The organism is Pseudomonas sp. 2,4-D, from assembly GCF_030418155.1.
In the GTDB taxonomy this organism is placed as follows: Bacteria; Pseudomonadota; Gammaproteobacteria; order Pseudomonadales; family Pseudomonadaceae; genus Aquipseudomonas; species Aquipseudomonas alloputida.
The window spans coordinates 1-40,457 of record NZ_JAUHUI010000045.1 but is presented as its reverse complement, the minus strand read 5'-3'; the positions used below and the strand labels follow the sequence as shown (position 1 = coordinate 40,457).

At 62.4% G+C, this 40,457-nt stretch carries 60 protein-coding genes and 1 pseudogene; 58 read left to right on the top strand and 3 right to left on the bottom strand.

Translation table 11 applies throughout. The features are described 5' to 3' along the window. The 25 genes and pseudogenes from QYE47_RS23355 to QYE47_RS23235 all read left to right on the top strand — a co-directional run. A pseudogene (locus tag QYE47_RS23355) lies at positions 1-1,029 on the top strand (hypothetical protein); the annotation flags it as partial. A 9-nt stretch (positions 1,030-1,038) separates the two neighbouring features. Then, positions 1,039-1,884: a phage tail protein gene (locus QYE47_RS23350; protein ID WP_301159221.1), complete on the top strand. Its 846-nt coding sequence runs from the start codon at positions 1,039-1,041 to the stop codon at positions 1,882-1,884. Continuing rightward, positions 1,859-2,065, top strand: coding sequence for a tail protein X (locus QYE47_RS23345; protein WP_301159219.1), 207 nt, complete (start codon positions 1,859-1,861; stop codon positions 2,063-2,065). The genes QYE47_RS23350 and QYE47_RS23345 overlap by 26 nt, the downstream gene beginning before the upstream one ends. A gap of 66 nt (positions 2,066-2,131) precedes the next feature. Beyond that, on the top strand, positions 2,132-2,461 hold the full coding sequence (locus QYE47_RS23340; protein WP_301159217.1) for a hypothetical protein: 330 nt from the start codon (positions 2,132-2,134) through the stop codon (positions 2,459-2,461). Between the two features lie 109 nt (positions 2,462-2,570). After that, complete coding sequence (locus QYE47_RS23335) at positions 2,571-3,614, top strand: phage late control D family protein (protein ID WP_301159215.1); 1,044 nt, start codon at positions 2,571-2,573, stop codon at positions 3,612-3,614. Positions 3,615-3,650: 36 nt separating this feature from the next. Beyond that, positions 3,651-4,199 carry a glycoside hydrolase family 19 protein gene (locus QYE47_RS23330; RefSeq protein ID WP_301159213.1) on the top strand — a complete coding sequence of 183 codons (549 nt, stop codon included), beginning with the start codon at positions 3,651-3,653 and terminating at the stop codon, positions 4,197-4,199. Further along, positions 4,196-4,723, top strand: a complete 528-nt coding sequence (locus QYE47_RS23325; protein WP_301159211.1) for a lysis system i-spanin subunit Rz — start codon at positions 4,196-4,198, stop codon at positions 4,721-4,723. Before QYE47_RS23330 ends, QYE47_RS23325 begins: the two co-directional genes overlap by 4 nt. Positions 4,724-5,069: 346 nt before the next feature. Next, on the top strand, positions 5,070-6,074 hold the full coding sequence (locus tag QYE47_RS23320) for a hypothetical protein (RefSeq protein ID WP_301159209.1): 1,005 nt from the start codon (positions 5,070-5,072) through the stop codon (positions 6,072-6,074). Positions 6,075-6,793: 719 nt separating this feature from the next. Beyond that, entirely contained in the window at positions 6,794-7,447 is a 654-nt protein-coding gene (locus tag QYE47_RS23315; RefSeq protein WP_210669001.1) for an AAA family ATPase, read from the top strand. Positions 7,448-7,507: 60 nt separating this feature from the next. Beyond that, on the top strand, positions 7,508-7,762 hold the full coding sequence (locus tag QYE47_RS23310) for a ribbon-helix-helix protein, CopG family (RefSeq protein ID WP_210669002.1): 255 nt from the start codon (positions 7,508-7,510) through the stop codon (positions 7,760-7,762). A 175-nt stretch (positions 7,763-7,937) separates the two neighbouring features. Further along, positions 7,938-9,143, top strand: coding sequence for a hypothetical protein (locus tag QYE47_RS23305; protein WP_301159203.1), 1,206 nt, complete (start codon positions 7,938-7,940; stop codon positions 9,141-9,143). Beyond that, positions 9,140-9,409: a hypothetical protein gene (locus tag QYE47_RS23300; RefSeq protein WP_301159201.1), complete on the top strand. Its 270-nt coding sequence runs from the start codon at positions 9,140-9,142 to the stop codon at positions 9,407-9,409. The genes QYE47_RS23305 and QYE47_RS23300 overlap by 4 nt, the downstream gene beginning before the upstream one ends. A 154-nt stretch (positions 9,410-9,563) precedes the next feature. Next, complete coding sequence (locus QYE47_RS23295) at positions 9,564-9,764, top strand: hypothetical protein (protein WP_301159199.1); 201 nt, start codon at positions 9,564-9,566, stop codon at positions 9,762-9,764. Between the two features lie 44 nt (positions 9,765-9,808). Next, on the top strand, positions 9,809-10,096 hold the full coding sequence (locus QYE47_RS23290; RefSeq protein WP_301159197.1) for an XRE family transcriptional regulator: 288 nt from the start codon (positions 9,809-9,811) through the stop codon (positions 10,094-10,096). A 32-nt stretch (positions 10,097-10,128) separates the two neighbouring features. Further along, positions 10,129-10,368, top strand: a complete 240-nt coding sequence (locus QYE47_RS23285; RefSeq protein WP_301159195.1) for a hypothetical protein — start codon at positions 10,129-10,131, stop codon at positions 10,366-10,368. A 98-nt stretch (positions 10,369-10,466) separates the two neighbouring features. Continuing rightward, complete coding sequence (locus QYE47_RS23280; RefSeq protein ID WP_301159193.1) at positions 10,467-10,673, top strand: hypothetical protein; 207 nt, start codon at positions 10,467-10,469, stop codon at positions 10,671-10,673. 185 nt (positions 10,674-10,858) lie between these two features. Continuing rightward, positions 10,859-11,326: a hypothetical protein gene (locus tag QYE47_RS23275; protein ID WP_301159191.1), complete on the top strand. Its 468-nt coding sequence runs from the start codon at positions 10,859-10,861 to the stop codon at positions 11,324-11,326. A gap of 10 nt (positions 11,327-11,336) precedes the next feature. Continuing rightward, positions 11,337-12,032: a hypothetical protein gene (locus tag QYE47_RS23270; RefSeq protein ID WP_301159189.1), complete on the top strand. Its 696-nt coding sequence runs from the start codon at positions 11,337-11,339 to the stop codon at positions 12,030-12,032. Continuing rightward, positions 12,029-12,268: a hypothetical protein gene (locus QYE47_RS23265; RefSeq protein WP_301159187.1), complete on the top strand. Its 240-nt coding sequence runs from the start codon at positions 12,029-12,031 to the stop codon at positions 12,266-12,268. The genes QYE47_RS23270 and QYE47_RS23265 overlap by 4 nt, the downstream gene beginning before the upstream one ends. Positions 12,269-12,281: 13 nt before the next feature. Then, on the top strand, positions 12,282-12,863 hold the full coding sequence (locus QYE47_RS23260) for a hypothetical protein (protein WP_301159185.1): 582 nt from the start codon (positions 12,282-12,284) through the stop codon (positions 12,861-12,863). Continuing rightward, a complete protein-coding gene (locus QYE47_RS23255; RefSeq protein ID WP_301159183.1) occupies positions 12,860-13,099 on the top strand; it encodes a hypothetical protein in 240 nt (79 codons plus the stop codon). The genes QYE47_RS23260 and QYE47_RS23255 overlap by 4 nt, the downstream gene beginning before the upstream one ends. Further along, the gene (locus tag QYE47_RS23250; RefSeq protein ID WP_301159181.1) at positions 13,096-13,290 is read left to right on the top strand and encodes a hypothetical protein; all 195 of its coding nucleotides are present in this window, start codon (positions 13,096-13,098) and stop codon (positions 13,288-13,290) included. Before QYE47_RS23255 ends, QYE47_RS23250 begins: the two co-directional genes overlap by 4 nt. Beyond that, entirely contained in the window at positions 13,287-13,478 is a 192-nt protein-coding gene (locus QYE47_RS23245; protein WP_301159179.1) for a hypothetical protein, read from the top strand. The genes QYE47_RS23250 and QYE47_RS23245 overlap by 4 nt, the downstream gene beginning before the upstream one ends. A 2-nt stretch (positions 13,479-13,480) precedes the next feature. Next, complete coding sequence (locus QYE47_RS23240; RefSeq protein WP_301159177.1) at positions 13,481-13,738, top strand: transcriptional regulator; 258 nt, start codon at positions 13,481-13,483, stop codon at positions 13,736-13,738. A gap of 23 nt (positions 13,739-13,761) precedes the next feature. Beyond that, complete coding sequence (locus tag QYE47_RS23235; RefSeq protein ID WP_301159175.1) at positions 13,762-14,040, top strand: hypothetical protein; 279 nt, start codon at positions 13,762-13,764, stop codon at positions 14,038-14,040. 86 nt (positions 14,041-14,126) lie between these two features. Here QYE47_RS23235 and QYE47_RS23230 read toward each other — a convergent pair whose 3' ends face one another. From QYE47_RS23230 to QYE47_RS23220, 3 genes are all read right to left on the bottom strand, one after another. Continuing rightward, positions 14,127-14,585 (bottom strand): LuxR C-terminal-related transcriptional regulator, encoded by a 459-nt coding sequence (locus QYE47_RS23230; RefSeq protein ID WP_301159173.1) that lies wholly within the window; start codon positions 14,583-14,585, stop codon positions 14,127-14,129. Between the two features lie 26 nt (positions 14,586-14,611). Next, entirely contained in the window at positions 14,612-14,893 is a 282-nt protein-coding gene (locus QYE47_RS23225) for a hypothetical protein (RefSeq protein WP_301159171.1), read from the bottom strand. A 314-nt stretch (positions 14,894-15,207) separates the two neighbouring features. Further along, on the bottom strand, positions 15,208-15,867 hold the full coding sequence (locus QYE47_RS23220) for a S24 family peptidase (protein ID WP_301159169.1): 660 nt from the start codon (positions 15,865-15,867) through the stop codon (positions 15,208-15,210). Positions 15,868-15,998: 131 nt separating this feature from the next. Here QYE47_RS23220 and QYE47_RS23215 point away from each other — a divergent pair, with 131 nt between their 5' ends. From QYE47_RS23215 to QYE47_RS23055, 33 genes are all read left to right on the top strand, one after another. After that, positions 15,999-16,247 carry a hypothetical protein gene (locus tag QYE47_RS23215; protein ID WP_301159167.1) on the top strand — a complete coding sequence of 83 codons (249 nt, stop codon included), beginning with the start codon at positions 15,999-16,001 and terminating at the stop codon, positions 16,245-16,247. Next, on the top strand, positions 16,244-16,828 hold the full coding sequence (locus QYE47_RS23210) for a hypothetical protein (protein ID WP_301159165.1): 585 nt from the start codon (positions 16,244-16,246) through the stop codon (positions 16,826-16,828). The genes QYE47_RS23215 and QYE47_RS23210 overlap by 4 nt, the downstream gene beginning before the upstream one ends. A 19-nt stretch (positions 16,829-16,847) precedes the next feature. Further along, positions 16,848-17,243, top strand: coding sequence for a hypothetical protein (locus tag QYE47_RS23205; RefSeq protein WP_301159164.1), 396 nt, complete (start codon positions 16,848-16,850; stop codon positions 17,241-17,243). Between the two features lie 17 nt (positions 17,244-17,260). Beyond that, positions 17,261-17,680, top strand: a complete 420-nt coding sequence (locus tag QYE47_RS23200) for a hypothetical protein (protein WP_301159162.1) — start codon at positions 17,261-17,263, stop codon at positions 17,678-17,680. Further along, positions 17,677-17,958 carry a hypothetical protein gene (locus tag QYE47_RS23195; RefSeq protein WP_301159160.1) on the top strand — a complete coding sequence of 94 codons (282 nt, stop codon included), beginning with the start codon at positions 17,677-17,679 and terminating at the stop codon, positions 17,956-17,958. Before QYE47_RS23200 ends, QYE47_RS23195 begins: the two co-directional genes overlap by 4 nt. Positions 17,959-18,113: 155 nt before the next feature. Next, positions 18,114-19,388 carry a site-specific integrase gene (locus tag QYE47_RS23190; RefSeq protein ID WP_301159159.1) on the top strand — a complete coding sequence of 425 codons (1,275 nt, stop codon included), beginning with the start codon at positions 18,114-18,116 and terminating at the stop codon, positions 19,386-19,388. Between the two features lie 39 nt (positions 19,389-19,427). Next, entirely contained in the window at positions 19,428-19,853 is a 426-nt protein-coding gene (locus tag QYE47_RS23185) for a hypothetical protein (RefSeq protein WP_301159158.1), read from the top strand. Between the two features lie 209 nt (positions 19,854-20,062). Next, on the top strand, positions 20,063-20,386 hold the full coding sequence (locus tag QYE47_RS23180; protein ID WP_301159157.1) for a phage holin family protein: 324 nt from the start codon (positions 20,063-20,065) through the stop codon (positions 20,384-20,386). 118 nt (positions 20,387-20,504) lie between these two features. After that, positions 20,505-20,720: a hypothetical protein gene (locus QYE47_RS23175; protein ID WP_301159156.1), complete on the top strand. Its 216-nt coding sequence runs from the start codon at positions 20,505-20,507 to the stop codon at positions 20,718-20,720. Next, positions 20,717-21,103, top strand: coding sequence for a hypothetical protein (locus QYE47_RS23170; protein WP_301159155.1), 387 nt, complete (start codon positions 20,717-20,719; stop codon positions 21,101-21,103). Before QYE47_RS23175 ends, QYE47_RS23170 begins: the two co-directional genes overlap by 4 nt. Before the next feature lie 12 nt (positions 21,104-21,115). Further along, positions 21,116-21,856 (top strand): hypothetical protein, encoded by a 741-nt coding sequence (locus tag QYE47_RS23165; protein WP_301159154.1) that lies wholly within the window; start codon positions 21,116-21,118, stop codon positions 21,854-21,856. Between the two features lie 188 nt (positions 21,857-22,044). Beyond that, positions 22,045-22,590, top strand: a complete 546-nt coding sequence (locus QYE47_RS23160; RefSeq protein WP_070085999.1) for a terminase small subunit — start codon at positions 22,045-22,047, stop codon at positions 22,588-22,590. Then, positions 22,553-24,592, top strand: a complete 2,040-nt coding sequence (locus QYE47_RS23155) for a terminase gpA endonuclease subunit (protein WP_301159153.1) — start codon at positions 22,553-22,555, stop codon at positions 24,590-24,592. Before QYE47_RS23160 ends, QYE47_RS23155 begins: the two co-directional genes overlap by 38 nt. After that, positions 24,580-24,810: a hypothetical protein gene (locus QYE47_RS23150; RefSeq protein WP_054889822.1), complete on the top strand. Its 231-nt coding sequence runs from the start codon at positions 24,580-24,582 to the stop codon at positions 24,808-24,810. The genes QYE47_RS23155 and QYE47_RS23150 overlap by 13 nt, the downstream gene beginning before the upstream one ends. Positions 24,811-24,815: 5 nt before the next feature. Next, positions 24,816-26,360, top strand: a complete 1,545-nt coding sequence (locus QYE47_RS23145) for a phage portal protein (RefSeq protein WP_301159152.1) — start codon at positions 24,816-24,818, stop codon at positions 26,358-26,360. Next, positions 26,290-28,374 carry a ClpP-like prohead protease/major capsid protein fusion protein gene (locus QYE47_RS23140; RefSeq protein WP_301159151.1) on the top strand — a complete coding sequence of 695 codons (2,085 nt, stop codon included), beginning with the start codon at positions 26,290-26,292 and terminating at the stop codon, positions 28,372-28,374. The genes QYE47_RS23145 and QYE47_RS23140 overlap by 71 nt, the downstream gene beginning before the upstream one ends. Before the next feature lie 66 nt (positions 28,375-28,440). Further along, entirely contained in the window at positions 28,441-28,755 is a 315-nt protein-coding gene (locus tag QYE47_RS23135) for a hypothetical protein (RefSeq protein WP_301159150.1), read from the top strand. Continuing rightward, positions 28,755-29,123: a hypothetical protein gene (locus QYE47_RS23130; protein WP_234547087.1), complete on the top strand. Its 369-nt coding sequence runs from the start codon at positions 28,755-28,757 to the stop codon at positions 29,121-29,123. Before QYE47_RS23135 ends, QYE47_RS23130 begins: the two co-directional genes overlap by 1 nt. Beyond that, positions 29,098-29,664, top strand: coding sequence for a hypothetical protein (locus QYE47_RS23125; protein ID WP_301159149.1), 567 nt, complete (start codon positions 29,098-29,100; stop codon positions 29,662-29,664). Before QYE47_RS23130 ends, QYE47_RS23125 begins: the two co-directional genes overlap by 26 nt. Beyond that, a complete protein-coding gene (locus QYE47_RS23120) occupies positions 29,661-30,263 on the top strand; it encodes a phage baseplate assembly protein V (RefSeq protein WP_301159148.1) in 603 nt (200 codons plus the stop codon). The genes QYE47_RS23125 and QYE47_RS23120 overlap by 4 nt, the downstream gene beginning before the upstream one ends. Before the next feature lie 7 nt (positions 30,264-30,270). Continuing rightward, positions 30,271-30,591, top strand: a complete 321-nt coding sequence (locus tag QYE47_RS23115; RefSeq protein WP_301159147.1) for a hypothetical protein — start codon at positions 30,271-30,273, stop codon at positions 30,589-30,591. Between the two features lie 63 nt (positions 30,592-30,654). Beyond that, positions 30,655-30,900, top strand: a complete 246-nt coding sequence (locus tag QYE47_RS23110; RefSeq protein WP_301159146.1) for a hypothetical protein — start codon at positions 30,655-30,657, stop codon at positions 30,898-30,900. Positions 30,901-30,902: 2 nt separating this feature from the next. Continuing rightward, entirely contained in the window at positions 30,903-31,229 is a 327-nt protein-coding gene (locus tag QYE47_RS23105; protein ID WP_238739168.1) for a GPW/gp25 family protein, read from the top strand. Next, complete coding sequence (locus tag QYE47_RS23100; protein ID WP_301159145.1) at positions 31,226-32,206, top strand: baseplate J/gp47 family protein; 981 nt, start codon at positions 31,226-31,228, stop codon at positions 32,204-32,206. The genes QYE47_RS23105 and QYE47_RS23100 overlap by 4 nt, the downstream gene beginning before the upstream one ends. After that, a complete protein-coding gene (locus QYE47_RS23095; RefSeq protein ID WP_301159144.1) occupies positions 32,203-32,925 on the top strand; it encodes a phage tail protein I in 723 nt (240 codons plus the stop codon). The genes QYE47_RS23100 and QYE47_RS23095 overlap by 4 nt, the downstream gene beginning before the upstream one ends. Further along, the gene (locus QYE47_RS23090) at positions 32,922-33,788 is read left to right on the top strand and encodes a phage tail protein (RefSeq protein WP_301159143.1); all 867 of its coding nucleotides are present in this window, start codon (positions 32,922-32,924) and stop codon (positions 33,786-33,788) included. The genes QYE47_RS23095 and QYE47_RS23090 overlap by 4 nt, the downstream gene beginning before the upstream one ends. A 5-nt stretch (positions 33,789-33,793) precedes the next feature. Further along, on the top strand, positions 33,794-34,534 hold the full coding sequence (locus tag QYE47_RS23085) for a hypothetical protein (RefSeq protein WP_301159142.1): 741 nt from the start codon (positions 33,794-33,796) through the stop codon (positions 34,532-34,534). Positions 34,535-34,543: 9 nt separating this feature from the next. Then, positions 34,544-35,008 (top strand): hypothetical protein, encoded by a 465-nt coding sequence (locus QYE47_RS23080; RefSeq protein ID WP_301159141.1) that lies wholly within the window; start codon positions 34,544-34,546, stop codon positions 35,006-35,008. A gap of 63 nt (positions 35,009-35,071) precedes the next feature. Beyond that, positions 35,072-35,395: a hypothetical protein gene (locus QYE47_RS23075; protein WP_301159140.1), complete on the top strand. Its 324-nt coding sequence runs from the start codon at positions 35,072-35,074 to the stop codon at positions 35,393-35,395. A 63-nt stretch (positions 35,396-35,458) separates the two neighbouring features. Further along, positions 35,459-36,634 carry a phage tail sheath family protein gene (locus tag QYE47_RS23070; protein WP_301159139.1) on the top strand — a complete coding sequence of 392 codons (1,176 nt, stop codon included), beginning with the start codon at positions 35,459-35,461 and terminating at the stop codon, positions 36,632-36,634. A 12-nt stretch (positions 36,635-36,646) separates the two neighbouring features. Next, a complete protein-coding gene (locus QYE47_RS23065; RefSeq protein ID WP_301159138.1) occupies positions 36,647-37,156 on the top strand; it encodes a phage major tail tube protein in 510 nt (169 codons plus the stop codon). A 48-nt stretch (positions 37,157-37,204) separates the two neighbouring features. Further along, on the top strand, positions 37,205-37,501 hold the full coding sequence (locus tag QYE47_RS23060; RefSeq protein WP_234547100.1) for a phage tail assembly protein: 297 nt from the start codon (positions 37,205-37,207) through the stop codon (positions 37,499-37,501). Positions 37,502-37,632: 131 nt separating this feature from the next. Then, on the top strand, positions 37,633-40,457 hold a 2,825-nt coding region (locus tag QYE47_RS23055; protein WP_301159137.1), incomplete at its 3' end, for a phage tail tape measure protein.

The window sequence follows — 40,457 nt, the reverse complement described above, 5'->3', positions numbered from 1 at the left end:
GATGCGGTGCGCGATCAGGCCAAGCCTGTTCCGCCGGCGTCCGCGCCGGTGGTGGTACCGCCTGCAGCAGCGCCTGCAGTGCGCGTTGCCGCGCCCGAGGCGGCGCCGGCAGCGCCTGTGGTGGTCGACAACCGGGATCCGGTCGCCGTACCGCCGGCAGCGCCGGTGCCTGCCCTGGGCGATGCGGTGCGCGATCAGGCCAAGCCTGTTCCGCCGGCGTCCGCGCCGGTGGTGGTACCGCCTGCAGCAGCGCCTGCAGTGCGCGTTGCCGCGCCCGAGGCGGCGCCGGCAGCGCCTGTGGTGGTCGACAACCGGGATCCGGTCGCCGTACCGCCGGCGGCGCCGGTGCCTGCCCTGGGCGATGCGGTGCGCGATCAGGTCAAGCCTGTTCCGCCGGCGTCCGCGCCGGTGGTGGTGCCGCCTGCAGCAGCGCCTGCAGTACGCGTTGCTGCGCCCAAGGTGACGCCGGCAGCGCCTGTGGTGGTCGACAACCGGGATCCGGTCGCCGCACCACTGGCGCCGTCGGCGGTGCCTGCTGTGGGCGATGCCTTGCGTGGCCAGGCCAAAGCCAGTCCGCCGGTTCCGGTGCTGGTCAAGCCCATGGTCATGCCGGCGCCACGCGATCCGGTGACCAATGCGGCGCCGGTGGCGCCTCTGGTGCTGGTTGCCCCTGAGCCCAAGGCCGTCCAGGGCGTACCCGCTCAAGCAGTCCCCCAGCCGGCACCCCGGCCGGATGGACTGGGCGACGTGGTGCGCGACCTGGTGGCCAAGGCGAAGGCGCCGGCACCTCGGCTACCCGAGCCGGCCAAGCCGGAAAAGGCTGCCCCGGTCAAGCCACCGGCACCAAAGGTGGACCAGACTTTTACGTTTTCACCGTCGATCAAGGTCGACGTGTATGGAGAGGTAAAAGAGCCCGAACAAGTGGTGCGCGAAATCGAGGCACCCCTACGCCGCCTGTTTGAGGCCTGGAAGCGCGAAGCAGAGTCGCGCATGGCTTCGGTCCAGCTGTACGACCAACCACACGTTTAAGGAGGGCCTATGGCCTACATGGAGCAGCTGGAATCATCCCTGTCCGGGCTGGTTTCAGCTGGGGAGGCTGGGCGCAAGGGCGTGGACGGCATGCTGTCACCGCTCAATGGCGCCATTGGCAGCATCACCGGCGCCGCGTCGGAGCTGGAAAACATACCGTTTGTGGGCGGCGAGGCCGGGGCCAAGCTGGGGCGGATTGTGCGCAGTATCAACGTGGCGCAGTCCCAGGTGGGGCAAGTGGCGTCGATGTATAGCCGAGCCGTCACCGGTGCCGCGCAGGTGCAGGAACGCTTGGGCACGTTCAAGACGATGGCGGCCAAGGTCACGGCCGAGGCCGGACGGGTGGCGGGGCTGGTAAGCCCGTCGCTGTCCAATGTCCTGCCCACGGGCGGGCTATTGGGCTCGGCCACGCCACTGCCCCAGGCGGTCGCGCCGTTCCCGCACCTGCTGATCATCCAGCCGCATGACCCGAAAAAGCAGCCGTATTACTTCAATCTGGATACGGCGGCCTTTGACGAGCTGCGCCGGCAGGCGACATACCGCTGGGCCGGCCAAGAGCGCCTGCGCCGTAGTGTGGCGCAGCAGGCCGTCGGGCTGGGTGAGGAAAAGATCACGCTCAAGGGCGCGATCTTCCCTCACCACAAGGGCGGCATTAAGCAGCTGGGCGTACTGCGAAGCATCGGCCGCAACCTGCAGGCGTTGAAGCTGGTCACCGGTTACGGCGAGGTGCTGGGCGACTGGTGCCTGGTGAGCGTGGACGAGGAACAAAGCCACCTGCTGTCCGGCGGCATCCCCCGAAAACAAGGTTTTACCCTGGAGTTTGTGAGCTATGGCAACGACCTGCAGAACGTCTGACGGCGACTTGCTCGATGTGATCTGCCAGCACCATTACGGCAGCCTCAACGGCACGGTCGAGGCCGTGCTGGAGGCCAACCCGGATCTGGCCAGGGAGGCGCAGCCGTACCGCGCCGGCCTGCTGATCCTCCTGCCCGACTTGTCGGCGCCGGCGGTGGAGCTGCTGCAGCTGTTCGCATGATGGCAAGTTGCCCTGTTTGGTCGCGGCCGATACCATCGCGCTCACTTGCATGGAGCTGAGGGAACGATGGCTAATTCAACTGAGCTGAGACGCTACAAGCCTGGCTGGTGGAGCGAGATTAACCGGCGGTCAAACTGGCTGCTGTTTGGGACTGTGGTTGCGGTGGGGCTGTGCTTCATCCCGATCATAGGCTGGGCCATGGCCGTCGGTATCTTTGGCCTGATGCTTTGGAAAACCTTTGGTCCGCGCCCGGTGATGGTTGAGGGCGACTGCCCGGCCTGTACCAAGTGCCTGCCCATTGACCCTAAGCGGGACGATGTATTTGCTTGTCCGACCTGTGGCAGCGTCATCAAGGTGGAGCCTGACGCCTTGTCTCTGGTGCCGATAAGCAACTAGCAACACAAAGCCCCGCCTTGCGGGGTTTTTCATTTCTGCGCCGGCGCTCGCCCGGCGTTACGCGTAACGAACCCCGCCCTGTGCGGGGTTTTTCGTTCCTGGAGCAAGCATGAAACCCACCTATCGCATCATTGCGGATGGCAACGACATTACCGCGCTGATCAATGACCGCCTGTTGCTGCTGCGCATCTCGGACAAACCCGGCATGGAGTCGGACGAATTCGAGCTGCGCATTGACGACCGCGCCCAAGCTGTTGCGCTGCCCGCGCGCGGCGGCCGCGTGGAGGTCCTGCTGGGCTATGAGGGCCAGCCCCTCAAGCGCATGGGTGCCTATACGATCGACGAGGTGCAGCTGAGCGGGCCGCCGGACGAAATGACCATTCGCGGCAAGGCCAGCGACATGCGCGGCAGTGGCAAGACCGTGCGCAGCGGCAGTTGGGAGAATGTGCCGCTGTCGCAGATCGTCACCGAGGTGGCCAAGCGCAACGGCTGGGAGCCGGTGTGCCCGGTGACAACGAAGGTCGAGCGCGTCGACCAGCGCAACGAGTCCGACTTTAACTTCATCACGCGACTGGCCCGGCAGTACGACAGCACCGCCAAGGTGGCCGAGGGCAGTCTGCTGGTCATGCCCCGGCAGGGCGGGAAAAGCACGTCCGGCAAGTCGCTGCAGGTGGTCACCATCAACAAGACGGACGTTGCCCGCTATCAGTTCCGTCTCGGTGACCGCAGCACCCAAAAGGCGGTGAAAACCCAGCACCAAGACCAGAAAACCGGCGCCTTGAGGGTGGTCGAACTGGACAACGGCGAGTCGCCCGATGGCCTGCCCCCGGTGCATACCGACCGCCATATCTACCCCAACAAGACCGCCGCCGAGCAGGCCGCCAAGGCCCGGCTGGCCGCGTTCAATCGCAGCACCGCCGGCGTGCGCCTGGAAATGGCCGGGCGGACTGACCTGTTTGCCGAATGCTCAATCAGCGCCCAGGGCTTCAAGGTCGGGCTCGATGGCGAGTACCTGGTGGACAGCGTCGAGCAGGTGTTTACCGCCAACGGTTGGACCACCGCGGTGGAATGCAACGGCGGCAAGAAGGGCAAAGCCAAGGCCTCGGGCAAGAAACAGAAAGACAACAAGCCGCTCAAGGTTGAGCAGCTGTAACCCTACGGCCGCGCGCGGCCAGCACTGGAGCAAGCAATGGCACTATCCATACAGCAACTGCAGCAGATTCTCCCGAACGCCGGCCCGAAAGCCGGCGTTTTTGCACCCGTCCTCAATGCCGCCATGGGTAAGTTTGGAATCGTCACGCCGGCGCGGCAGGCGGCGTTTATCGCCCAGGTCGGGCATGAGTCTGGCCAACTGCGCTTTGTGCGCGAGCTGGGCAGCGACAGCTACCTGGCCAAGTACGACACGGGCAAGCTCGCGGCGCGGCTGGGCAATACACCGGAGGCCGACGGCGACGGCCAGAAGTACCGGGGCCGGGGCCTGATCCAGATCACCGGCCTAGACAATTACCTGCGCTGTGGCGAGGCGTTGGGCCTCGACCTGGTCAATCACCCCGAGCTGCTGGAGTTGCCGCAACACGCGGCCGCCTCGGCCGCCTGGTACTGGCAGCAGAAGGGCCTCAACACCCTGGCGGATCGAGGCGCCTTCGAGACCATCACCCGCCGGATCAATGGCGGCCTTAACGGCCAGGACGACCGCGTGGCGCTGTGGGAGCGCGCGTGCAAGGTGCTGGGCGTATGACTGGCCTGGACTGGCGCCTGGCGGTATTGGCGCTGCTGCTGGGCCTGGCGGTCGGTGGCCGCTGCGCCTGGCTGTGGCAGGCAAACGACTACGGCAAGCAGCTGGCCGAGGTGCGCGGGGCGCATGCCCTGGAGCGCGACCGTGCCAGCACGGTAGCCCTGGGAAAGCTGCAGGCCGTCCAGGCCGAGCGCAGCGCCTTGGAGCAGCGCCTGCAGGCTGACAGTACAACTCACTATCAGGAATTGAAGAATGCTCAAGACGACCGCAAACGCCTTGCTGGCCAGCTCGCTACTGCTAATGTCCGGCTGTCAGTCCTTATCGACAACGCCGCCGTCACCATCGGTGGTGACTGTGGGGTGCCAGCCGCCGCCGGCGCCGGACGCGTGGTTTATGGCCCCGCGCGAGTCCAACTTGACCCAGCGCATGCTCAACGAATTCTCGGCATCACCGGCGACGGTGACGACGGATTGAAGGCGCTGCAGGCCTGCCAAGCCTATGCGCGGGCCATATCCGGGGGTGGGTAGCTTGTAACAAGGACGAAATCTTTTCCCCGAAAGGGGGCAGGTAGGGCTACTATCCGACATCGCGGTGCATGGCCGGTTTCGGCCATCCGTCGAGCTGGATGGAAAATTTTAAACAGTTTAGATGTTAAAAGCCGGACGCCTTTGCTATCCTCTTTGGCGTTCGTCCCTGCAGGCCAGGGATCGAAGGTAGGAAAAACAAGGGTTTAGAAAAAGAAAAAGCCCGGGGTTGGCGCCCCAGGCTTTTTGGTGATCGGCTAAGCTAAACGCTCGGCGACCGCAGCAAGGTCAGAGTTTAGCCGCCGACCACCTTCTAAGCAAGCCCATTGCTTTGAAGGACTGAGGCTAAATGACTGACTGTCTGCCCGAGATTGGGCAGGTCGCGCCTATGTGGGGGCGTAGACCGTACGCATACCCAGGCGCTAACCTGGGCACCGGTAACCGCTGCGGGCACAACCCGGAGCAGTTCGCCACCGACCGTCTGGCCTTACCCAAGGTCAAGGGCGGCCATCTGCCGTCCGTCCTCAAGAAAGCTATCAAGCGCTCTGCAGAGTTCTTTACTGACCCTGATGTTATGTCGCGCCTGGGCTATCACAAGAACAAGCTCAACAAGGACGGCAGTTATCGCCAGGTGCGCAGCGAGAACCGCGAAGCCGTGGTGCTGGTACTGCATGCCGTGCTGTCGGCTATCGATCTGGCATCCCTGCGAGTGGGGTACTACAAGCCTGACGGCACGTTCCGCAACTACACCTGTGACGAGTTGGCGGCCCGTGTGGGGCTCACCTGCCTGGAGCGGCACCCCGAAGATCCAGCTAACCCCCGCCAAGTAGCCAATTCCCGCTGGTGGCGCGCCCTGGGCTGGCTCAAGGCGGCTGCAGGTTTGAAAATATTTGAGCAGTACGAGGAAAAGGAAGACGGCACCAAGCGCGGGCGGGCGGCCATTAAGACCATGGACGAAAGTTTCCTTATGCTGCTGTCGCAGTACCCGGTGAAGACCATGGCTAAGGCCCGCAAAGCGGCCTATGAGCGGGTGCTTAAATTCCTTGGACGTGCGCCCAAGTACAACATTCAGACCGTGCAAGAGCGTGAGCGCTTGAACAACAGTTTGGATGCCAAGCCCGCAGCCTCAAACCGACGCAAGAATTTGACGCCGGGGGGGCATGATGCGACGTCACCCATGCCGCTGCACTCCATTGATGGCGAGGTGAAGGCCTACACGAAGTATGTGGAGGAGTTCACCAAGCACATCATTGAGGCCGAGGGGCGACACCCAGGCCCACGACTTGGCCAGCTATTCATTGAATACGGAGGCCTGACGGCCGAAGAGTTCAAACTGCAACAACTCCGAATGTGACCCCCCCTTATTGCCCCTCCCGAAGCCTCGGGCGCCTTGTCGTGGGCGCTCTTAGCGCATGCCCTTCCTCCTCCCCTCAAGCACCCCGCCCGCCTCTGAAAACCCTCTGAAAAGCCCTCTAATCCCCCTCGTTTTTGCAGTTATCCACAGCTCGAAAAAGCTGGGAAGAACCCCCGCGTATTAGGTAGTTTAAAAGTGGAATTAAGTAGTGAATGTTCTTTTCCGGTGCATCCCTAAAAGCTTGGGCAAGCCCTACGGGCCTGCCCGTTAATGCCTCGGCTATGCCGAGATCGCTTTCTAGAATCGCTGCCGTACCGGCAGCAACTATGCCTCGGCTACGCCGAGAAGCCGTTTACAAGAGCGCACGCGCCGCCTATACAGCCGCATACCTCCTACAAGGCCCCATCAGGGAGGCTGGAGACTCATTCCTCCTGTATGGCGCCTTCCAGTCGCTGCGGGCCGATATGACCCAATTCCGACGCTACAACAGCGCTACGGCCCTTCACTCCTTCACGCGCCGGCCTACGGCCTGGTAGGTCGCGCATACGCGCTCCGGGTAACCAGTGAGGGGGGTGGGTCTAGCTCTTTGTTGGCCTGCACCTGCAGCGTTGCTCACCTTTTGAAGCGCGACAATTGAAAAGGGGTATCGTTATAGTTGACTTGTAGTATTAAAAGGGTATCCTTTCGGTATCCATTAGATATCATAAGGATGCACGGATATGGCGGTAATCCTGATAGGTAACACCAAGGGCGGGATCGGCAAGACCACCAGTGCTGTACAGGTGGCCACCGGCCGGGCCTGCCAAAGCAAGGATGTGCTGTTGGTTAACGGCGACCGTCAGTCATCGTCGTCCAAAGCTATTGCGCGGCGTGACGCGGCTGGCGTATTGCCTGGGATTACCTGCGCAAGCTATCCAGATGGTGTGCAACTGCGAACCCAAGTGTTGCGGCAACTGGAGAAGTACGACGACGTCATAATTGATGCGGGCGGCCGCGACAGCTCGGCCTTGCGTCATGCGATGATGATTGCCGATGTGATGCTAGTGCCGATTGCGCCGGGTGATTTCGAGCTTGATGCCCTGGAAGATGAACTAGTACCACTGATTGACGAGATTCAGGCATCGCGTGGCGACAACCCCCTGCCGATCTATGCCTACCTGAACATGGCTGAGGCCAGCAAACTTTCGGCCGACAACCTGGCCGCGCGGCGCGCCATCGCCTCCTTTGATCAACTGCAGCTGCTGGATATCAACATTGTCGAGCGCAAGGCCGTTGCTTCTGCTTCTGCGCGCGGATTGTCGGTGCGGGAAATGAAGCCCCGAGATCCTAAAGCGGTCAAAGAAATTGACTCGCTGCTAAATGCGCTGTTTTAATACTAATTAAGTACCCTTTTGGTATCAAAAGAATATCCATTTAATACTGGTAAAGTACCCATGGCCACTCTGATCGAACGCGCAAAAAAACCGGCGAGCGCCGACCCCCAGTCGGAGCTGGTGGCCGCGAAGGCCGCAGCTGCGGCGCCAGATAGCGGACAAAAGCGAAGCATGCGCGGCAAGCGTGAAATGTTCTCGGTTGGTCTCGAACCCGACTTCATGGCTGAGGTTGACGCATACCGCGAGCGTAACGGGTTATCTCGACCTGCCCTAGTGCGGCTGGCGTTGAGGCGCCTTTTAGACGCTGGCCTTTAGTATTCAGGCCTCATTCCCAATAACCCGCCCGGTATGCCGAGCGGGTTTTTTTGGGTTTAAATAGTGCTGTTTAGGTATTAATAAGGTATCAAAAGGATATGCAAAGGGTATCCCTTTTGGTATATTGGGTTTGTCTTAGGCGTCGGCGCCAAGTAAGGCCCACGGGAGATTTGAAGTGATTGACCACCTCGACCATGCCACCTTCGAACTGACCCTATCGCCGCGCGCGATGACGCCGGCCGAGCGTCAGAAGAAGCTGCGGCAGTTGCGCAAGGAATCTGGCGTAAAGCCGTTACACGTAACGCCGGCCGAGCGCGAATTGTTGGGCAAGGCGCTGCGCTTGTTCGGGCGCGTCAGCTTTTCACCTGAGCGGGCCAGCGGTGATGTGGCGGCGTTGCTGGGCCGGGTGGTGCCCGATGGGCCGCAGGGTCAGGAACTTGATGATTTTAGTCTGCTGGAGGTTGGCGACACTGACCTGCAGCCGCACTGGGAAGGTTATAGCAGTGACTTTGCCCGAGCGGCTGCCGCCTTGGGCGTGCTGCGCTTGCGCAACAACCAGCACGCTGAATTGGCCTGCGCCGTGAACACGCTGCAGGGGCATCTGATGGAGGCCGGTTTAGAGGATCAGGCCCTTGCGGTAGGTCGATGGCATTGGAACAAAACCCCACTGCGCGACTACCGCAGCGAGAGCGCCCCGGAGCACATGGAGCGTCAGTCCGCAGGGCAGTCCGTTGCCGACGAACGCGACGACCTGCGCCGCTGGTACGAGGCGGAGAAAGCGGAGGGCGAGCAGTTGCGTGCTGCCCTGGCCGAGTCGCGCCGCTGCTCTTATGAGCGAGAGCAGGCCCTCAAGCGTGAGCTGGCCGAAACCGAGGCGTGGGGCGAGCACTACCGGCGGCAGCGCGACGGCAAACAGGCGGAAATCGAGAATCTGTTGGGCGTGGTGCGCGAGCTGCAGGCGCTGGCCGAGGAACTGGGCGGGCCAGTGATGAAGATGCACCCGCTTCCTGCGCCTGTCGCTGCACCGCCGGCGGGCGCGTTGGACCTGGCGCAGCTGAATGACCAAGAACTGGAGCTGCTGAAAAGCGCGCTCACTGAGCATCACGAAAAAAACAAGTCGGTGTTGTGGAAGGATGTGGCCTGTGAAAGCCTGTGGAAGCGCCTGAGCCTGCTGCAGCTGAATCAGGTTGAGCCGCAGCCGGACCCTTTCACCCGCTGGGGCGATGATCCAAGGTGGTCTAAGTCAGCATTGCAGGCAGCTGCTGCCGAAGGTCGCCAGGCGCTGGCCGCAGGGCCTGCCCAGCCCGAGCCGGTCCGCGTTACGCGTAACAAAACTAAAACAAAACAAAACGCTGCTGCAGAAAGGAATGCCCTGCGATGATCGATCACCGCCCCGGCGCCGAAGTGCCGGAAACCGCCGACGAGCTGGCCGCGCTGCGCCGCGATGCTGCGCGCTATCGCTGGCTGCGCGACCGCGCGGTGCGCCTGCAGGGCAGTGACGTGTGGTGGCAGGGTGGTTGCCTGGACCTGCGCGTGGATACGGGCCTGAACCATATCCACGCGGAATGCACCGTCGAGCCCGAGCCGCGCCGCGTGACCCGTAACGCACGCAAATTGACCAAAGGAAAGAACCAGCACCATGACTAACTAGGCTTAGGCGGCAGTCGGTCGCCTACTCGAACGTTACGGGTAGCGTCCCCGCTATAATCAAGATAGGCCTTGCATTGCGTTCCTAAAGGGAACATAATACGTCTCACGGGAAGCGCAGACGGCGCGGCCCACGACCCGAAAGGATGAGCAAATGACCCCATACACCCAGCCAGAAGCCGACCTCGAAAAAACCCATATCGAGATCGTCAAGCTGATGGCCGAAACCCGAAAGTTGAACGCGGAAGCCGGCAAGATGACCCGCGAAACCTTCTGGTACCCGGTGGCCATCTCCACTGGCCTGATCACTGCGGTGGCCACCATCACCACCCTGCTGATCAAATACCTCGCCTGATCCCCCGGCCCCGCTTCTGCGGGGCCTTCTGCATCCGAGCCCCCATGAAAATCATCAGCCAATACACGCCGCCGACGGCGCAGGACCTTGCGCGCCTGAAAGACGACCTCAACACCACCAGCCAGGCGATGGCCGAGCTGTGCGGGCTGGCCCAAGGGCAGCAGTGGCGCAAGTACACCGGCGGCAGCACGCCGCGTGTCATGGGCATGCACATGCACTTCTACATGGCGGCCATGCTGACGCTGAGCGATGACGAGCTGGCCAAGGTGCTGGCCACCATGCGCGAGCACGGCGCGGCGCTGCAGCTGGCTGATGGCCCGGCGTTACCGTAACGAACCCGCCCCAAAGGAAAGGAACCCCGCCCATGCCCCACTTCACCGCCGATCAGCAGCGCATCGTCAAGCGGCTGGACCGTGCCTTTAAGGACGCCGCCAAGGCCGGCTTGGCCCTGCGAGTATTCGATGGTGCCGTGCTGTTGGTGCGCACCGAGGACCTGGGCGACCCGCGTTATGGCCAATTTGGCAGCGAGGGCGGTGAGTGGATGGAGGATTGCACCCAGCGCATTGCCGTTGGCCTGGATGCTGACGGCGGCGCCGGCCGCTGACTGAGTCGCGCCGAATTGTTGCGAAACCCGTGACACGGCGTCAAAGCCCGAAAAAGCGCTTACAATCGGCCTGCACTTAACCCAAGGAGCTGTGCCCCATGAAGCACCATTACTACCTGTTTTCTTTCTCCGAAACCGTCGGTGTGGAGTCGCGCACCGTAGCCGCCACGCTGGGGCTGCAGCAGCAACAGGTGACCCAGGCGGCGATTGAGCGCGTGCGTAATAGCATCTGCAAATCGTCCGGCGCTGTGTTGCTGGCCGTGAGCTACCTGGGTCATATGACCGAGGAAGAATTCAAGGGCTGATGGCCCGGCAGTGGCACCGCTGCGCCTAATTTGAAGATATGTTAAATCGGCCCCCACCTTTCCTAATGAGGTGGGGGCCTTTTTTTGTGCCCGGCCTTCCCACTTTGCTATAAAATGGGCGTCCACTTTTATGGAAAGTGGTTATAGAGCAGCACCACCCTACCGCCGAAAAGGAGTTTCACCGCATGACCCATGCCCACCTGGTCGACCTGCGCGCCCCCGTCAAACGCTTTGTGGCCGCCCATCGCGTGATCGGCGCCGGCGCGCTGATGCGCCGTTTCAAGATCGGCCCGCAGCTGGCCAAAACCCTGCTGCGCGAGCTGGAAGAAGAATGGGCGCTGTACCCCCTCTGGCGTCCCGGCGTGTACCGGGTCAATAGCCAGACCTGGTGGCGGGTGATGCAGATGGAGCAGGCGTTGCGCGCCTGGTGGGTGGGCGACATGGAGATTTTCGCGGCGGTCAGTGCCGAGCAGGCCCTGCAATTGGCCGAGGGCATCGCCGGCCCTGGCTGCTACGACCTGGACGATGTGCAGCCGGTCGAGGACGCCACCCTGGCCAAAGGCATTCGCGACGAGGACGGCAACGACGAGGGCCGGCTAATCGACCTGCTGCGCTCGACCAAGGCCCCGTGCCTGCTGCTGTGTGTTGAGTGAGGGGGATAACATGAAAGAGCGGCCAATCCTGTTCAATGGCGCGATGGTGCGGGCCATTCTGGCAGGCAACAAGACCGTCACCCGCCGGGCGATCAAGCATCAGCCGGATGTGCCGGTGACCGACGCGATTGCCCGGCGCGAGTGCCCGCACGGCCCGGCCACGGTCGATTGGTACTGGCGGCCGAAGCATGGCCACCTCAACGGCATGCCCAGCCACGGCTGGGATTTCCAGTGCCCGTATGGCCAGGTCGGTGACCGCCTGTGGGTGCGCGAGACGTTCATGGACCTGTTAGGCACGGGGGTGGAGCATCGGCCCGACCCCAGCGGCCCGCTGCAGCGCTACGCCTACGCCGCCGAGTGCCCGCCGGGCTCGTATGCGGACGAGGCGCGCAAGGATATGGGTTTGAAGTGGAAGCCGAGCATTCACATGCCGCGCGCCGCTTGCCGCCTTGAGCTGGAAATCGTCGCTGTGCGGGTCGAGCGCCTGCAGGTCATCAGCCGGGCGGACATTCGCGCCGAAGGCCTGGTGTGCCCCCCTGAGCTGGCCAGCGACGACGTGTCGCCCAACTACCGCGACTGGTACCCGGCGGCGTTCCGGGAGTTGTGGGAGTCCACCGGCGGCGACTGGGCGGGCAATCCGTGGGTGTGGGTGGTGGAGTTTCGCCGCGTGCTGCCCGAGGCCATGGCGGCCAGGGTGGCGGCATGAGCCAGGACGCCCCGCGCCGCACCCTGCTGCAGCGCCTGTTCAAGGGCGGCCTCGGCCGCCCGCTGATCAATCTGTGGATCGAGGACCGGCACCACGGCTACGCCCAGTGCACCACCCACTACAAGCTCAACCTGGGGCGCTATTGCGTGCTGCAGTGGGAGAGCATCCGCACCGACCTGGATGCCTTCGACAAGCCCCTGTCCAGTGGCCACCAGCACCCGCCCCGTCACCCTTAAAAGGAGTTTCCCCATGTCCGACACCCTGCCTAAGACCGTCAACGAGTGGGCCGACGAACACCTGGCCATTCGTTCTCTCAACCTGCCCGATCACCTGAGCGATTTCTTTGAAATGCAGGTGCGCGTCATCAGAAACACCGAGGGCGCCCTGCGTGACACTAACGAGAATCGCGCCCATGGTGCTGCCGATGCCTTGCGCTATGCGAAGGTGATCAACTGGGCGGAGGCCGAGCACTTGCAGCGCATCATTGCCAACACTGCCCAGCGTGTGCGCACTGTCCAGCAGGGCGAGCCTGTCCTGGTGCTGCCGAATGTGGCGGTCGAGGGCGACGAGCTGGTGATACGGATCACCACCGACACCCTGTTGCACGCCGTCAGCATGAGCGATCAGTGGCCGGTTGACGGCCAAGGTCAGTCGCTGGCCATCGTCACCAACCGCGCGCTGTTCGTGCAGGAAATCGCCGACCAGCTGCAGCGCGAGAACGAGCAGGGCGCTACACCCGTGCACCTGCTGTTCGATGACGCGGCCGAGGAAGCGCTGAACGCCGGCAGCGAGGCGGTGGTGTTCCGTGAGGAAGACGAGGGCGACGAATGAGCAGCCTCTACCACGGTACGACCCAGCTGCAGGTCAAGGCGCCCAGCGAGCAGGAGCAGCTGGCTAGGGCGACCACTCAGGCCGAGGCCAAAGAGTTGTTCGGTGCGGCCATCGTGGGGCTGATGAAGGCCCTGCAGGCTGGCGGCATTGACGTAAACCGCTATCGGGCTGGGCGGGATCGCTGGGAGGAGGCCCTGCTGCAGCGCTTTCGCGAGCTGGAGGAGGCGCCGCGATGAACCAGCCCAAGACTGCCAGCCTTGACCAGATTCGGCAGATGCTAGCGCGGGGTGAGGTGGTGCGCCTGCAGCGCCGCCATGTGCCTGCGGTGCTCGATGGCCTAGCCGTCACCACGCGCGGTACCGAGCAGTACCTGGTCAAGCCTGCACCTAGTGGTATGAGCGAGATTCGCCTGGAGCGTCGGGCATGACGCCGGCGCAAGAGCGCACGGTGCTGCTGCTGCGCCGTGAGCAGTTCACCGTGGCCTGCGAAGGTCGGGAGGTCGTCCGCGTTACGCGTAACGGCGACAATCGGGTGATCATGCGTGACGGCACGCAAAAGCGCGGCCATCATGTCGACTTTGCCCAGGTCGGGCGGGTTTCGAGGCAAAGGGGTTAGGTTTGGCGCGTTCGGCGTACTATGAAAACGAGCTGGCACTGCTGGTCGAGACGCAAGCGGCGCGCGAGTTCCTGGCGCAGCGCGCCGAGGACAGCACCGAGGAGCGGCAACGCTGGGTGCTGTTGGTGCGCCGTGGCACCAAGTGGATACCGGTCCGCTCCAAGCGTGAGAATCCGCGCACCTGGGCCAGTCTCGACACCCTGCAGCGCTTCACTGAGGCGGTGGGTATTCCGGCGTTTACTGTTGAATCGTGGTCGTGACCTGTCACAAGGAGGTTTAACGCATGAGTGAGCGTTACCGTAACACCGGCGATCTGCTGCCCGGCTTGGTGCTACCGGGCGGCTGGGCCGACCAGTTCCGCAAACTGCTGGCCAGGATCGAGAACGCCGACACGCCGGTCAATTGCCTGCTCGCCCAGGAGCGCGCCGAGGGTGTGGTGGAGGGCCTGGAGCTGGCCAAGGCGCGCGATGCCGCCACGGTTGAGCGGTTGTATCTGCTGATAGCCGGTGCCGCCTCTATGCGCCTGCAGCAACTTGAGCAGGAAACAGAAGGGCAGAAATAGATATTAAAGGGATACTAAAAGGGCGCTGTTTGGATATCCAAAAAGCACCCTTTTAGTATCCCTTTTTATTCATTTGTGCAACCCCGTTATGCGGCTTGAGCCACCTCGGTAAAGCCAGGGCATGCGATAGCGAGGGCAATTTCTGAGTTTCCGCGCGATCCGCTGGCACTGCGCCCGTTGGTGGATCGTGCTAGGCGCGACTCGGGATTGGCGCGGCCGGATCGGCGAACGCTGTTGCGGTTGGCGTCATCCATATGCTCACTGGCGCATAGGAAGGCCAGTACCAAGCTAAGGGCTCTCGGGACTAGGACGCCAAGGGTAAAGCCCCTGGCGATCATGTGCGGACTGGATTTAGCTCCAAGCTTGCGCTTAATGCTGGCCTCAAAGTAGCGCATGCCATGGCTGTCGATGCCTACAGCCTGGCTAATCGCGCTTGGCGTCTCCCCGTCGGCCAAGCCAACCAGTATGCGCAGCTCCTTGGGGGTAAGTGCCTGACCGGGCAGTCCCAGTACGTCCTCGCCTCGGATTTCCATTTCAGCTTGCATTGCAGTCTTCCTTGAGCGGCGGCGATTCAGGCGACGGGCTGGATTCTCATTTGTCCGATGATTTCGGCAAAGTTCTTGAGGTTTTCCGCCAGCTCTGCGGCCGCCATCTGGATCATGTCTGCGTGCAGGTCATATTCGCCGCTGTCGATTGCGCGAGCCGCCATTGCATCGATTCCTTGTGCTTGAGCAGCTTTGCGCATGGCGTGCGTGTAAAGCTGGGTTCGGGTTTCTTCCGTGAAAAGAACGATCGTCCCATCAGGGGTAATCGCAAGCGCATTAAGCTGGGTGGTCGGCAATCCTGTATTCATTTCACTTACTACCTTGCAAGCTGTAAATTACATTAAGACTGTAAATGCGGCGTGTAATTTGCCCCAAAAAGGTGCGCTCAGGCTGAGAATTGTGCGGCCTGAAAAGGCTCCCTGTGACAAATCACGTCGCGGCGACCACTATAAAGACGCCGAGCCATGATGGCAAAACGCAATTACAACCCAGGATGAATGGCAGGCCTTAGTTTTCTGACGCCAAGTAGCTGCCTCGTTTTGGTGCGATCATTATTTCTGTTAACAACAGTTTAACTGTAGTTTGAGGGCGTAGAAAAGCCCCTTTCGGGGCGCTATTTTGCTCAGCGTAGCTGAGCAATCATCCGAACGCGGCCGAGGATGTGAAGCGCCTTGAGCTTTTCATTTGAAATCGTTTCGTCGGGGTAATACTCCCGTCTTTCGGCCTGGATCACATAGTTGCCGTCGAGGTCCTGCCGAATCCAGCGCAAGCGCGGTCGCGCTCCCACCATGATGGCGAACATATCGTCATTGCTAACCGTGGTCTCACCTAGATCAATCAAGGCCAAGTCGCTCTTTTTAATGCGGGGCTCCATGCTGTCGTCCGGGGCGGTGATTAGCAGGATTTTCTGGCGGTCCAGGTTGTTCGCTTCAAGAAAGTCTCGATGGAAGGCCAGCGATGGGTCGCCTAGGTCGACGGCGCCCGACGTTGAAGGAACGGTCGAGAGTGGTGGCACTACATAGCCGCTGGTTTCGGGCGCCGATCCGTCATCATCGCTTAGGCCGCCGAGGTACGCCGGCGGCGCGTCGAATATCTTGCCGAGAGCAATCAGCATCTCATGCGGTGGCACGTTAATGCCCTGCTCCCAGTTTCCGTAGCGGGATGTGCCGACCTTCTCGCCAGTAACCGCGCTCAGCTGTTGAGCGGTTTCCCTGTAGGTCCAGTCTTTCCGTATGCGGCAGTCCGCCAGGCGTGCGGATATTTTGCGGCGAGGATCAAACATTGGGGTCCCTTTATCTGGCTGTGCTTCTCAAGTTTATACATTCTAACTGTAAGAAACACTAAAAAGCGCTTGCCTTTACGGAGGGTCGCGGACAAGATATCCAGAATTACTGTTAAAAACGGAATTGGTGTGTGGAGCTGAACGCCTGGATTGATAGCTTGTCGCCTGTTTCCCCTTCCAAGGTGGCCGCTGAGCTGCTGGGTGAAAAGCGGCGAACTGTCGATTCGTGGCGTCGGTTCGAGAACACGCCTTCCTTTGCTGCGGCGCTCAATATCATCAAGAAATCGGGCGGGCGGGTGGACTTCAACGGCATCTATAACCCGTTCGTTCGGGCGCTGGAGGAAGGCACCGCGCGCGTCAAGTTGAAGATTCGGCCATGACGTTACCCATGCTGCAATTGGCTCAAGCCGTCGTCGGTCGCAAGGTGGAGCAGCGCTTCGGCTTGGTCGGCCTTGGGCGACTGATAAAACTGGTCGAGCTGGTGACGACTCGCGCCGAGGCGAATGCTAAACGCGCTACCGCAGTGGTGGCTTGGGGTGATTTGCTGGGCGCTCTGCAGTGTGATCAGCCTACCGCGCTGGAATTTTTAGCCTACTGCGACCACGCGCGCGTTCTGGATCAGGGTAAAGACGCTGGCCGCTTGCGCCTGAGCCTGGCGGGCGAGCTGGCGACTTTGCTGGCCTCGCCAGCTGCCTGCGAGTCGCGCCCGGCCCGAACCCTTTTTGAAACTGACGAGCAGTGGGCCGAGTGGTTTGCCGCCGACCTCAACTGCCCGCCGTACCTGCGCAACGATCCCGACACCCGGCGCATTTTCCGCCACTGGTGCGTCTCAAACGTCACAGTTGACGAGGTTGAGGCTGCTGCTATCCGGGCGACCACTGCCCGCGAGGCTCCGCACCCGCTCGCCTTACACCAACACATTAAAACTATGCGTCAAGAAAAGATCCGCGCCGCCAGTTGAGCGCGCCAAGGAGGAAGCGTTGTTGATTGCACTTTCGGGCGGCAGCCCGCGCGAACGTGAGGCTATAGCTGCGCGCCTGATCGGGTCGGGCAAAGCTGGTTTGCAGGTCTATTCCCAGCCCGCGCCTAACTCCCGTTCCGCGTATCGACGGGTTGCCCTGCTGCGCAAAGCCATGCAAGGCGCCTCTTTGCGCAGCCAAGTCAAGGGCACCGTGATTGCTCACTGCCTGACCGAGCCCGAGGCGCGCCTGGTGCGCGACCTGGGTGGCGTGGTTTGGCACCTGTATAGCCGTCCGTCTGCCGAAGTCGTTATCCGTAACGGCGACCCTGTTGTGATTGATGGTGACCACGGCGCGGGCCACCTTCTTGCCCCGCTTGAAGCACTTTCTGAGTTGATGCTGGCCAAGGCTGGCTAGGGTTGTAAGGGTGAGTCATGGCCAGGCTTGAGCATAAGCTTTTGCGCCCGATCCTTGAGGGTTGGGCCGAGTGGTGCGTGGACGGCCAGCCGGTTAGCGCTGGTCGCACGATGCTGGCCAAGCTGATAGACAACAAGGGGGAAATGTTCTATGGCGACTGCAGCGGTTCCACAGAGCCCCCTGATAGCCGTGAAAGCCTGATCGAGGCGCGGGTGCTGGCTATGGCGGCCGGACCTGATCCCTTGCGTGCGGATGTGTTGCGCCTGGAGTTCGATGCGGGCTGGTGGCTGGTCTGTTGCCGGAGAGGCATTAAGGGTTACGACCCTCGCAGCATTGGCCAGTTTGAGAAAGCCCATGCGCTGGGTATCAGCTGGGCTACCTACAAGCGCCGGCTTACAAAGGCGCTGGACGAAATCGAGGAGTGCCTAAAGCGATGATGGCTGTTCATCCACTGTTCTCAGGCTTTTCCGGTGCGCCTATTGGCCGGCTTGGCCGTGCCTTGGGCTTTGAGTTGCTGGCCGAGGCGCGCCCAGGGCGGCTGCCGCACAGGCTGTCCTTTGTGGACACTGACCGCATGCGAGAGGGCGGCGACCTGGCTGGCTATCGCTTCGCAGGTGGTTGGGAGGCGGGCAACCTGCATTGCCTGTTGTTCGCTAAGCCAGTCACCTATACCGCTGAACGCCTATGGTCGGCCGCGTTGCCCCGGCCTGAGTAGGTGCACCAGCTGCAGTAGCACCGCCCAGGCATTCGCCCTGGTCGTCATTGAATCACTAATGAATCAAGCCCCGGCTAGTTAGTCGTGGGCTCCCTTCACCTTGGAAAAGTGGCGCCGGCCGGTGCTTGGGCTTGGGCGGTGCCGAGGCCTGAGATATGCCCAAACGGACCCTTAACCTTGCCCTTTCCGAGGCGGCTATTAAGAAGCATGCGGCCGACCTCAACGTGTACCAGTTGAATGACCCACGACACCCGGTGCGGTTTCGATATCGTAAAAATCGAGGCGCTGGCAGTTGGTTTGTGCTGCGCTTCGCCGGTGGGCAGGTCAAATGGCGCAAGGCGGCGAACTGGCCTGATGTTTCGGCCAAAGCCTTCCTTGAGCATCTGCCTGCGGTGCATGCGCGCCTGCTGGCTGATCCCGCTGCATCTGTAACTATAGGTAGCTGCAGCAGCGCTGATCAGGTTCTGACCTGGTACTACAACCGCCTGTTGGTCGATGCCACGCTCTCCAAAAGCCGTAAGTCTTCCAAGTTATCCATGGTGCGGGTGCACTTACAGCCTAGGCTGGCAGGTCTGCAGCTGTATGAATTGACGCCTTCAGTTCTCGACCGTTGCCTGGTGTGGCCGATGCTGGAAAAGCACAGGCCATCATATGTGCGCTCTGTGTTCGGAGAACTGAAACAGCTATTCGGCCTCGCCTTGGACCTGCAACAGATCGCCACAAACCCGCTTGAGCATGCGAGTTTCAGTAAGTCGACGCGCGTCCAGATCCGACCAAAGGGCGCGCGCTTGCGGCACGTCGATGTGGTGGGGCTGCTGGAGTCCTGGAACGGTCTTTTCGCAGCGGCGCCGGTGGATGTGGCCTTTGCGGTGATGATGTTGGGCCATGGTGCGCGGATCAGCGAAACTCGCCTGGCTCGCTGGAAGAACGTCAACCTAGGCGCGGGCGAGTGGTTTGTGCCGGCCGCCGATACAAAATCTAAGCGCGATCATGTGGTGCCGCTGACGCCTGCAATGGTGGCTTTTCTGACGCGTTACCGTAACGCCCAGTTGGCTCAAGGCTATAACGGCGCCTTTTTATTCCCCTCATTGACCCAGCCCGGCCGCCCGCTAGCGCGTACTCATGCGTTCGCTGTCTTTGAGCGCCTGGGTGCGGGCGAGTGGACCAGTCACGACCTGCGCAAGCTGGCCCGTGAATGTTGGGCAAAACTCAAGGTCGATTCGCTGGTGGTCAAGCTGCTGCTCAACCACAAGCTGACCGATCTGGAGGCGACCTACTTCCAAAGCCGAGGCGAAGAGATTAAACGCGATGCCCTGGAGCTGTGGCACGGCTGGCTCGATTCGCAAGGTTTTGACCTGCTGCAGGGTGAGACGGTGGTGAGACAGCCGGCTAGGCGGGTTTCCGTGGATCCAGCGGGCTGGCTGCGCTGAGGCGGGTATTCAGGATTAATTACATAAGAGCATCCAGATATGAAACAGGCGACAGTGGTTGGCGGCATCGATGTGGCGACGGATCGGGTAGAGGTGCCGATTAACTGGCCTGTGACGGGTCACAGCGAGCAAGAAAGCGATGAGGCGCGGCGCAAGCGGGAGCAAAGGGAAAGGGACTCGGCCGCCGGCGTTGTGACATTTGAGGTCAGAATGGCCGCCTCTGAGGCCGCCATGCTGGCTGCAGGCCGCGAAACACGGGGCTCCAAGTGCGTGCCGTATACAACAACCGAATACATCAACACGCTGGTTCGCCGAGATCATGAATTGCTGCAGCAGCAGCTCGGTGCGGTGGCTGGGCGTATCTGCGAAAACTGCCGAAAGCCTCTGCCACGGGGCTGCGGCGGGGTTTGGCGGGATGAAATGCCGTGCGCATTGGCACAACTTGAGAGGGCCATGGAGCTGTGAGGGCAGGGGGATTGACTTTGCCTGCAGTTAACAGGATTACTGTTTTTTTCAGAATGGCTGTTTACAGCGCTGAGCTTTTTCCGTAATCTTTTGTCCATGGTGGTGTTCTTGCGGATGCAGCCACTGCCATGAAGCGCCCCCAGCGAACCCTCGACCCTCACAGGTCGGGGGTTTTTTTATGCCTTTCTCCCAGCGCGGGAGGTTTCGAGATGGACGACATGACCCCCGATAAAGACCCGGCCTTCCTGGCCGACCTCCTGAACCTGCTGCGAGAGCATGGCCTGGCTGCCTGCCTGGGTGGCGGCCTGACCTGGCTGCGCATTCGCTGGGATGGCAAAGAAACAAGCCTGAAACGCCAGCTACTGGAAGCCACATTGAGCGGCGCCATGGTGTTCCTGGTGGGGATTACCTGCAAAAAGCTCGGCCTCTCGGACGGTTGGTCATTTGCGACCGCTGGCTTTGTGGCCCTGCTGGGTATCGAGCAAGTGCGTCAACTCGGCCGCAAGTGGGCCGAGAAGCGGGCCGAGGCGTGATGCCCCGGCCGGTGTTGCTGTTGCTGCTGACCCTGTTGGCGTTCTCGCTGCAGGGCCATTTCGAATGTCGAGAAACGGCGGCCTGCTCGGTCGCCGTTACGCATAACGAGGGGGTGCAATGAGCGTATCGGACCGACCACGGATGCTTAGCTACTTGGGTGGCGAAGTGATGCACGGAATCAGCCGCTTGAAGGGGGATGCCGAGCGACTGGCCAAAGCCATGGGCCGCATGGCCGATGTGGATCAACACGCGGTCGAGCGGGGAATGATCGCCCTGCGTCGTGCGACCGCCCAGCTGGAAAACGCTGTTACGCGTAACGAGGTGAGTTCATGAGTGATGCAAAGTACGTTGTAATTCTGAAAGGGCGTCCGGCGCCAATCCTCCTGAAAGCCTCGGGGCTTCGCCTGGTCGGCGGCGAGCTTCGCTTGCTGCAAAGTGGCGAGGTAGTTGCCGGCGGGCCTGATGTTGAGTTTGCTGCGCACCTTGACGCTATTCCGGGCGGCGAGGTGGGTGCAGCCAATTTGCTGGGCGAGCCGCCGCGCCCCATGCCGTCGCACCTTGCTCCGCCACCCCCGCCTGCTATGCGCTCAATCAAAGCGAAAGCGTTCAAGTTCAAGAGTAAGCGCAACCCTTCGCCTCGCTGGCCATTCTTGGCTGGCTTGGCGCTGGGTTCTCTAGTAGGCGTTATGGGCATGCTTGTTTTTGCCATCGTCTGATCAGGGGGCGCCATGCTTGACCTGAAACTGGATATCGACAGCGTGGCCCTGGCCCGCGAAATCTCGGACATTCAGCGAAAGCAGATCCCTTTTGCCTTGGCGCTCGCGCAGACGCGGCTCGCCACTAAGCGCATCAAGCCGGGGATTGCCGAGGTCATGGGCAAGCGCCTGGATCGGCCGACGCCGACCACCATGCGCAGCCTGTTCGCCAAGGCGGCCACCAAGTCGCGTCCGGCGCAGGTGTGGTTCAAGGATGCATGGACCACCGGCATTCCTGCTGACAAGTACCTGCAGCAAGTTGTCCAGGGCGGGCCGCGACCGCATAAGCGTTTCGAGCTGTCGCTGATCGCACATGGCCTCATGAAGGCCGGGCAATACGCGGTGCCTAACGCTGGCTTGTTGAACCAGTACGGTAACGTCTCGCGGGGTGTGATGACTCGCATCCTGTCGGGCTTGGGCGCTGCTGAATCCACGCGCGGCCATCAGGCCAACGCCTCGGGCAGCAAGCGCAGCAAGCGCAAGGGCAATGCCGAGCGCTACTTTGCCGGCACGGTGGGTGATGAATCGGGTGTGTGGGAGCGCAAGAAATCCGCGTTCGGCGATGGCGTTAAGCCCGTGTTCCTGTACTCCGATGGCGCCCCGCAATACCGCGTCATTTTCCCGTTCTTCACCATCGGCGAGAACATCGCCAAGGCCCATGGGCAGGCCGAGCTGGCCAATGCCCTCCGGGAGGCCATCCTGACCGCGAAATGAGGTCGAAGCCGCGAAAAAGCGTCGATTTCTGCCCCTTTTCGCTTGACGGCTCGGCCTTGGGCTGATCTGGCCCCGACCCCCTCCCCCGGCAACGGGTCCTCCCGGACCCACCGGGCATAGGGGGTAATTCGGGCCCCGCTCATTCGCTACTTACGACCCTTTTGCAGAGGTTGGTTGTTGTTTCGACTATGGCTAATCCATCCATTACCCGGCAGCCGTACTGGCTGAACAAGAAACGCATGGCCGAAAGCCTCGGGATTTCGGTTCAAGCCTTTGACAAATGGGGCGTCGAGCCGGTCGCGAAGATCGGCCGAGAAGCGTTTTACGACACCCGTGCAGTGCTGGATAACCGCCTGCAGCACCAAAGCGGCAAGCAACAACCAGGAGCCGACGAGATTGATCCGCTCATTGGTTACAAGATTGATTGCGAGCGTTTGCGCCTGACCAAGGAACAAGCGGACGCCCAGGCACGCAAAAACAAGGTCGGCGAAAAGGAGCTGGCTCCGGTCGGTTTCATGGTTTACGCGCTGTCCGACGTGTGCGCGCAGCTGGCTTCAGCCCTCGACATGACCCCGAAAAACGTAAAGCGCAAGCACCCCGATATCGCGCCCCGGCACCTGGAGGCGTTCGAGGGCGAGATTGCCGTTACGCGTAACGCGGCGGTCGATCTGGCTGATCGAATACCGAGACTTTTAGATGAATACCTCGCCACTCTGGATGAATCCGCTGGTTGAGGCCGTTCGGCGTGGGTTCAAGAACCTGAAAAAAGATCCACCCATGACGGCCTCGGTCTGGGCGGACGAACATTTTTATATGTCCTCTGAGTCCTCCTATGGAGAGGGCAAGTGGACCACTGAGGCGTTCCAGGTGGCGTTGCTCAACGCCATGGGCAATGACCTGATTCAAGAGTTGAACCTGATCAAATCTGCTCGGGTTGGCTACACGAAAATGCTGGTGGCGAACATCGCCTACAAGCTGGAACACAAAAAACGCAGCGTGTGCATGTGGAGCCCTACGGACGGTGACGCCGAGGGCATCATGAAAGAGCACATTGAGCCAATGATTCGCGACGTGCCTGTGATCAAGGCCATGGCGCCCTGGTTCGGCAAGAAGCACAAGCACAACACCATCGAGTCGAAGACCTTCGAAAACCGCAAGGTGCTGTGGTGGATGGGTGGCAAGGCTGGCGGCAACTACCGGGAGAAAAGCCCGGATGAAGTCGGCTATGACGAGTTGTCGAGCTTTGACGACGATATCGACAAAGAGGGCTCGCCCACCTTCCTGGGTGACAAGCGTTTGGAAGGGGCGACCTATCCGAAGTCGATTCGGGGATCTACCCCAAAGCTGGCCGGCAGCTGCCAGATATCGCGGGCGGCTGAGGAATCACCGTACCTGCTGCGCTTCCACATCCGCTGCCCGCATTGTCAGACCGAGCAAACCTTGAAGTGGGGCGGCTCTGACCAGCCGTTTGGGCTCAAGTGGTCCAAGGACGAGTTGGGCCAGGTGGATCACGCGTGGTACCTGTGCGAGTCCGGCAACGGCTGCACCTTCGAACATTATGAAATGGTCCTGGCGTCGAAGGCCGGGCGCTACATCTGCGAGAAGACCGGAATATGGACTCGCGACAGCATGGAGTGGTTTGGCGCGAACGATAAGCCGATTCGCACGCCGCTCCGCGTCACCTTCCATATCTGGACCGTCTACTCGACTTTCACCACCTGGGTGAAGATTGCCGACGAGCGCGTCAAGGCTGGCAAGGACCGAGGGAAGATCAAGACCTTCGTCAACACCACGCTCGGGGAGACGTGGGAGGAAGACCTTAGCGAGAAGATCGACGCTGAACTGTTGTACGAGCGCCGCGAGGTTTACGGCTCCCAGGTGCCGCAGCGTGCCCTGGTGCTGACGGGCGGGATCGACACCCAAGACGACCGCTACGAACTGCGGGTTTGGGCTTTCGGCAAGCATGAGGAGAAATGGCTGGTTTACCGTCGCGTGCTGACTGGCGACCCGGCCAGCACCGAGCTGCTGCGCCAAGTCGGGCTGGAGCTGCACCGCCAGTTCACCCGCGCCGATGGCACCAAGATGAGCGTTATGCGGTGGTGCTGGGACTCCGGCGGCCACCACTCGGAGACAGTGCGTGCGCAAAGCCGCAAGCATGGCTTGCACTGGGTGATTCCTATTTTCGGGGCCAGCACCTACGGCAAGCCAATTGCCAACTTCCCGCGCAAGAAAGACAAGAAGTCGAAAACCTACCTGACCGAGGTCGGTACCGACAACGCCAAAGAGGTCCTTTACAACCGCCTCAAGCTGCAGCCGGACGGCAATCGTCCGGTACCGGGCCTGATTCACTTCCCGGCCGACGATTCGATCTGTGACATGGACGAACTCAAGCAGCTGACCAGCGAAACCAAGAAATGGGTGCTGGTTAAAGGGCGGCGCGTGTTGCGCTGGGATGCCAGCAAGAAACGAAACGAAGCGCTCGACTGCCTGGTGTACGCCTTGGCGGCGTTGCGTATCAGTCAAGAGCGTTTCGGCCTCGACCTCGATCTGCTAGCCAGCCAGAACCCGGAAACCGGGGTTTGGGAGGTGCCGGCAGAACCTGCACAAGCGGCCGAGCCGGACGAGCCACCAGTGCCGGCCGCTTCGCCGCCGCCGGCGCCGGTGGCGCCGCAACCAGACCACCAGCCTGCCGCCGGCGGCTGGGTTGAAACAGGAGCAAGCGGATGGCTGACGTAGATGCCGAAGAAAACTTGACCCCCCAACAAATGGTCGCGCTGTACATGCGGGCCGAGGCGGACCTGGTGGCAGGCGGCAAGGACGTGACCCTGAACGGGCGACGTTTCGTGTATGCCGAGCTGAACCAGATTCGCGACGGCCGGCTGTACTGGGAGCGCCGAGCAGCTGCACAGGCGCGCGGGGGGCGTCCGGGCTTTGCCTTGGCGAGCTTTGATTGAGTGGCATGAACCTGCTGGACCGGGCGCTTGCGCCGCTGTTTCCGGGCATGGTGGCCGAGCGCTTGCGGGCGCGTAACGTGATCATGGCGTTTGAAGCCGCCAAGCCCACGCGGACCCACAAGGCCAAAAAGCAGACGGGCAGCGCTGACCGTTCGCTGAATCACACGCTCAAGTCCATGCGCGAGCAGTGCCGCAAACTGGACGAGGACCACGACATTGTCACCGGGCTGTTTGATCGCCTGGAGGAACGCGTGGTGGGTGGTTCGGGTATCGCGGTTGAGCCGATCCCCCTGCACCTAGATGGCACAGTGCACCGTGAGTTCGCCGCCGCTATCAACGCGCTTTGGGGGGAGTGGTCGCTAAAGCCCGAGGCCTCTGGCGAATTGACCCGGCCGCAGATGGAGCGCCTGGTGTGCCGCAGCTGGCTGCGCGATGGCGAGGCGCTTGCCCAGGAACTGATGGGCAAAGTGCCGAACTATCAGTATCTGCACGGCGTGCCTTACGCCCTGGAGCTGCTGGAGGCGGATTATCTGCCGGTCGAGTACACCGACGATTCCAAAGGCATCGTCCAGGGCATCGAGCGCAACGGGTGGCGTCGCGTGCAGGCTTACCACCTGTACAAGGCGCACCCTGCAGGGCTGCGCGGCACCTTGTCGCAAAACACCAAGCGCGTGCCAGCTGAGCAGGTGATTCACGTTGCCTACCGCAAGCGCATTGGCCAAAGCCGTGGCCAGCCGCTCCTGCACGCGGTCCTGATCCGCCTGGCGGATATCAAGGACTACGAGGAAAGCGAGCGGGTGGCGGCGCGGATCAGTGCGGCGCTGGCCATGTACATCAAGAAAGGCACCCCTGACGACTATGTGCCTGCCGGCCCTGGTGAAACGCGGGCCGAGCGAACATTCCCCATTGCGCCTGGCGTAGTGGTCGACACCCTGTTGCCGGGTGAAGACGTGGGCATGATCGAAAGCAACCGGCCGAACCCGTTCCTTGAGGGGTTCCGCAACGGACAGCTCAAGGCTGTAGCAGCCGGTACACGCGGCACTTATTCCAGCGTGGCGCGCAGCTATGACGGTACCTATTCGGCGCAACGCCAGGAGTTGGTCGAGGGCCAGCTGGGATACGACCTGCTGCAGCATGAGTTCATCGACTACTGGTGCCGCCGTGTGTACCGCAACTGGCTGCGCATGGCGATCCTGAGCGGGCAGCTCAAGGTGCCGCCAGACGTGGACCCCCGGACGATCTATGGCGCGTTCTATCAAGGCCCTGTGATGCCGTGGATCAACCCGGTGCATGAGGCTGACGCCTGGGAAACGCTGATCAAGATCGGTGGTGCTGACGAGGCGGAAATGGCCCGCTCGCGTGGCCGCAACCCGTCCGAGCTTAAGGCGTCTCGCAAGTCCGAGATTGCCGCCAACCGGGCAGACGATCTGGTGTTCAGTTCGGATGCCTACCACGAGTATTACGGGAGAAACCAACCCAATGAGCAAACGAAGAAAGCGGGCAAGGCTGCCCGTCCTGGGGCCGCGCGGGGCGGTAGCGACGACGGCTGACCCGGCCGCGCAGACCTGGTACACGCTGCGCGCATCCAGTCAGCGCGGCGTGGTCGACCTGATGCTGTACGGCGAGATTGGCGCCTGGGGTATCTCGGCCAACCAGTTTGCCCGCGATCTGAAAGCCCTCGGTGACGTGTCACAGATCAATTTGCACGTTCACTCCCCAGGCGGGGACGTGTTCGAGGGTATGGCCATGTACAACCTCCTGCGCAACCACCCGGCGCGCGTGGAGGGCACTGTGGACGGCCTGGCCGCTTCCATGGGGAGCGTGATCCTGATGGCTTCCAACGTTATCCGCATCCCCGAAAACGCCATGATCATGGTGCACAAGCCCTGGGGCATTCAGGGCGGGGATGCGGACGAAATGCGCCGATACGCCGACCTGCTGGACAAGGTCGAGGATTCCCTGGTGGCGGCGTACACCAACAAGACCGGCAAGACCGCCGACGAGGTCAAGGAGCTGCTTTCCGCTGAAACGTGGATGACCGGCGCCGAGGCTGTCGAGCTGGGCTTTGCCGATGAATTGGTGGGGGCGCTGGATGCCTTCGCCGCTCTCAACTCTCAACGCATGCAGGAGTACACCAACATGCCCACCGCTGCACAACCGATGTTCGCCCCGCGCGGTCAAACCCAGCCACCGGCGCCGGTGAACCAGCCGACCCCGCCGGTCAATCAGCCGACCCAGCCCCCGGCGAACGAAACCCCGGCACAGATCGAGGCCCGCGTGCTGCAGGCTGAGGCAACCCGTCGTTCCAGTATCACCGCCGCTTTTGCCATGTTCCCGACCGTCGAAGGCGCGGCAGCCCTGCGTGACGAGTGCCTGAACGACACCAATTGCAGCCTGGAGTCGGCCAACGCCAAGCTGCTGGCCCACATGGGCAAGTCGACCACTCCGACCGGTAGCCAAGTGCCCGGCCAGCACGGCCACATCACCAACGGCAACCTGGTGGGCGACTCGGTGCGCGCAGCCCTGGCGGGCCGGATTGGCCAGGCCGAGAACGAGGCCGATAACGCCTATAACCACATGAGCCTCAAGGAGCTGGCCCGCGCCTCGCTGACGGATCGCGGCATTCTGGTGGCATCGCTCAACCCCATGCAGATGGTCGGCCTGGCCTTCACGCATGACACCAGCGATTTCGGCAACATCCTGATCGACATTTCCCAAGCATCGGTGCTGGCCGGCTGGGACGAGGCGCCAGAAACCTTTGACCTGTGGACCAAGCGTGGCCGCCTGAGCGACTTCCGTAGCGCCAAACGTGTGGGTATGGGCTCGTTCCCGAGCCTGCGTGAAGTGCGCCCAGGTGCGGAGTACAAGTACATCACCACCGGCGACCGTGGCGAAACCATCAGCTTGGCGACCTACGGTGAACTGTTCTCGATCACCCGTCAGGCCATCATCAACGACGACCTCGATATGCTGAGCAGCGTGCCCTACAACATGGGGCTGGCTGCACGCGGCACTATCGGCGACCTGGTCTATGCGGTCCTGGTCGACAACAAGCCGATGAGCGACAAGAAAGCGCTGTTCCATGTCGACCGCAAAAACCTGTTCACCGGTGCCGGCTCGGCACTGTCGATTGAGTCGATGATTGCCGCCAAGAACGCCATGGCCACGCAAAAGGCGCAGGTTGAGGGTGGAAAAGCCCGCACCCTGAACATTCGCCCGGCTTTCCTGCTGTGCCCTGTGGCCCTGGAAGACCGCGCCAAGCAGCTGATCCGCTCTGCCTCGGTACCCGGCGCTGACGTAAACGCTGGCGTCGATAACCCGATTCGCAACTTCGCCGACGTGATCGCCGAGCCGCGTCTGGACGATGACTCGGCCAAGACCTGGTACCTCGCGGCGGCGCAGGGGCGCGACACTATCGAAGTGTCGTACCTGGATGGCGTCGACAAGCCGTATATGGAGCAGCAAGAAGGTTTCGGCGTCGACGGCGTGGCTACCAAGGTGCGGATCGACGCCGGCGTTGCTGCGCTGGATTCGCGCGGCCTCAACAAGTCTGTCGGCGCGTAACCGCAGATCACCCCCAAGTACCCCGCCTATGCGGGGTTTGTTGTTTCTGGACAGGAGAAAATGGCCATGGCCAAGAACTATGTACAGGGTGGCGGCAGCATCAGTCTGCCGGCCCCTACCGGCGGCTCGGTTGCCGGCATTCCCCAGGTGATCGACAGTCTCGCGGTAATGCCGTTGCAATCCGGCCCTAAAGGTACGCCCATTACCTACCGTACCTGCGACGTGTGGCGAGTGCCGTCGACGCCGGGGCTCAAGGCCGGCGCCAAGGTAAGCGTACTCAACGGCACCCTGGTGGCCGACGGCACCCCGGACTCGAAGCCCTACGGCAAGCAGCTGAGCGACACCGTCGACGGCTTCGCCGACGTGCTGATTGTGCAGTAATGGCCCGCCCGAGCTTTCGCGAGCGCATGGCTTTCCGTACAGGGCGAATCCTCGAGCGGGTAGGCGATAGCGCAACGCTTGAAGATGGCAGCAAGGTGCTGGGCGTATTTAGCAACCCGGCCCTTGATCCCCAGTTGGGCAGCAAGCGCATGGCCAAGGGCGTCGACGCGGCCGAGCTGGACGAGCCACGGTTTACGGTGCTGTCGGCCATCGCTGAGCGTTTGCCCAGGGGGGCAGCCCTGACCGTCGAGCTACCGGCCCATGAGGGCGGTGGCCCTTACACCGTGGTGCGGCCCGAGCCTACCGGCGACGGCATGGTTGCCCTGGTGCTGGAGGTGAAGCATGCAAGAACCGCCGATATCTTCTGACGACCCGCCGGTGATCCCCGGCGAGTTAAAGCAGTTGCATGACGCGATGACCGCCACCCTGCAGGCGAATCTCCCGCAGTTTCAGCTGATCGAGGCTTACCCCAAGCTGATCAAAGAGGGTATGAAGCTGCCGGCGCTGCTGTACGCGGCAACCAACTTCGCCCCCGGCGATGACCCCGGCGACGGCCGCCTGTGCCTTAAAGTGACATTTGAGGCGCTGGTTATGCTGGAGTCCAGCCGTGCCTTGGCGCCGCTGCAGGCGGCCGTTCTGGCCAGCAAGCTGATGCAGCAATTGCGCCTGCAGCATTGGGATATGGATTTCGTCGGCCCGACCGAAAACGTGGAAGCCATGCCGGCGGAGTTCGCTCCCCAGTTGGCCCGCTGCGTAGGCTGGGCGGTGCAATGGCAGCAGGACGTTTACCTGGGTGAAACCGAATGGCCCTGGGAGAACGAGCCGCCGGGCTCGCTGGTGTTCGCCTTCGATCCTGACAGTGGTCCCGGTAACGAGGGCCAGTATCGCGAGCCGGAGGCCTTGGCATGAGTTACGCCGAGGCCCAGTTGGACCGCATGCTGGCCGGCCTGGTGATCCCCTGTTACGTCGTGGGGGTGGATCTGGTGGCCGCCAAGGTGCGGGTCACCGATGGCGGCGATTGGACCAGTGCCTGGGTGCGCTGGCATGCCATCGCCGCCGGTAAGGCGCGCCACTGGCGTGCGCCGAGCATGGGCGAGCAGGGCGTGCTGGTCAGTCCGAGCGGCGAGCCTGCGCAGGGGACGTTCGTTCCTGGCCTGTATGGAAACGCCGGCGCGCCGCCGGACAATCGCGACCATGTCGAGGTGTGGCGCTTCGATGATGGCGGGTCCCTGGTCTACGACTGGGCGGCCAATAGCTACACCATCAAGTTGCCCACCGGCACGGTCAACATTGAGGTCGGCGGCAGTAAGGCAGTGCTGACCGACAACGCAATCACCGCCAAGTCGACCGCGATCAGCGCTGAGGCCGAAACGTACACGGTCAAGGCCGCCGAAATCAGCCTGCAGGGTAATGTGAAGATCGACGGAGCGTTACTAGTAACGCTCGACATAGTCGGCCTTAAAAGGATTATCGACACTCTCGGCAATACGCCGAACCACAAGCACTGAGGTTGATATGGCTGAACAAGACCCGCAAGCCCCGATCAGCGGGACCGACCGTCACATGGTGGAAAAAATGGTTGGCTACGGCATTACCGGCGTTGCGGATCACTTCCGCATGCTGAGCTACTGGCGTCGGCTGCTGGCGGGTGATAACGACCCCGAAGAAATCGCCCAGGGCCTCGCCATGGCGCTGATGTCTGGTCGTTACATCCCCGCGCCGCGTCCGACCCGAGCCCCGACCATCACCATCAACGTGTCGGGGAATCTCGACCCGGAGGCGCTGGCCAGCGCTTTCAAGTCGGCGATTGAGCAGGCCCTGGCCTGTCCGCACTGACTTCCAAACTCAACCCATAAAGGCCCGCTTTTGCGGGCTTTGTCCTTTCTGGAGAACCGCCTTATGGCAGTCAAGAAAACCGCTGCGGATGACGCGGCAACGGACGCGGCCGCCTCCGCTGAACCTGTCGCGCCGGCCGGCGTGACCTTCACCGACAGCGCCTACACCTCGCGCTCGCTGTTCCTGCAGGCCGGCGACGACCTGCGCGAGTTCAAGGTGCTGGCCGGGCGCGTGACCGTCCAGGCAGGCGACGACGAGGCGCTGGCGTTCCTGGGTGGCCACGCCGACCTGCAGCGCTTGGACGGCTAACCATGATTGGCGTGGACCGGCGAACTGGCCAGCCACTTTCGGGCCTCGATCACCTGAAACAGTCGATTGAGGACATTCTGACCACCCCCTTGGGTAGCCGGCGCATGCGGCCGGACTACGGCAGCAACTTGCGCCGCTTTGTCGACCTGCCGGTTAACGAAGGCTGGAAAAGCGCTGTGCAGGCCGAGGTGGCCCGCGCCTTGGGCCGCTGGGAGCCGCGCGTCCAGCTGGAGCGCGTCAAGGTGATTTCCGTGCTCGATGGCCAGATTGGTCTGGAACTGACAGGCCAGTACCTGGGCAACTCGGCCGTCGTGGAGGTGAGCGCATGATTGACCTGTCTTTGCTGCCCCCGCCCGATGTGGTGGAAACCCTGGACTTTGAGACGCTGTATCAGGAGGTGCTTGGCATCTTCCGTGGCCACATGGGCGACCAGTGGACGGCGCTGTTGGAGTCTGAACCGGTCGTCAAGCTGATGGAGGTGATGGCCTACCGTGAGTTGCTGATGCGGGCTCGGGTCAACGCGGCGGCCAAGGCCAGCTTGCTGGCTTATGCCAAGGGGGCCGACCTGGACAACCGCGCCGCCGACTACGACGTGCGGCGGCTGACGATCCGTGCGGCCGACCCCGATGCAGTGCCACCGGTGGCGGCGGTGATGGAAGATGACGATGCGTTGCTCTATCGCACGCGGCTGTCGCTTGAGGCGCTATCGGTGGCCGGAAGTCGCGGGGCGTATGAGTACCATGCCCTAAGTGCTTCGGCCGAGCTGGCTAACGTCTCGGTCGACTCGCCCCGATTTACTGGGGTGGCGCTCGATGCCGCAGTTAGAGCACTGCTGCCGGATGGAGCCATTGTGGTGGTCTGCGACTACGACGCTGGTCTGGCCAACCCGCTACCCGGCGACGTGTCGCTGGCCATCCTGCCCAGGCTGGACAGCACCTCGCTGCCGACCCAGCTGGTTACCACCGTGCAGGCGGCGCTGTCGGCCGAAACCGTGCGTCCGATCACCGACCGACCGCGCGTGCAAGCGGGTAAGCCGACCGATTTCAAGGTGCAGGCCGTCCTGCACGTTGAGGCTGGACCAGATCCGGCGGTGGTCCAGGCGACAGCCCGCAAAGGCCTGGACGCGGCCATTGCCGAGGCGCGGCGTCTGGAGGGGCAACTGCCGCTGTCAGCGATCTACGCGGCGTTACACGTAACGGGCATTAGCCAGGTTGACCTGGTGCACCCGGCTGCAGGCATCGCGTGTGACAAGCGGCATTACCCCAACTGCACGTCAATCGCGCTGACCACGCAGGTGGCGACGTGAGCCTGTTGCCGCATAACGCCACCCTGCTGGAGCGCTCCCTGGAGGCGGCCAGCGAGCAGGGCATTGACCCGGAAATCATCCGGGGCATTGCCGACTCGACGCGCTGTCCGCCCGATTTCCTGCCGTGGCTCGGTTGGGCCTGGAAGGTCGAGGGCTGGGAGGCGGCCAACACCACCGCCCAGCGCCGCGAGCTGGTTCGCGAGGCGATCCCGGTCCACAAGACCAAGGGCACCGTCGGCGCGATCCGGCGGGTGCTCAAGGCGGTGCGGGTCAATGCGGATTTCAAGGAATGGCACCAGATCCCCAACGCGGCCCCGTACACGTTCCAGGTCACGGCCTGGGCGAACGAGAACCGCGAGGGGGAGGGCTCGATTATCTCGCCGCAGCTGGGCGCGCGTTTGCGCGCCCTGGTCGACGCGGCAAAGAACGAGCGCAGCCACTATGAGTTTCGCCTGGGCGCGCGCTTCGACGGCGGTCTGTTGTTCGCCAACGTTGCCCGAGGGCGCGGCCTGCAGCGCCTGAGCATGAATGCCCAAGCGGTGCAGATCGACGTGGCGGTGCAGGGCCTGCAGTTTGCCAACGCCACCCGGTCGCTCGGCGTGTCTCGGCGTTCTGTCGAGGCCCTTGGCGTGCCGATCAATGCTGAATCGGGCTTTGTGGTCGCCAGTGCGACCCGTGCCCTAGTCGTCGTGCGCAGCACGATGGAGGCTGTTTTATGAGTACCCCGTTACAACCCGTGATCACCAAGGCGGGGCTGGCGGCGATCCTGCGTGCTGATAACACCGGCATTGCGGCGCAGATCACCCATATTGCCCTGGGCACCTCGGGCTACACGCCGTCGGCCGACCAGAAAAGCCTGGTTGCGCAAACGGCCAAGTACCCGATTGCCGGGGGCGAGCGCCTGAGCAGTACCTTGCTACACCTGACCGCCCTGGCTGATGGCGACCGCGCTTTTTGGGTGCGGGAAATCGGCTTTCTGCTGAGCGACGGCACCCTGTTGGCGGTGTGGTCCGATTCATCCACCCCGCTGGCCTACAAGTCGGCGGACACCGACTTGCTGTTGGCCTATGACCTGTCGCTGGCCGCGCTGCCGGCGGACAGCGTGACGATCATAAGCAACGAGGCCGGGCTGAGTCTGAGCTTGGCCGGGCCGCTGGCTGCGCAGGCGCAGGCATTGATTGCCGAGCAGCTGCGCGGCCTGCAGCAGCAGGATCAACTGGACCAGCAAGACCAATGGCAGCGCGTGGCAGGTGAGCAGATTTCCCGCTTGCTGCTGCGCATGTCGGAGGTTGAAGCGCGCCAGGAGGCCGACCGCAATGGCCTTGCCAGTGCGGCTGTCGGTAATGCCTCGGCAGTCATTGCCGAGCAGCTGTGCGGCCTGCAGCGACAGGACCAACTCGACGAATTGGCGGGAAGTTCACGCCGAGCTGGTGCGGTGCTCGACAACCATTCGCAGCGCTTGCTGGAGGTCGAACGACGCCAAGTCTCTGACCGTGAGGACCAGCTGGTCGCTGCAGTCTGTAACGCGGCGGCGATCATCGCCCTGCAAACCTTAGTAACTCAAAACACCTTTGGAGCATAAGACGTATGAGTCTCGAAACTGATGTGGCCAACCTGGTCACGCAAACTACCAAGTTGCTCGACTACTTCGGCAATAAGAAAGCCGCCATCGATTCGGCGGTCGCGTCTGCGATTGCAGCCATCCCCGAAGGCCGTAAAATCTTCTATGTGAACCAGCTCACCGGCGATGACAACGCCGACGGCCAGGCAGCGCGGCCTTTGAAGACCATCGATAAAGCAATTGCCAATACCCCATTTGGCGGGCTATGTATCGTTCGGCTGCAAACCGATTACCGGATGGCGTTAAACATTAGCGTCGACGCCCGCGTTCTGTCGATTTTCAGTGACACCACGGGTGTTAAGCGGAAGATTATTCCCGCTTATTACATGATCGCTGATGGTACGGCGCATTACCTTTCGGGCATTGTTCAATCGAACGGTGCTCAGGTGTTGCTGAGTGATATCACAGTTGACCTCCCAAGCCCGGCTGGCCTGAACCCGGCGCCTGTCGGTTTCGTGAATGCATTCTTCAAGAGCACTTCCAACGGGGGCGCTGTGATCCTGGCGGCGAAACTATCGGCTTGCGAGTTCACGTCTCCCCCGGATGGCACGGCATACCTCGTCGGTGCGCCAAATAGTGCTGTTGTACTTGAGGTGCTTGGAACTTCGTTCCCCGCTTCGTTCGGCGGGCGTTACATCAGCGGTATTGCCGCTGGGTCTTTGCCCAAAGATATCCCCAACATCATGACTAACCTGACCGTACTTTAAGGGGCGTATATGCAAACTCAAAACCTGAACATCGAATTCGGCGGTCGTACTTATGTCGGTTTCAGTTTCGACAGCCTGCCCCTGAGCGCCGCTCTGCTGGTGGCAGCCATGCAGGTCGATCAGGCGGCCGATCAGGCGCGTAGCGCGGTCCTGGGTGATCCGTTGCGCGCTGTTGAATATCGGATGACGGCGGACGAGGCCGAGAGCTTCGCAGCGAACGGCTATGCCGGCGAGGTTCCAGCAACTGTACAAGCCTGGATGGACGCGGCGGGCCTCGACGCGCAGGCCGCGACCGAGAGCATTCTGCACGAGTCGCGCGCCTGGAAATCTGCGATCTACGACATCCGCGCCGCTCGCCTGAAAGGCAAGCAGGACGTGCTCAAGGCCACCAGTCACGAGCAGGCCGAGGCCATGGCAGACGTGGCTATTGCCGCCATCAAGGCGCGCATTCAGGGCGTCGGTAACGCGGCCTAACCCAACTTCACCTCGTAACCCCAAGGGCCGCTAAGCGGCTTTTTTTGTGCCTGGAGGGCACGCATGAATCGAACCCACTTCGAGCACGTCCTGGCGGCGTTGCTGATCATGGGCGCCCTGTGGGGCGTCCTGGCCCTGCTGGGCGTGCCCGCTGGCCACTGGGCCGGCGCCGCTGCCGGCATCTTCTTTTTCGCTGGTCGCGAGTACACCCAGGGCGAGCGCAACCTGGCGCACGTCGAGGCGGTGCACCTGGCCAATCTGCACTGGTACGACGGCCTGCGCATCTGGCGATGGACCGTAGACGGTCGCCTCGACTTCTTCTGCCCGCTGGTGGCCTGCCTGATCGTGGCGCTGCTGGTCGAGGTGCTGCAGATCCTGCAGCGCTGACTGTTTTATTTCTCCCATCCTCGGGCCGCGCATGACGCGGCCTTGTGCTTTCTGGAGTTTCAAATGTCTGGATTCTTTCACGGCGTTACCGTAACGAACGTCGACACCGGGGCGCGCAATGTCGCGTTGCCGTCGTCCTCGATCATTGGCCTGGTTGACACCTTCACCGAGGGCGCCGATGCCACGGCGAAAATCGGCGACCTGGTGCTGATCACCAACCCGCGCGAGGCGGTCGCCGCGTTCGGCCCTGCCTCGGCCGTTACCAAGGCCTGCCAGGCCATCTATGCCCGTTCCAAGGCGGTCATTGTCGCCACTGGCGTGGCCAAGGGCGCGGATGCAGCGGCGCAGACCACGGCAGTCATTGGTGGCGTGCAGGCGAACGGTAAGCGTACCGGCCTGCAGGCGCTGCTGGATGGCAAGAGCCGTTTCAACGCGCAACCGCGCCTGATCATCGCACCCAAGCACAGCGCGACTCAGGCGGTGGCCACGGCCATCGACTCGATTGCCGGCAAGCTGCGCGCGATTGGCATCATTGACGGCCCTGGCACCACCGACGAGGCGGCCACCACCTACGCCAAGCTGTTCGGCTCCAAGCGTCTGTACATGGTCGATCCGGGCGTGCAGCTGTGGGACACCACTTCCGGCGCGTCTGGCGCGACTGTCGACGCGCCGGCCTCGGCCTGGGTTGCCGGCGTGTTTGCCTACACCGACAGCGAATACGGTTTCTGGTCGTCGCCGTCGAACAAAGAGTTTGTCGGCATCACTGGCACCACCCGTGCCATCGAGTACCTGGACGGTGACGAGACGTGCCGGGCCAACCTGCTGAATAACGCCAACATCGCGACCATCATTCGAGACGACGGTTTCCGCCTGTGGGGCAACCGCACCCTGTCGAGCGATTCGAAATGGGCGTTCGTCACCCGTGTGCGGACCATGGATATGGTCATGGACGCCATCCTGTACGGCCACAAGTGGGCAGTAGACCGGGGTATTACCTCGACCTATATCCGCGACGTGACCGAAGGCCTTCAAGCCTTCATGCGCGACCTGAAAGCCCAGGGCGCAATCATCAACTTCGAGGTTTACGCCGACCCGGTGCTTAACACGGCCAGCCAGCTGGAGCAGGGCAAGGTCTATTGGAACATCCGTTTCACCGATGTTCCGCCGGCAGAAAACCCGAATTTCCGCATCGAAGTCACCAATCAATGGCTGACCGAAGTCCTCGACCAAGTCGCGTAAGGAGCGCATCACATGGCAATGATTCCCGAAACCCTGGCCAACCTGAACCTGTTCGTGGACGGCGTCAGCTTCCAGGGCGATGTTCCCAGCCTGACCCTGCCCAAGCTCACCCTCAAGACCGAGGAACACCGCGCCGGCGGCATGGATATGGCCATTGAGCTGGATATGGGCATGGAGAAGATGGAGTCCAACTTCACCACGACCGGCGTGCGCAAAGAGTCGCTTAAGTTCTTCGGATTGGCCGACGGTAACGCCTTCAACGGCACGTTCCGTGGCTCCTTCAAGGGCCAGAAGGGCGAAACCAAGGCGGTGATCGTCACCCTTCGCGGCACCCTGAAAGAGATCGATATGGGCGACTGGAAGGCCGGCGACAAGGCCGAACTCAAGCACGGCATTGCCGTGACCTATTACAAGTTGGAGGTCGGCGGGGAGCAGATTTATGAAATCGACCCGGTTGGCATGAAGCGCGTTATCAACGGCGTTGACCAGCTCGCCAGCCAGCGCCGCGACCTCGGCCTGTAACCCCCTGCAACCTTTCCGCATTCCTTTCCGATTCAAGGACACCGAGTCATGAGCAAGCCTGCACCGAAGTACCTCAAGCTGACCGCTGAAAACGTCACCATCACCCTGACCAAGCCAACCGAGCTGAACGGCATCAAGGTGGACACCATTACCCTGCGCGCGCCGACCGTGCGCGACATGCGCATTTCCAGTCAGACCTCGGACGGTGACGACGAGCAGCGCGAGCTGAACCTGTTCGCCTCCCTGGCCGAGGTTGGCGTTAAGGACCTGGAGGGCCTGACCTACAAGGACTACAACCGTATCTCGGTCGGTTACACCTTTCTGGTGCGAGAGGACGAACTGTAATCCCGACAGCATGAAGGCGGCCGCCAAGCGACTGGCGGCCGAGCTGAATTTCTCGGCCGAGGAAATCATGACCATGCCCTATTCGGACGTGATGTGGTGGCTCTCGGACTGAGCCGGCGAGGGGGTAAGCAATGGCGTTAAAGCCTTTGATGCTGGTCATCGGGGGTGCCGTCGCTTCAACGGTCGGCACCGCCTTTAAGACGGTCGAAAGTGGCATCCAGAAGCTGGAAGCCAAGGGCAACAAGGCCAAGGTGCTGAAAAGCACCATTGGCGAAACCATCAAGCTGCGCGAGGAATGGAAGCGCGCGCACGACAGCGGCGCCGCCGGTGCCGACAAGCTGCTGCGCAAACTGAACGGCAACCTTGAGGCGCTGCGCAATCAGGGCGTCGAGGTCGGCCGGCTCAGTCGTGAGTATCAACGCCTGGGCCGCGAGGCGCGCGCCGCCGATCTGCAGGTCAAAGGCCACCAGCAGGTGCAGGCGGGAAAAGAATCGCTCAGGTCGAACATTGGCAAGACGGCGGCAGCCACGGCCGCTGTTGCTGTGCCGACGATGGTCAGCGCGAACTATCAGGCGATCATCCGTGATATTGCGATCAAGGCCGATATTGCCAACAAGCCCGAGGAGCAGCAGCTAACCCGGACGGTGATCGATACGGCCGCCGGCACTGGGATGGCGCGCAATGACGTGGCCGACCTGGTCAACCAGTTGGTCGGCGCCGGCATGGACCTGAACAAGGCCCTGTCCTATGCGCCGGTGGCGGCCAAGTTCGCCATTGGCCAAGGTGCCTCGGGCGTCGACACAGCGTCGATGATCCAGGCCTTGGAGCAAAACGCCAAGATTAGCGACCCCAAGGTTATGCAGCAGGCCTTGGAGGCCATCGCCTATCAAGGCCAGGCGGGTAGCTTCGAGGCCAGCGACATGGCCAAGTGGTTCCCGCAACTGCTGGCCGGCATGGAGAAAAACGGGATCACCGGGCTAGATGCGGTGACCTCGCTGGGCTCCATGCTGCAAGTTCAGATGAAGACCGCCGGCAGTTCGGACGAAGCGGCGAACAACTTCAAGAACTGGATGGAGAAGATCGGCGCCGGCGATATCAAAAAGGCCTACAGCGATGTAGGCATTGACTATCAGGCCTCGCTGAACACCGGCTTGCAGAAGGGCATGAACGTCATTGAGGCGTCCATGGCCCTGGCCATGAGATACGTCGAGGCGACCGACCCGGCCAAAGCCAAAAAGATCAAGGACGCCCAGGCTAAGATCGACAAGGAAGTCGACCCGGAGAAGGCCAAGGCAGCGCTGGAGGCGCTGGAGAAAACCCTGCGCACCGGCGATATCTTCGCCGACATGCAGGTCAAGGCCGCGCTTACCGCCTATGGCCAGAACCGGGGTCTGTATGAGGAGCTTAAAGCCGACTCCAAGAAGGCCTCGGGCATCCTCGACAAGAACCTGGCCGAGCGCCGCGAAACTTCGGCGCAACAATGGGCGGAGACGGTCCAGGCGGCTGACGATGCCATGCGCAGCATTGGCGATGCCATCCGCCCGGCCACTGACCTGGCGGCCAAGGGGCTAACCGCTGTTGCCCAAGGCATCACCACGCTGTCGGACAAGTTCCCGGCGGTCGTGACGGGCATTGCCGGTACTGTGGCGGCCCTTCTGGCGCTGAGCACTGCTGCCAGCGCGTACCGGATCGGCAAGGGTGCGCTCAACATCGCGCGCGGCGGCTGGCTGGGACGTGGCAGCAAGGAAGACGAGGCGCCGACGCGCCGGCGCGTGACCGGCAACAAGGTGGTCGACGCCGGCCTGGGCGTGCTGGACAAGGTGCTGTCGCCGCGTTCGCCCGATGCCGAACCGGCCAACGATCCGTTGGGGGCCATCAAAGACCCGCAGCGTGTGTTTGTGGTCAATGCCGATGCCTTCGGCAAGATCGGCGGCGCTGTCGCTAATAGCGGCCCTGCAGGGCCTGCTAGGGGTAGTCGCAGAAGTCGCCGCCGGGAGCGCCGGCGTGCGGCAAGGCAAGGCGCTGCAGCGCGGCCGGTGGCAGCGGTCGAGGCGCCACTGGCCCCGGTGCCAAGGCCTCGGCCGCTTCCTGCAGCCGCCAGGGCACTGACCGCCGCCGGCGAGCTGGGCAATGTCGCCCGCTCGATGCGCGGCGTTACGCGGCTGGCCAGGCGCTTGCCGGGTGGCAATTTCCTGGACGCCGGCACGGCTGCGCTCGATGTTGCCCTGAATGCCAAGACCCAAGACGAAAAGGCCGAGGGCTACGGCGCCGCCGGCGGCAGTCTCGCGGGTACGCTCGCGGGCGCAGCTGCAGGCGCTGCCATTGGCTCGGTGGTGCCGGTTATCGGCACTGCCGTGGGTGGTGCCGTCGGCGCCGTGCTGGGCGGCATGGGTGGCGAGTCGGTCGGTGCCTGGCTGGGTAAGCGCTGGTTTGGTGAGGATGCGTCCGAAGGTGAGGACAAGGCGTCGACGCCGGCCGCCCCTGGTGAGGCGTTACGCGTAACGCTTGAGCCGCAGGAGGTCAAGCAGGCCGCCCCGGTCGTGCTCGATGCCGGCAAGCCTGCGCCTGTGGTGGTCGACAACCGGGATCCGGTCGCTGTACCGCCGGCGGCGCCGGTGCCTGCCCTGGGTGATGCGGTGCGCGATCAGGCCAAGCCTGTTCCGCCGGCGTCCGCGCCGGTGGTGGTACCGCCTGCAGCAGCGCCTGCAGTGCGCGTTGCCGCGCCCGAGGCGGCGCCGGCAGCGCCTGTGGTGGTCGACAACCGGGATCCGGTCGCTGTACCGCCGGCGGCGCCGGTGCCTGCCCTGGGTGATGCGGTGCGCGATCAGGCCAAGCCTGTTCCGCCGGCGTCCGCGCCGGTGGTGGTACCGCCTGCAGCAGCGCCTGCAGTGCGCGTTGCCGCGCCCGAGGCGGCGCCGGCAGCGCCTGTGGTGGTCGACAACCGGGATCCGGTCGC

Excerpts from the sequence above, each read along its gene's own strand:
- QYE47_RS23170 (WP_301159155.1), top strand. The coding sequence starts at position 20,717 with ATGAGTGATGCAAAGTACGTTGTAATTCTGAAAGGGCGTCCGGCGCCA.
- QYE47_RS23225 (WP_301159171.1), bottom strand. The coding sequence starts at position 14,893 with ATGAATACAGGATTGCCGACCACCCAGCTTAATGCGCTTGCGATTACC.
- QYE47_RS23275 (WP_301159191.1), top strand. The coding sequence starts at position 10,859 with ATGACCCATGCCCACCTGGTCGACCTGCGCGCCCCCGTCAAACGCTTT.
- QYE47_RS23180 (WP_301159157.1), top strand. The coding sequence starts at position 20,063 with ATGGACGACATGACCCCCGATAAAGACCCGGCCTTCCTGGCCGACCTC.
- QYE47_RS23335 (WP_301159215.1), top strand. The coding sequence starts at position 2,571 with ATGAAACCCACCTATCGCATCATTGCGGATGGCAACGACATTACCGCG.
- QYE47_RS23340 (WP_301159217.1), top strand. The coding sequence starts at position 2,132 with ATGGCTAATTCAACTGAGCTGAGACGCTACAAGCCTGGCTGGTGGAGC.
- QYE47_RS23115 (WP_301159147.1), top strand. The coding sequence starts at position 30,271 with ATGGCTGAACAAGACCCGCAAGCCCCGATCAGCGGGACCGACCGTCAC.
- QYE47_RS23075 (WP_301159140.1), top strand. The coding sequence starts at position 35,072 with ATGAATCGAACCCACTTCGAGCACGTCCTGGCGGCGTTGCTGATCATG.
- QYE47_RS23260 (WP_301159185.1), top strand. The coding sequence starts at position 12,282 with ATGTCCGACACCCTGCCTAAGACCGTCAACGAGTGGGCCGACGAACAC.
- QYE47_RS23080 (WP_301159141.1), top strand. The coding sequence starts at position 34,544 with ATGCAAACTCAAAACCTGAACATCGAATTCGGCGGTCGTACTTATGTC.
- QYE47_RS23090 (WP_301159143.1), top strand. The coding sequence starts at position 32,922 with ATGAGTACCCCGTTACAACCCGTGATCACCAAGGCGGGGCTGGCGGCG.
- QYE47_RS23325 (WP_301159211.1), top strand. The coding sequence starts at position 4,196 with ATGACTGGCCTGGACTGGCGCCTGGCGGTATTGGCGCTGCTGCTGGGC.
- QYE47_RS23320 (WP_301159209.1), top strand. The coding sequence starts at position 5,070 with ATGACTGACTGTCTGCCCGAGATTGGGCAGGTCGCGCCTATGTGGGGG.
- QYE47_RS23245 (WP_301159179.1), top strand. The coding sequence starts at position 13,287 with ATGACGCCGGCGCAAGAGCGCACGGTGCTGCTGCTGCGCCGTGAGCAG.
- QYE47_RS23130 (WP_234547087.1), top strand. The coding sequence starts at position 28,755 with ATGGCCCGCCCGAGCTTTCGCGAGCGCATGGCTTTCCGTACAGGGCGA.
- QYE47_RS23315 (WP_210669001.1), top strand. The coding sequence starts at position 6,794 with ATGGCGGTAATCCTGATAGGTAACACCAAGGGCGGGATCGGCAAGACC.
- QYE47_RS23185 (WP_301159158.1), top strand. The coding sequence starts at position 19,428 with ATGAAACAGGCGACAGTGGTTGGCGGCATCGATGTGGCGACGGATCGG.
- QYE47_RS23230 (WP_301159173.1), bottom strand. The coding sequence starts at position 14,585 with ATGCAAGCTGAAATGGAAATCCGAGGCGAGGACGTACTGGGACTGCCC.
- QYE47_RS23175 (WP_301159156.1), top strand. The coding sequence starts at position 20,505 with ATGAGCGTATCGGACCGACCACGGATGCTTAGCTACTTGGGTGGCGAA.
- QYE47_RS23100 (WP_301159145.1), top strand. The coding sequence starts at position 31,226 with ATGATTGACCTGTCTTTGCTGCCCCCGCCCGATGTGGTGGAAACCCTG.
- QYE47_RS23195 (WP_301159160.1), top strand. The coding sequence starts at position 17,677 with ATGATGGCTGTTCATCCACTGTTCTCAGGCTTTTCCGGTGCGCCTATT.
- QYE47_RS23235 (WP_301159175.1), top strand. The coding sequence starts at position 13,762 with ATGAGTGAGCGTTACCGTAACACCGGCGATCTGCTGCCCGGCTTGGTG.
- QYE47_RS23155 (WP_301159153.1), top strand. The coding sequence starts at position 22,553 with ATGAATACCTCGCCACTCTGGATGAATCCGCTGGTTGAGGCCGTTCGG.
- QYE47_RS23105 (WP_238739168.1), top strand. The coding sequence starts at position 30,903 with ATGATTGGCGTGGACCGGCGAACTGGCCAGCCACTTTCGGGCCTCGAT.
- QYE47_RS23220 (WP_301159169.1), bottom strand. The coding sequence starts at position 15,867 with ATGTTTGATCCTCGCCGCAAAATATCCGCACGCCTGGCGGACTGCCGC.
- QYE47_RS23150 (WP_054889822.1), top strand. The coding sequence starts at position 24,580 with ATGGCTGACGTAGATGCCGAAGAAAACTTGACCCCCCAACAAATGGTC.
- QYE47_RS23140 (WP_301159151.1), top strand. The coding sequence starts at position 26,290 with ATGAGCAAACGAAGAAAGCGGGCAAGGCTGCCCGTCCTGGGGCCGCGC.
- QYE47_RS23210 (WP_301159165.1), top strand. The coding sequence starts at position 16,244 with ATGACGTTACCCATGCTGCAATTGGCTCAAGCCGTCGTCGGTCGCAAG.
- QYE47_RS23295 (WP_301159199.1), top strand. The coding sequence starts at position 9,564 with ATGACCCCATACACCCAGCCAGAAGCCGACCTCGAAAAAACCCATATC.
- QYE47_RS23270 (WP_301159189.1), top strand. The coding sequence starts at position 11,337 with ATGAAAGAGCGGCCAATCCTGTTCAATGGCGCGATGGTGCGGGCCATT.
- QYE47_RS23310 (WP_210669002.1), top strand. The coding sequence starts at position 7,508 with ATGGCCACTCTGATCGAACGCGCAAAAAAACCGGCGAGCGCCGACCCC.
- QYE47_RS23110 (WP_301159146.1), top strand. The coding sequence starts at position 30,655 with ATGGCAGTCAAGAAAACCGCTGCGGATGACGCGGCAACGGACGCGGCC.
- QYE47_RS23065 (WP_301159138.1), top strand. The coding sequence starts at position 36,647 with ATGGCAATGATTCCCGAAACCCTGGCCAACCTGAACCTGTTCGTGGAC.
- QYE47_RS23345 (WP_301159219.1), top strand. The coding sequence starts at position 1,859 with ATGGCAACGACCTGCAGAACGTCTGACGGCGACTTGCTCGATGTGATC.
- QYE47_RS23285 (WP_301159195.1), top strand. The coding sequence starts at position 10,129 with ATGCCCCACTTCACCGCCGATCAGCAGCGCATCGTCAAGCGGCTGGAC.
- QYE47_RS23120 (WP_301159148.1), top strand. The coding sequence starts at position 29,661 with ATGAGTTACGCCGAGGCCCAGTTGGACCGCATGCTGGCCGGCCTGGTG.
- QYE47_RS23160 (WP_070085999.1), top strand. The coding sequence starts at position 22,045 with ATGGCTAATCCATCCATTACCCGGCAGCCGTACTGGCTGAACAAGAAA.
- QYE47_RS23145 (WP_301159152.1), top strand. The coding sequence starts at position 24,816 with ATGAACCTGCTGGACCGGGCGCTTGCGCCGCTGTTTCCGGGCATGGTG.
- QYE47_RS23085 (WP_301159142.1), top strand. The coding sequence starts at position 33,794 with ATGAGTCTCGAAACTGATGTGGCCAACCTGGTCACGCAAACTACCAAG.
- QYE47_RS23330 (WP_301159213.1), top strand. The coding sequence starts at position 3,651 with ATGGCACTATCCATACAGCAACTGCAGCAGATTCTCCCGAACGCCGGC.
- QYE47_RS23250 (WP_301159181.1), top strand. The coding sequence starts at position 13,096 with ATGAACCAGCCCAAGACTGCCAGCCTTGACCAGATTCGGCAGATGCTA.
- QYE47_RS23280 (WP_301159193.1), top strand. The coding sequence starts at position 10,467 with ATGAAGCACCATTACTACCTGTTTTCTTTCTCCGAAACCGTCGGTGTG.
- QYE47_RS23265 (WP_301159187.1), top strand. The coding sequence starts at position 12,029 with ATGAGCCAGGACGCCCCGCGCCGCACCCTGCTGCAGCGCCTGTTCAAG.
- QYE47_RS23200 (WP_301159162.1), top strand. The coding sequence starts at position 17,261 with ATGGCCAGGCTTGAGCATAAGCTTTTGCGCCCGATCCTTGAGGGTTGG.
- QYE47_RS23125 (WP_301159149.1), top strand. The coding sequence starts at position 29,098 with ATGCAAGAACCGCCGATATCTTCTGACGACCCGCCGGTGATCCCCGGC.
- QYE47_RS23290 (WP_301159197.1), top strand. The coding sequence starts at position 9,809 with ATGAAAATCATCAGCCAATACACGCCGCCGACGGCGCAGGACCTTGCG.
- QYE47_RS23060 (WP_234547100.1), top strand. The coding sequence starts at position 37,205 with ATGAGCAAGCCTGCACCGAAGTACCTCAAGCTGACCGCTGAAAACGTC.
- QYE47_RS23350 (WP_301159221.1), top strand. The coding sequence starts at position 1,039 with ATGGCCTACATGGAGCAGCTGGAATCATCCCTGTCCGGGCTGGTTTCA.
- QYE47_RS23070 (WP_301159139.1), top strand. The coding sequence starts at position 35,459 with ATGTCTGGATTCTTTCACGGCGTTACCGTAACGAACGTCGACACCGGG.
- QYE47_RS23165 (WP_301159154.1), top strand. The coding sequence starts at position 21,116 with ATGCTTGACCTGAAACTGGATATCGACAGCGTGGCCCTGGCCCGCGAA.
- QYE47_RS23135 (WP_301159150.1), top strand. The coding sequence starts at position 28,441 with ATGGCCAAGAACTATGTACAGGGTGGCGGCAGCATCAGTCTGCCGGCC.
- QYE47_RS23190 (WP_301159159.1), top strand. The coding sequence starts at position 18,114 with ATGCCCAAACGGACCCTTAACCTTGCCCTTTCCGAGGCGGCTATTAAG.
- QYE47_RS23255 (WP_301159183.1), top strand. The coding sequence starts at position 12,860 with ATGAGCAGCCTCTACCACGGTACGACCCAGCTGCAGGTCAAGGCGCCC.
- QYE47_RS23300 (WP_301159201.1), top strand. The coding sequence starts at position 9,140 with ATGATCGATCACCGCCCCGGCGCCGAAGTGCCGGAAACCGCCGACGAG.